This window comes from Paenibacillus sp. VCA1 (assembly GCF_031583795.1).
In the GTDB taxonomy this organism is placed as follows: Bacteria; Bacillota; Bacilli; order Paenibacillales; family Paenibacillaceae; genus Paenibacillus_AQ; species Paenibacillus_AQ albilobatus.
Map to the genome: position 1 here is coordinate 1 of NZ_JAVLSX010000009.1, position 56,709 is coordinate 56,709.

A 56,709-nucleotide genomic window follows, 5' to 3' on the forward strand; every position below is an offset into this window, starting at 1 on the left:
ATCCTCATGGATAGAGGAACATTCATAATGACGCGGGGTGGAGCAGTCCGGTAGCTCGTCGGGCTCATAACCCGAAGGCCGCAGGTTCAAATCCTGCCCCCGCAATTACAATTTCCCTAATGGGAAAATGCCTCTGTGGAACCGTGGTGTAGAGGCCTAACATGCCTGCCTGTCACGCAGGAGATCGCGGGTTCGAATCCCGTCGGTTCCGCCATTTATTTAGCTCCAGGGATGAGAATCCGGTTATCGGGTTCGTCGGAGCATAAGCTTCGGAAGGATTGCTTCGCAGTCTCGAACGAAGTGAGAGTATCCCGTCGGTTCCGCCATTTAATTTAGCTTCACTTTACGAAGTGTTGCACAGATTTGGCATCCGTGTTATAGTAAGGCTCGGTAGCTCAGTCGGTAGAGCAGAGGACTGAAAATCCTCGTGTCGGCGGTTCGATTCCGTCCCGAGCCACCTTGAAATTATAAACGAATAAAAGCCGGTGTAGCTCAATTGGTAGAGCAACTGACTTGTAATCAGTAGGTTGGGGGTTCAAGTCCTCTCGCCGGCACCATTGTGGAGGCTTAGCGAAGTGGCCAAACGCAGCAGACTGTAAATCTGTTCTCGTACGAGTTCGGTGGTTCGAATCCATCAGCCTCCACCAGTACCTAGGGGCATAGTTTAAAGGTAGAACAGCGGTCTCCAAAACCGTTAGTGTGGGTTCAATTCCTGCTGCCCCTGCCAGATAACTTTATATTGTGGCGGTCGTGGCGAAGGGGTTAACGCACCGGATTGTGGCTCCGGCATTCGTGGGTTCAAGTCCCATCGATCGCCCTTTATCATCAAAAATAATGGGGATTAGCCAAGCGGTAAGGCAACGGACTTTGACTCCGTCATGCATAGGTTCGAATCCTATATCCCCAGCCATTTACGCGGACGTGGCTCAGCGGTAGAGCATCGCCTTGCCAAGGCGAGGGTCGCGGGTTCGATTCCCGTCGTCCGCTCCAATCTTTTATGGCGCCATAGCCAAGTGGTAAGGCACAGCTCTGCAAAAGCTTTATCCCCAGTTCGAATCTGGGTGGCGCCTCCATTACAACCAAATATGCGCCCTTAGCTCAGCTGGATAGAGCGTTTGACTACGAATCAAAAGGTCAGGAGTTCGAATCTCTTAGGGCGCGTTTCATCTTCATATGCTGGTGTGGCGGAATGGCAGACGCGGCGGACTCAAAATCCGCTTCCGGCAACGGAGTGGGGGTTCAAGTCCCTTCACCAGCATACCTTTGAACGATCAGCTCTTAAGTTACAATCATTGTAGCTTAAGAGCTTTTTTGCGTCCGTTTTTGATCTAATCGCTTGCGGAGTTGAAATGCTGAAATCACTCGATCGGATCGATTCGGTAGATATTGAATAGGCGAAAGCCTGCTTTTCTTTTTTTCAGCAAGGCAGGTCACCAATTACGTTTCTCTGATAAAAATTAAACAATTCATGAATGAATGTCATGTATAATAAAACCAAACATGATACGAGAATGGGGGCTGATCCTCTGGTTCGCATGTGTGGCTGAGATCGAGTAATAAACTGCGGCTAACAAGTAGAGAACAAGGCAGCTCAAATTTTAAAGCTTTCTCCTAAAGTTCTGACTTTAAAGAAAGCGGAGGTCATGCCCTTCATGAAAAAAACATGGCTGCTCGGATTCGGTTTTTTCAGCATTAGCATCACCTGGTCGCTGTATAACGCGTTTGTTCCTTATTTCTTGGATCCGTATCTTAAAAGTACCGCTTTAATCGGCTTCATGATGACCCTCGACAATTACTTTGCCCTGTTTTTGCAGCCATGGATCGGACATTTGAGCGACAAGACGAATACCCGTTTCGGCAGACGTATGCCGTTTTTGATGCTCGGGATGCCTGCGGCGGCGCTATTTGTGATTTTGATACCCTTACATACGAACTTTATCACGCTTCTTATATTTATGATGCTGATGAACCTCTCGATGAGTATTTACCGGTCCCCAACAGTCGCGTTGATGCCTGATATTACGCCGGATCATCAGCGAACCAAAGCGAACGGCATCATTAATTTTATGGGCGGTTTTGGCGGCATTTTGGCCTTCGGAGCAGGATCGGTATTGTACGGTGCCAACCCGGCTTTTCCCTTTGTCGCGGCGGCGGCGATTACGCTCATTTCCTTATGGATTTTGACGGTTACGATCAAAGAGAAAAGGGACGTCATAACATTCATGCCCGCCGAGAAACGCCCCAAAATCAAGCTGAAAGGCGAGCTGGATCGTACGACCGTATTGCTGCTTGCGGCGATCTTTTTCTGGTTCGTGTCTTATCAAGGCGTTGAAGCGCTATTCACTTTATACGGTAAACATTACATGGGATTAACGGAAAAAGATTCGGCGTTTTCGCTTACGTTCTTTTCGTTATTTTTCGTGCTGTTCGCGATTCCGAGCGGCTGGCTCGGCAACCGGTACGGCAAAAGAAAAACGATTATTTCGGGCGTGGTCGGACTTTTTATCGTCTTTGCGGCGGTACCGTTCGCCGACACCGTCCTGCCGCTGCGGATATTGCTTGCGCTTGGCGGAGTATGCTGGGCGCTTATCAACATCAATTCGTATCCTTTCGTCGTTTCGATCGGCAGGGAAGCCAGCATCGGCACGCGGACGGGATTGTATTACCTTGTGTCGTCTCTCGCCGCCATCGCTTCGCCGCCGCTGCTTGGTTTGATCATCGACCAGTTCGGATACCGGTCATTATTCATCTACGCTTCGATAGGCATGCTGCTTGCGCTGCTGTTCATCTCTTTGGTAAGACATGACGGCAAGAGCGCCGCGGCAAATGACCAGGTTTCGGCGAGAGCGGACATGTAAGTGTCCTGCGGTGCTTTCTAATAGAGTGTCGGATTTATACGATGCTCTTTTTGCTTTTCCAGGTATTCGCAAGCCTTCACGGTCAATATCTCTAAACAACCCCACATAGGGATCAAACGCCGGACAGCCTTAGGTCCGAAAGGTTCCCCGACCAAGGTCTAGGATGAAAAACCGTCTGCGGTCTGTTTTGGAAAAGGGCCGCACCACCTAAAATAAAGACATAAGGTTGATGCACTGAAAGGAAGTGAGAAACGCATGAAAAACCGCAATAACGGAACAGCAATCGTATTGATCGTCGTCGGGGCACTGATGCTCTTCGGATTGTTCACCCCGCTGCTTGGCACACTGGCTGGCCTGATTTTTCCGATTCTGATGATCGTCCTTGGCTTTTACGGAATCCGTAGAGGCAGAGTACTGATCGGTACGGTCGTCCTCGCGATCGGTGTTTTGTCCCTGCTGGCGAAATTGTCCTGGATCATCGGACCGCTGCTCGGCATCGCGCTGGTGATTTTCGGAATCTCCCTTCTGAAAGGGAAAAAGAGCTACTACTAACATGAGATTTTGGAAATATCGAATAAATATCCGCGAAGAAGGGGACCTCATCCGAGGTCCGGAAAAAAAACGAATAAGGAGGGGCTACACAAGATGAGTGTTTTTCGTCGGGTGCGGGATATTACCGCAGCGAATATCAATGAACGTTTGGAGCAAAGTCAGGATCCGGTGCGGTTGATCGACCAGTTTCTGGCCACCACGCGGGATGACATCGTCGAAGCCGAAAAGCTTGTACAGCAGTCCACCGCACATATGAGACAGCTGAAGCAGCAAGTCGATCAAGCCGAAACGATGAAAAACAAACGCGAAGAGCAAGCGCTCCTGGCCTTGAAGGCCGGGGAGGATCATCTCGCCAAGCTGGCGCTTCAGGAAAAGATCATTTATGAGGAAAAGCTGGAGCAATACAGCGAACTGCTGAACACGACCAAAAGTTCCTTGATGGATCTGGAGAGCCAACTGAACGAATTGAAAATGGAATACCAAACCGTATATAACAAACGCCAGTATTATGTGGCGCGCATGGAGACGCTTCGGCTCCAGCAACGCATGAATCAGCGGATGGAGGGCTACGGCGGCGGCCAGGACGTCCCTAAAATGTTCAACCGCCTCGAAGACCGCATATCCGATTGGGAGTTCGAAGCCCAAAGCCTCCGGGATCTGCGCCGTATGGGCCAACAATACTTAGAGCAAGCCGGAGAAACGGTATCCAGTATTTTGGAGAAGGAAATGGCCCGTTTGAAACAAAAGCTGAACAACAGCGGAAAGGAGTAACATCATGAGCAAACTCTACCGTTCGACGCGGGATAAGATGGTCACCGGACTTTGCGGCGGACTGTCGGACCTGATCGGGATGGACTCGACGCTGCTGCGGATTTTGTTCATCGTCACGATTTTCTTCACCGGCGGAACCACATTGTTCATCTATTTCATCGCTTCCCTCGTCGTTCCGAAGGAGCCGGTACCGCCTTATAATCCTTACGGACCCGGTGGTGGGCCAAACGGGTACTACGGCGGCCAGCCCGGAAACGGAAGTTATTATGGAGGAAACGGCCACTACAACAATGGTCCTTCCTTTGATCCAAGAAGCAGATACAACGATCCGTCTTATGGCAGCAGACCAAGCGGAGGATTCTCCTCCCAAACATCCAACCTGGATGCCATGATGGAAGACATCGAAAAAAAAGCCATGAAAAAAGAGCTTGAAGAACTGAAGTCAAAACTGTCCAAATACGAGAAGGGAGAAGTGTAAAACATGGGAGTATTTAAAAGATTGAAAGATATGACGAAAGCGTCTGTAAACGAATTGCTGGATAAAGTAGAGGATCCGATTGTAATGCTGAATCAGTACCTCCGCGACATGGAGGCGGAAATTCATGAAGCCGAACTGACGGTTGCCAAGCAAATGGCGAACGAGCGCCGCATGAAGCAGCGCGTCGAAGAAGCCGAAAAAATGTCCGTGCAGCGCGAGGCTCAAGCCGAACTGGCTCTGAAAAACGGCCAGGAAGAAGTCGCCCGCAAACTGCTGGAAGAAAAAATCTACTTCGATCAAAAGATCACGGAATACCGCGACCTGCATGCGCAGTCTGAAACCCAAGCCAAAGAACTGGTGCAGCAGCTGCATAACATGAAGGACGAATTCTACAAAATGCGCAACAAGCGCAACGAGCTGGTGACCCGCGCCCAAATGGCGAAAGCCAAAAAGCAAATGTCGCAAATCAACAGCCTGCATACGATCGAAAGCGGCAGCGCGTCCCTTGGATTCCACCGCATGGAAGAAAAAATCATGCAAATGGAAGCTGAAGCCGATGTCCTTCGCGCACCTTACCATCCTTCCGCCAGCACATTCACGAGCCCTGTGGATGCCGAAAAGCAGCTGAAGGTGGAAGAACAGCTCAAAGCGCTGAAAAGCAAAATGAACGCTTCGGGCAGCGCCGGTGCAGCAAAAACGACAAAAGAATAAGTATTCACAATCTGGGACAATATGATATGCTATAAAGAATGAGAAGGAAAGCCATACTGGTGCGGAATCCCCGCTCCATATGGCTTTTCCGACCTTTACCATGAACGGTTTCAAGACATCGTAAGGAGGTGCGGCATGGAAAAAAGAAATCGCTTGATTGCCCTTATACTCATCGGGGTCGGCCTTCTCATGCTGGTCGGCAGGTGGGTCGGCTTTTTTACCATTGTCGCACTTTTGTTTTTATTGATGGGAGTTTACGCCATTCGCGGCGGCAAGGTAAAACGGGGATACAGGCTGCTGGCTGTCGGAGCCATTTTGCTCGTGCTCGACCATCTGATGATCGTACTCGGCATTGCGCTGTTGTCGCTCGGCTTCTTTTTTATCAAAGCCAAGAAGGTGCAGCCGAAGGAAGGTTTTATTCAAAAGCAAAACTTCTCCTCGAATTTCGACTGGGATCAGCAGCCTTGGGTGATGCGCAGCATGAGCGTGTGGCATGTGCTCGGGGAAGCGGATCTGGACCTGTCTCTGGCCATACCGGAGGACCGGGAAACCGTGATGATGTTCCAAGGGATTATGGGGGATATGGACCTGCAGATTCCGGAATATTACGGGGTGGAAATCGAAGCCTTCGTCCTGTTCGGCTCCATCGATTTCCGGGGGCACCGGGATAACGGCATGATGAACCGCTTGAACTGGAAGTCGCCGAATTATGAGACCAGCGAGCAGAAAGTGAAATTTATCTTCTCTTATCTCGTTGGCGATTTGGATATCGATATATCATAAGGTTTTTGCAAAATCCTGATCATAAGAAAAGGGGGTTCCCTGCGTGAAAGAAAAAAAGCCTGCCAATATGGTCTCCCGAAGCATGGGCGAGGGAGCCCTTCTTTCTTTTATTTTGCTGCTTATCATATTTTACGTGTTGTATACATACGGTTATTTGGCGCCGTTCGATCATTGGACCAAACCGGTGCAGGCGATCGCAACCCTGGTACTGGTGCCTCTCGGGGTCGGCGCGATTTACGGCTTTTATCAAAGCTACCGGACGAAAAGAAGGCTCGAGCTGCTTCGCGACACGCTGCTTTCCTGGGAAAAAGGGAATTTGTCGCGGGACGTGCCGGAGCTTGGCGTGGACGAAGTAGGGCGTCTCGGCGAGCAGCTCGGACGGATCAGCAAAAAATGGGAGGAACAGGTCACGTCGCTTCAGCGCTTGTCCACCAACAACGCCCAGCTTGCCGAGCAGGCCAGGGTCTCCGCGATCGTCGAGGAGCGGCAGCGCCTCGCCCGGGAGCTGCATGATGCGGTCTCGCAGCAGCTGTTTGCGATCTCCATGACGGCTACGGCGGTGGGAAGAACGCTCGCGAAGGATTTTGACAAAGCGCAGCGGCAGGTGGCCCTGATCGAAGAGATGGCTGCCGTGGCCCAGTCGGAAATGCGGGCGCTGCTGCTTCATCTCCGCCCGGTATACCTGGAAGGAAAGCCGCTTCAACAGGGCTTGAAGGAACTGGTCAAAGAGCTTAAGGTTAAAGTTCCGATGGATATCGTCTTTGAAATGGATGAAGGCATTCAGCTGATGAAAGGGATCGAAAACCATCTGTTCCGGATCATTCAGGAAGCGATGTCGAATACGCTGCGGCATGCCAAGGCGGAAAAAATGGAAATCCGCATCCAGCAAAAGCAAGACTCGGTATGGGTCATGTTGCGTGACGATGGGCAAGGCTTTGAAATGGATGAGAAAAAGCAGGCCTCATACGGCCTTTCCAATATGCAGGAGCGGGTGAATGAAATCGGCGGCTCGATCCAGTTTATTACGGCCCCGGGAAAAGGTACGCGCATCGAGATTACGATACCGATCGTAAACGAGGAAAAAGGAGGGGAAGAGGATCATGGAGGACATGGAAAAACCGGCGATCAAAGTGCTGCTCGTGGATGATCACGAGATGGTGCGCATCGGCCTGGCGGCCGTGCTCGGCACGGAGGACGGCATTGAGGTTGTCGGCGAGGCCGGCAGCGGCGAGGAAGGCATCCGCCTGGCGCGCGAATATAAGCCGGATGTGGTGCTTATGGACTTGGTGATGGAAGGAATGGACGGCATCGAAGCGACAAGGCAGCTTTTGAAGCTGTATCCCGACTGCAAAGTCATCGTGCTGACGAGTTACCTGGATGACGAGAAAATGTATCCGGTCATCGAGGCGGGCGCCTTCAGCTATCTGCTGAAAACATCCCGGGCCAGCGAAATCGCCGAAGCGATCCGGGCTGCGGCCCGCGGCCAGTCGGTGCTGGAATCGCAGGTGGCATCGAAGATGATGAACCGTTTCCGGCATACGGAAACCGAAGCCCCCGCGCATAAGGAATTGACGGAGCGGGAAATGGACGTGCTGCGGCTGCTTGCTCAAGGCAAATCCAATCAGGAGATCGCTGATGAACTGATCATTGGCATCAAGACGGTCAAGTTTCACGTCACGAACATTTTGGCGAAGCTGGGGGTTGATGACCGTACCCAGGCTGCCATTTACGCCTATAAAAACGGACTGGCGGAATAATAAATGCACCCTTGCTTACAACGTGCGGGAACTGTAAATGACCCGGCGTCGCAGCGAAGGGTGCATTTTTGTTTTTTAAATCAGGGCAAGAAACGCAAGCGTACCCAAGCCAAGGGCAACGGCAGCAGCAGCTCCGAAGCCGAAGCCGTAGCCGTAAGGATAAAACGCACGAACTTGGGCTTTGGGGGCGGCTTTGTGCTTTTTGGAGGTTACCGGGCGTTTCGCGGCCGGTTTTAGGTTCGCAGCGTGCAGCGCCGTATGATCATCGCCATTCAATATGATTTCGCCGTTGCGGCAGTGGGTCAATTTTCCGATGTAGGTACGGCCGTCATACGTGCAAGCAAGCACCATTCTGCCTCGATGCCTAAGAATGTTTTCTTCTGAAAGGGGGTATATGGGGAACATTTAAATGGTCAATCCTCCCTCTTCTATTTTTGTTACCAATGTATTCGGGTTTAGGCTGCCGCGCCATGGTTATTCACCCATTTATCACCCAACTTTCAACGAAGGGTATAAACACCTATCAACCGGGATATCCTGACTACTAGATTGATAGTTTAGGTCGGGGAGATGGATGGGGATGAAAAAGGCGGTTAAATGGGCGGCGTTTGGCTTGATCGGCGTGGCTGCATTGGGGTTCACGGGATTTTATGCAGGAAGCGGTTTGGCAAAAATGCAGGCCGGCTACGAACAGAACGAACTGCGTACGCTGCTTGATCTCGGACATCGGATGGTCGGAGAGCCTGAACGTGTCGTGATCAAATGGCAGGGAACGTGGGAAGGAAGCGCAGAGCAGACGGAAGCTGCCGCACAGAAGCTGAGCCGTTCGCTGCAGCTGCCGTCGGTAACCGAAGTGAAAGAAAACGGGCATACAACCTACCGGGTCATCGGTCAAAAAGATACGGTGCCTGTACGTTTTAACTGGCAGGAAATGCCGGGCGGCCAAAGTTACGTCATCATTCAGCTTGAAGCATCCACCCCCGGGCAGTGGAGCCTCCTTTCGGATTTGCAGGCCGAGTTCGGGAACAAAATGCGGGAGGCGGGCATCGACGCAAAATGGAATGCGGCTCTGCAAGGCAATGTCGACGATCGTCTGAAAGCGGCAGAAACGATGGAACGCATTGAAGGGAAGCTTACGGACTGTCTGGATGCCGTCCCCAAAGAAACCTACAACGATGCTACGACGGTCAGCAATGCTTACCAGGTGCCGTCGCTGATGTCGCGCGTAAGAAGCGGGGATACGTGGCTGAACATGCAGGTTGCCGTGCACGAAGACGATGAGAGCGGAAAAAACCGCGTGACGATCGGTCTGCCGGTCATCACGATCGAATATTAGAGCCGAATGTTTTTTTCAAAAGCGGCCATAATACACAGAGATATTTTGCATTAAAAACGGATAGCAACATTTGGATGAATATGCTAAAATGACGTCACATCATATTTTTCTGCCTGATAGTACGTCGGTAAACGTTCCTTTTTTTGTATAAAAATACACTACATAAGGAAGAATGAGGGCCATGACTGAAAATCATGATTTGGAATTGCTACAGACACCGGGCGCCGTATTTTTTATTTTTGGGGCAACCGGAGATTTGGCTAAACGAAAACTGTTTCCGGCCATTTATAGCTTGTACCGCGAAGGTAAACTGGCCGAAGATTTTGCCGTCATCGGCGTGGCGCGCCGGCCGCGCACCCAAGAGGAATTCCGCGAGGACGTATTTCACTCCATCCAGGAATTTTGCCGGTACAAAGCGGAGAATGACGACAAGTTCCGTGTCTTTTCGGAACATTTTGAGTACAAGTCCCTGGACATCAACAATGTGGACGGCTTCCGCGAGCTGAATGACCAGACGGTCGCTTTGGAGCAACGCTATCATATTCCGGGGAACCGCCTGTTTTATCTGGCGCTGGCACCGGAGCTGTTCGGGAGCGTTTCATCCAACCTGCAAAAAGGCGGCATGCTGAACAGTGCGGGATGGAAACGCCTCGTGATCGAAAAACCTTTCGGATACGATTTGAAATCGGCCGAAGAGCTGAATGAGCAGATCCGTCAGGTATTTAAGGAAGAGGAAATATATCGCATCGACCATTACCTCGGGAAGGAAATGGTTCAAAATATCGAGGTTATCCGTTTTGCGAATGCGTTTTTTGAACCGCTCTGGAACAACAAGCATATCGCAAACGTGCAAATTACGCTCAGTGAAACCGTCGGGGTGGAAGAGCGCGGCGGGTATTACGATCATGCGGGAGCGCTGCGGGACATGGGACAAAACCATATGCTGCAAATGCTCACGATGATCGCCATGGAGCCGCCGAGCCGGCTGCTTCCGGAAGATATCCGCGACGAGAAGGTGAAGGTGCTTCGCTCGCTTCGTCCTTACGCCAATGCGGAGGAAGTGAAGAAAAACGTTGTCCGAGGACAATATGTGCAGGGCAGCTCGCGCGGCAAAGATTTGCCGGCATACCGCGACGAAGAGAAAGTCGATCCAGAGTCCAATACCGAAACGTATTATATGGCCCGCGTATTCGTGGACAATTTCCGTTGGGCGGGAGTTCCGTTCTACATTCGGACAGGCAAGCGGCTTCCCGTCAAAACGACCGAAGTGGTGGTCGAATTCAAAGGCATGCCGAACAACGTTTATCTCGGGAAAAAGTATAAACTCGAGCCAAACCTGCTTGTCATTCGCGTCAATCCGATGGAAGGCATTTACGTGAAAATCAACGCGAAAAGGCCGGGGTCCGAATCCGAAATCGAACCGCTTGCGATGGACTTTTGCCAAAGCTGCATGGTGGGCATCAACTCGCCTGAAGCTTATGAACGCCTGCTGCATGATGCGGCTCGGGGGGATTCGACTTATTTTACCCGTTGGGACGAGGTGGCTACGGCATGGTCTTTCGTAGACCGCATCGCCGAAGCATGGAAACAGGATCCGGAAGGGCCTCTCCAATATCCTGCCGGTTCCTGGGGGCCGAAAGAAGCCGATCAGCTGCTGGCGGAGGATGGCTTCCACTGGTGGCCGGTCAACGGACAGGAAGAAGACGACGTCGTTTGGGAAGTTAATAAATAATTTCAGAATATGAAAAATAATCATCCTCATGCAGCTATTGCATGGGGGTGATTTGCGTATGGAATGTGGTACAATAATAAAATGACAAAAGTAGTATAGAGTGAACCGGGAAACGTGAAATCAGCTTTCGGTTCGATCTATTGAGATGAAGGGAATAGTGAAATGAGCAAAGCGATAGACCAAGCCTTGCAGCAGGAAGTCGATAAGCGAAGAACCTTCGCGATCATTTCCCACCCGGACGCGGGTAAAACGACATTGACGGAAAAGCTGCTGCTGTTCGGGGGCGCCATCCGGTTAGCCGGTACGGTCAAAGCCCGCAAGGCCAGCAAGCATGCCACCAGTGACTGGATGGAAATCGAAAAACAACGGGGGATTTCGGTAACCTCCTCCGTGATGCAGTTTGATTATATGGGACACCGGATCAACATTTTGGATACGCCGGGTCACCAGGATTTCAGTGAGGACACCTACCGGACGTTAACGGCGGCGGACAGCGCGGTCATGCTGATTGACGTAGCCAAAGGCGTCGAAGCGCAGACGATTAAGCTGTTCCAGGTGTGCGCGAAGCGCGGCATTCCCATTTTTACGTTTATCAACAAATTGGACCGCGAAGGCCGCAACCCGTTCGAGCTGATGGAGGAGCTGGAGCAAGTGCTCGGCATCCGTTCCGTCCCTATGAACTGGCCGATCGGTTCCGGACGCGATTTGTGCGGTGTATACGACCGTATGAAAAATCAGGTCGAGCTTTTCCAAGGCAACGATCACTCCACCATTGAAGTGCAAAAGGTGGAAGACTATCATGATCCGGTGATCCGGGAAATGGCCGGGGAATATTTTCATGATCAGCTCTGCCAGGACCTGGAGCTTCTTGACGTCGCCGGCGATCCCTTTGATATGGAGAAAGTGTTGAAAGGCGAACTGACGCCGGTGTTCTTCGGCAGCGCAATCAACAACTTCGGCGTGCAGACGTTCCTCGAAAACTTCCTGCAGCTGGCGCCGAAACCGCAGCCGCGGAGCAGCACGGCCGGACTCATCGAGCCGTCGAACGAAAAGTTTTCGGGTTACGTGTTCAAAATCCAGGCGAATATGAACCCTGCCCACCGTGACCGGATCGCTTTCATGCGGATCGTATCAGGCAAATTCCAGCGCGGGATGAGCGTCAAGCATGTCAGAGCAGGCAAAGAGATCAAGCTGTCGCAGCCGCAGCAGTTTTTGGCCCAAGACCGCGATATCGTCGAGGAAGCGTATCCGGGCGATATTATCGGTTTGTTTGACCCGGGCATTTTCCGGATCGGCGATTCGCTCAGCCAAGGCGGCGAGGTCGTGTTTGACGAGCTGCCGACGTTTTCGCCGGAGATTTTCGCCAAAGTGACGGTGAAAAACGCGCTGAAGCATAAGCAGTACCAGAAAGGGATCGACCAGCTGACGGAAGAGGGAACCATTCAGGTGTTCCAAACGGTCAGCTTCGAGGATACGATTCTCGGCGTGGTCGGCCAGCTTCAGTTCGAAGTATTCGAATACCGGATGAAAGGCGAATACGGCGTAGACGTGCAGCTGCAGCGGATGCCGTACCAATTTGCCCGCTGGATCATCGATGACGAAATCGACCCGAGCAAGTTCCGGATCAACTCCACGCTCGTGAAAGACAAAAAAGGGAATTACGTCGTTTTGTTCGAAAACGAATACGCGATGCGCACGGCGATGGAAAAAAATCCGACCGCGAAGTTTTTGGACACCGCTCCGTAAGTTCGCTATGCAAAGGAAAACCTCCGCAAAACATTGCGGAGGTTTTTTGGTCGCTTTTTTCGTCATCAGGACAACGGGCCGGGAGTAATGTGCTTTAAATGCTCATTGGCGACATGGACCAGATCGTTTTGCTTCGTCGTATCTATGTTCTTCCAAATCATTTCGAAAATAACGCCAAGCCCGGGCAGCGCCTGTTCGGGGCCGTCTACCGAACCTTCGATCATGGAGCGGAGATCCGCTTCGCTGCTGTCATGAACTTTGTGAATGACCGCCTGACGCAGGTCAAGTGTGATTGACATGGTATTCCCTCCATTGCAAAAAATCGATTACCTTCATAATGTTCCCCGCGCAGCCAGGCAAAATTCAAGTTTTTTGCGCACTGTGATATAATAATCGGGATAGACTTCTACAACCCGGGGGGTTAACAAATGGCGAAAAAGCAGTACGCCGTCATAGGTATGGGGCGATTCGGTTTTAGCGTAGCCAATGCACTCAGCGAGATGGGTTTTGACGTTCTGGCCATTGACTCTAACGAGCAGCGCACCCAGGCGGTTTCCAATATTGTAACGCATGCCGTTTCGGCGGATTGTACGGACGAGGAGGCGCTGCGGGCGCTCGGGATCCGGAATTTCGACGTGGTGGTCGTGGCGATCGGCGAGGACATCCAGTCCAGTATTTTGACCACGCTCATTCTGAAAGACATCGGCGTGGGGACGATCATCGTCAAAGCGCAAAACGAGCTTCATGGGAAAGTATTGAACAAAATCGGGGCGGACAAGGTCATTTATCCGGAGCGGGATATGGGCGTGCGGGTTGCGCATCATCTAATCTCCCCGAATATTCTCGATTATATTGAAATTTCCGAAGATTACAGCATTCTTGAAATGAGAGTTTCGCAGGAAATGATCGGCAAAAACTTGAAGGAGCTTGATGTCCGCGCACGCTTCGGCTGCAACGTCATGGCGATCAAACGTGGCGCCAAGATGAATATTTCCCCTAATGCGGAGGATCGGCTCGCGGAAGGCGACGTGCTGGTCATTGTGGGCGAAACGGGCAATTTGACGAAGATGGAGCTTGCGTATCCTAAGTGATCCTGCAGGGAACCCTTAAGGAAAAGCTATGCATATGAAGGACGGTTTTCATGGATATATTGTCACCGCAAAACCCCCGGGCCAAGGAGTGGGCGCAGCTGCTCGAGAAAAAGCACCGGGACAAGCAGCAAAAATACATTATCGAAGGCATTCATCTGGTGCAGGAGGCGCTGCGCTCCGGGGCGGACATCGAATGCGTCGCTTTTGACGTGGAGCAGGGGATTCCCGGCGAGCTTTCGAACATGACGGATATCGGCGGGGAAGCGCAGTGGATCGGGGTCTCGGCCGCCGTCATCGCCAAATGCACGGATACGAAAACGCCGCAGCCGGTATTTGCCGTCGTTCGAAAGCAAAAGGCAGCGATCGGTGAGCTCCTTGCGCAGAAAAACAGCCTGGTCATCGTTCTTGACGGCGTCCAGGATCCGGGCAATGTCGGCACGATCATCCGGACGGCGGATGCCGCGGGGGCTGACGGCGTTCTCGTAGGACGAGGTTCGGCCGATATTTATAATCCGAAAACGATCCGCTCCACCATGGGTTCCATTTTTCATCTGCCTGTCGTGGAGGGGGATCTGCTCGAGCTGCTGCCGCAGGCGAAAGAAAGCGGGGTGCGCATTGTCAGCACGAGCCTGCAGGCGACGTCGACCTGCTACGGATATGATTTTACCGGGCCGTCATGGCTGCTGGTGGGCAATGAGGCGAAAGGCGTATCGCCGGAAGCGCAACAGTTGGTGGACGATTCGCTCATCATACCGATGAAAGGCCGGGCGGAATCGCTGAACGTGGCGATGGCTTCGACGGTGATGTTGTTTGAGGCGATGCGGCAGCGGGAGTTCGGTTAGAAAGAGATACCGGGAAATACTCTTGTTCGGCTATAAAAGCATATTGCTGTTATATATTCCGCAGGATAATTTAATATTTTAAACCTAAGCAGTCCCGATGAAGAGCCTTCTCGTTCGGGGCTTTTTTGCGTTTCATGGATGGCAGATGGATGATGAACACTTACGAATTCGAAAAGAATCATCGCTTTAAAGCCATTTTTTTACTCTTCTTATATTGTAAATATCGTATGAGATGGTTCTTCCTGTAAAAAAATCGCCCCTTCTGGACGATACATACATAAGATGGGCTATTGTTAAATATATCCTTTTGCTTCGTGTGACGAATTCATATTTCTAAGAAGAAGGGACCACCTCTATGAACTATATGGACGAGCATATCCTTGATCTGAAAAATAAGCTTAATGCTGCATCTAATAACGGAAATACGATCCTATCGCAAACGGCCGTAACCGATCACGGCAGCTCTTTATCTGAAAAAAATTCTATTGTACGGTTGGGCGACGAGTTCATTACATTGGAATGGAGAGCGATTCTGGACGGACAAATGGAAGTTGGCGTCCCGAAGACTTTTAGTTTCATGCCACCGGAGCAAGCCAAATTCAAATACCCTTCGGAGCATCGCCCGGAGGTCATTTATACCTCGGAGGATGGAACGGTGAATATCACCTTTAATCGAACGGAGACCACTTTGACAGCCGAGGAGCTTCCTGAGTTTGTGGAGCAAATGGGGGACGTTTTGCGGTCTGTACAACCGATCCGGAACTGGATGGGAACTCAAGTGACTGTGAATCGTTTCGGTTTGTCCATCGGACGGATCCGATTTATAGCTGCAGGCATGGATACGAATTTATACAACGAAATTTTGCTTTTCCTCCATGAAGGACAGGTGATGATGGGTACGTTTAACTGTATGGAATCCCACATGAAGGTATGGCTGCCCATAGCGGAAAATACGGCGCAATCGCTTCACCCCGCTTCACCACCCTTACAGTCTACGTTTAAGAAAGGAGCGGATTCGCAATGAGTCTGGGATACGATAATATCCAAATCCACCCCTACGAGCTGGTCGAGCTCGAGCAGCTTACCCTCATGAAGAAAATCAACGAGCATACTCGGCTCTACTTTACAGGGATCATCCCGGAAGAGATGCGGGACAGCTATGTGGAAAAGACGGAGAAGAACACGGTCATTGAGGTGAGTCAGCGCGATGAATCGGGTGAGAGCAAGCCGTTATTTAGCGGGATCGCTTTAACAGTCGAAGTAAAAGTCGTACGGAATGTGTACTATCTTGTGGTCGAGGCCATTTCGCATACTTACCGCATGGATATCCGGCAGCGCACCCGTTCTTTTCAAAATACCAAAATGACAATTCCTCAGTTGCTGGAGAGAATTGGCGAGGATTATGAAGGGCTGGATGTGATTGATGGTGCGACAGGCGGAGAGCCTATCGGGCGGATTGCCATCCAGTATCAGGAGACGGACTGGGCTTTTTTAAGACGCATGGCTTCCCGATATCATACGAGCCTGATGCCTGTGGCCCGTTTTGACAGTCCCAAATTTTATTTCGGCATCGAGGACAGTCCGGCACATGTGGTGCTGGATCATTCCCGTTATTCAGTACGCAAGCAAATGCTGCCTTTCCGTTATTTTCAGGAGAATGAGCAGGTACAGGTGGACGAAAACGATTTTATTGTCTATGAGGTAGAGACGGACGAAGTGCTGGATTTGGGGGCGCAGTTAGCCTTTCAGGGTCACAATTTGTTTGTCATTGAGGCGTATACGGAAATGAAGAGCGGGCTACTGCGACATCAATATGTGCTTACCTCGTACAAAGGTTTACGGCAAAAACGCTATTTTCAGGAAAAACTGGCGGGGGCTTCGTTAGGCGGGGTGGTCCTGGACGTGCGTCAAGATCAGGTGCGTATCCATCTGGATTGCGACGAGAAGCAGGCGGTCGATCAGGCGCATTGGTTTAACTATTCGACGGTGTATAGCGGCGGGGAACATGCAGGCTGGTACGTCATGCCGGAAAAAGGAGATCCGGTTTCGTTGTATTTTCCGGGCAGCCGTGAAGAGGATGGCGTTGCCGGAAGCGCAGTTCGACGTGCGGGCAGAGGAAGCGGGCATAACAAGTTTTCCGATCCGCAGATGAAAATCTGGCGAACGCCTCATGGAAAAGAAATCCGTTTGGGACCGGATGAACTGGTCGTGACGGGGAAAGACGGCGCTATTTTTATCAAGCTGGACGACAAGGAAGGCATTCATATTGTAAGCAGCAAGCAGGTAAATATCTCGGCGGGTGGCAACCTGAGCTTGTCGGCAGGGAAAAAGATGAGTTTGTCTGCAGGCAGCGAGCTGCGTATGGAATGTAAAGGCAGTCATATTCAATTGAGCGGATCGGCGGATATGAAGGGTGCCGAGGTGAAGTCGAATTAGGCTGTAGTACGGCGGCAAAATGACGGCAGCATGATAATTATACATATGAAGAGCTTCAGGTAGTGGAGGAATGCAAATGGAGAAGCCTAAAGATACTCTAAACCCGCAGCAGCCGCAGCAGCAAGCTGTCTTGCATCAGGCGTGGTATCTGCTCCGCAAAGACTGGGCGCTGAAATTCAAGGCGGTGCAGGAGCAACGGATTCAAGCCTGTGTCGAGGAATTTCGTGGGTATTGCCGGGACATTCGGCAAGCGCAGATTCAAGGAAGAAAAGGAAAAATCGGTTATATCACATACTCCATGCTGCGTACCACATGGCTGGAGGAGCGGCCTGCTTATCTTGTGGAGGCTTCGGATGCTTTGTGGATGCTTGATTCCAAGCCGATTCGATTTGAATGCGATGCAAGCTGGTCCTACTCCTTTTGGACAGATTTACGGCAGCAATTGCAAGGGGAGGCAGAGAAGCAGCATGCTTCTCTATCGGAGCTAGAATGGGAGCAGACCATGCTGGAGGCAGCGGAACATATTCATGCACTCGTTGTAAATATGATGCGTTTGGCAATGAAACAGGCCGTATGCTTACCGGAATTTCAAGAGCTTGAGCGGGAAGAGACGTTTGAGATTCGTGTGGGGGAGTATATGGACCACAGTGTATCGGTGTATCGAGAAGATCGCAGGGCCATAGAAGCAGATGAGATTCGGTCGTGGCTGGAGGAAAAAGAAGAGCATGCGTACAGCTATCAGGCGTTGACCAAAGTTCAGCTGTCTTGTGGGGATTACAGCCTGTTGGATTTTCGCTATACGGCTTTCCGCCAGGTCGAAATGGAGCATAGCCGCTTGCACGGCTGTGTCTTGGTAGGAACGGTGTGGCAGGAAAGCCGGTTGAATGGAATCGACTTGACGTACAGCTTGCTTTATGGAGCGGATTTTAGCGGATGCTCGATGAAAGAGGCAGTATTGGATGCCGTCATGGGTAACGCCGGATATGGATCAGAGGTTTCATTAGACTGGGAGCCATTGGGTTTTGCCGGTGTGGATTTCACAGGGGCGAGCTTACAAGGGGCCCGTTTTCAAGATGCACAGTTGCGCGGAGCCGTGTTCCAGAACGCGTTATTGCAAAGAGCGACTTTGAACGGGGCGGATCTAACGAGTGCCTGCTTTGTCGGAGCAGATGTATCGGGCGCATCTTTTGAAGGTGCTTGTTTGCTCGGAGCCGATTTTACGGGGGCCAATGTAACAGGAGTCATTTTTACGGATACACAGTGTAGAGAAGCTATTGGATTGGACCGATCAACGGTTGAGGTTTTTCATTCCTACAGTGATCTATCTGTGTCAGCACAGTCGAGGGACACGGTTTACAAAAGGGAGTGGCTGCATTGAGATATTTTCGGCTGATCGTAGACGAGCGGGTAAAGAATCGGGTAGAGCCTGCCGCGATGTCTCCTTTGCAAGTAAAAGATATCCTGACGGAAAACCAGGGACAGAAACAGCAGGAGGATCCTCTTTTTCTAGCTGTACATACCAATCCGCAAACGGTGTACCCGGATTTTTTGGAGTTTCCTCTGCCACTGGCGTCGGATCGGATGAAATCATTACTGGAGAAATATATGCCGGGATTGGAATGGAGAGCAGCCATCCTTACTGATTTTAAGCAGGCCAGACAGGACTTATACTGGTTGCTTCGTCCGTCGATGGTGGACTGTTTGTCAGAGCAAACGGAATGGTATCCCAATCATACTTTGAAGCGTCTGGTATTAAGACAGGGGGAGGTGGAGTCGCCTGTTTTTCGGATTAGGGGACTCATCGAACCTCATATTTACATCCATCTGGCTGTGGCGGAAAGCTTGCTGCGGCGGTCTTTTAGAGGCATTCGCCTGCAAAAAGTTGAGATGGAGGCATGAAAGGGGAGAGGGTAAGTGAAAGAAATTCAGGTGCAGCCGGGAAGCGGTGCGAAAAAAAGCTATGTCGTGGCAGGAGCGATCTTAAGCTGCAGTTATGGTACGCAGCCTACCTGTTTAAAAAGGCCTTTTAGCCATGGAGTCTATGTTAAAAACAAAGCTCAAATGAATATTGGAGATTACGTGCCCGGAGTAAACATTGAGTCTTTCGGGAATTGCTCCAGTCCGCTAAATCCGGCCGTTCAAACCAGTGAGATGGTGGATATCTATGGCGTAAAGAAGGCTCCGTGTGTTCCGGCGCTGACCATGCCTTGGCTGAACGGAAAAAGCGACGTGAAGATCGAGGGGCTGCCTGCCTTGACGCAGGACTGTACCCTCCAATGTCTATATTGCGGTCATATCCAGATTGAAAATGACGGGCAGGAGTTGGATTAAGGCTCGTCTCTAAACCGTTAGGCTTCGGAAGCCGAAAGGAGATATGAGTTCACTTGAGTGTATTACAAGATGGAATCGGGTATGAAAGTCTGCGTTTCTACGGTTCCTTTCAGCCTCAACGAATAGAGAAACTCCAAATTAGAAGGACCATCAACGATCACGCATATCTAACGGTAAGCGGCATATTGTCGGAAGAGCAAGGAGCCTCATGCATTGGACAAAACATGGAAGAGGAACCGATCGTCATCCGCCAACTGGATGAGCAAGGGCAATCGCTAAGACGATTGTTCCATGGCATTGTTATACGCCTATCGGTGCATTGCATTCGGGGCGTGTATACTTTTGAACTGGAAGCCGCTTCGCATTCGTACCAGATGGATATCCAGTTAAAGAAGAGATCCTATCAGGATATTCATCGTACCTACGATGATCTGGTCACAACGATGGTTCGAAAATACAAGTATGGGGACGCCATTGATACTGTATCTAACAATGCCAAACTGGGCGCTTTTGTTTTACAATATGAGGAGACCGATTGGGCGTTTTTAAAACGCCTTGCCTCTCGCTTTGGATCGGTGTTAGTGCCGGAGGTAACCGCAGCTTCGCCCAAAGTCTTCTTCGGGATGCCGGTAGGCAGACTGTACAAAGTGGATCGGGATGTAAGTTACCAGGTTCGAAGAACGTTCTATGAGCTGGAGGCGGGAAAGCCGGAAAAACATGCAGGCTCGTATATGACTTACGTGATCGAAAGCTTGCAATACTATGCGCTGGGAGATACCGTTGCGTTGCCGATTGGGTCAGGAAAAGAGCTGGTTGTCGTTCGGGCAGTAACACGGCTCGAGGACGGTCTGCTGGTTACTCGTTATGATCTTCAGTCTGAACAGGATATTCGGTATGCCCGCTATGAAAACGATCGAGCGGCGGGGATTACGCTGGCAGGCACCGTGTTAAAAGTACATCAAGACTTGGTGCAGCTCCAACTGGATATTGACCCTAAGCAAGACCCGGCTAAAGCATGCTGGTTCCCGGTGGCTACGCGCTATGTAGCGGAAGAACATGGCGGCTGGTATGTTATGCCGGAGGCCCAGGAGCGGGTGGAGCTTTACTTGCCGACGAGCCGGGAACATGAAGCTTATGTCATGGATTCGCAGCGACAACATCGCTACATGGCGGGTCAACCAAACGTCAAAGCATGGAGACATGCGCAAGGAAGCGGCGTGGACATGTCCGGGCAAGAGCTGACCCTTTCAACCTCAGGAGGATTTTCAATCACCCTTCATGAAGAAAGCGGCATTACCGTTAGCAGTCCGGGAGATGTGCACATTCAAGGCGGTCACGTGAAGCTGGATGCAGGCGAGGAACTGTCGCTTAAAGCGGGAAGCGCATTGTACCTCAAAGGCGGAGCCAGCAGCATGGTGCTGGATGGCGAGACGGACATCAAGGCCCCGATGATCGATCAGGAGGGTACGGTGAAGGCACCGGTGTTCGTCATGGATCTTCCTCCCGTACCTGAGCCGCCGCTGATGAATATCAAAGACTATGAAGCAGCACAGACAGCAGCAGCGGCCCAAACTCAGCCAAGCAGCACTCCTGCCGCGAAAGTCACAAGTCCGGCCGCACTTCAACAGGCAAACTCTATGTTGGGTACGGTGTCCAAGCTGTTAGGTTCCATTCCGGTGATGGGAAAAGTGGCTAGTGCGATGCTGAGCACGGTTGGTGGGCCCGCCGGTAAAGTAGCGGCAATGGTTTTACAAGCAACTGGAGCCATTCCCGCACGGAGCAGGGGGACGCCTACAATTGGAAGCAGTAGTCGCGAGACAGGAGGCTTACATACTTTAAAGCATCTGGCTGGTTTAGCCTTGCAAGGATTAATTAGTCAGTACGAGCACGAGCAAGCCAAGGATGCCTATTATAGAGAGCTGCTTTTGGGAAAGGTATTCACTAGTGCACGTCATATAGCTCATTCAGGTGGAGTATTGGAACTGGTTCAAAACCTTCTGAAAGAATCGACTGCGATAGCCTTGGTCTATCAGAAAGTTCCTAAAAACATTCAGGAAAAATGGCGCCGGGATTCTGAGAAAAACCAACGTATTGAGGCAGAAAGACAGACAAATGAGTACACTTCATTTTGGAATCAAGCAGATTATTTTACAGCCAACTGGTGGCAGGATGAAGATAAGCTGAAACAAGCTGAACAAGCTCTGTTCGCTGAAATTTCTTTAGAGGGTAAGTTATCGCTGTATGATATTCAAGACCCTAATAAAATGGCTGCCATCCAGCGCATCGTCAACGCAAAGCGGACGCAAGTATGGGATGAAAAAACACTCAATGCGATTGAAGATGGTTTAGTAAGGATGGGTGTTGACTCAAGCAATGCGATCGAGTTGGATAAAGAAAAGCTGGATGCACTCATTACTCGATACAATCGGGGTTTTATCGGGCAAAAGTCCGGAGATTATATGGAGAGGACGGGTCTGGGCGATTTAGTCGAGGAGACGACCTACGGAATTGTAGGAGCGCGTTTCGGCATGGAGTCGGTCGGAAAACCATCTCCTAAACCTAAACAACCACCTGTTTCAGAGAAGCCACCGGTAAAGCCAAACCCTAAGGATGGTCCAGGTGTAAACAAACCGATTGATGAGTTCGATGATACAGCGATTTATAATGGGGCAAATTCGAGTAGATCAACGAATTCTAGTAAACCTGTTGGGGGGCCGGGTAAACCTAGACCCGTGCAACAAATCAATAATAGGTTTCCCGATGACGTTCAAACTGGAAAAGAGTTTTCTTTCACTATCGAAAATGGATACTTGAAAAATACTAATGGTCTTACCGAGGTGGATTTTGTTGTAGACATGAATGGAGAACTTCATATTGGGAGAGGACATTCCTTTTTGGCGAATGGGGAATCAGTTCAAGCTGCAGGGAAGATAAAACTTAATGGTCAAGGACAGGTTCGAAGCATATCTAACTTATCTGGTCACTATACTCCTACAGTAGAGCAAGCAAAATTATTCCCGCAAGTTCTTGAGCAAGCAGGGGTAAAAACTAAAAATGCTTGGCTCGATATTTACACCATAGAAACAACTCCTTCAGGTTATGTGAACACCAATGAACTAGTTAAGGTCTCAAGCACTCAGATAAAGTAGGTGATTATCTTGGAAGAAATAAAACAGATGAATAAAGACGTTTTTAGAGAAAATTTATTAAAAACAATTGAGGAAATTTCACTTAAGAAAGGCTTGACTTTTACGGATTGTAAATTTGTTATAGAGCCAGTGAAAGAAAAAGACAAACCGCTAAACGGTGCGGATGAAATGATGCGGCTAAACATTTTAAGTGAAGATAACATAGGGAATAAGCGGTTAACATTGGATAACACTATAAATATACTTTGTGGATTACAACCATTAGTGCCAATTTGGATAGAAGTTCATTTCGTCGATATGAATGAATATATCGCTATTTTTAAATTGCGGTGTAGTCTTAGGTTTAGAAAGCCGTCCTTATTGAGAAATACTGAAACTGGTCATGCTCCTTTTAAGGCAATAGTCTAAGTAACGGTCAGGCATCTTCTCATGGTGGAGGCTACCCAGTGCCGAATGAACCCATTTCAACCAATAACACATATAACCCATGTAATACCCGTATAAAGATTTCTCCATTTCGGTTGTACGCCCGTCAAATGCTTTAAATTCATAACCTAGATAACGCTATTCCTTTACATCAAACAGGTTGATTATGGTCAGATACCACCTTAATTGACCTGTTTTTTATTATGTTCGTTTTCTCACCGCTTTTTGAAATCAATCCCAACTATAGAATACACCACGCCGATAGGGAACATGAGAAGGGCATCTTCTAGGATAGATTGCGAGATAATTAATAGTAGGAATAAAACAGGCTCAACGAGCATTGCGCACTGAATTACGATGCAGGGTAAAATACATCGCTGTATGATATTCAAGACCCTAATAAAATGGCTGCCATCCAGCGCATCGTCAACGCAAAGCGGACGCAAGTATGGGATGAAAAAACACTCAATGCGATTGAAGATGGTTTAGTAAGGATGGGTGTTGACTCAAGCAATGCGATCGAGTTGGATAAAGAAAAGTTGGGTGCACTCATTACTCGATACAATCGGGGTTTTATCGGGCAAAAGTCCGAAGGTTATATGGAGAGGACGGTCTGGGCGATTTAGTTGAGGAGACGACCTACGGAATTGTAGGAGCGCGTTTCGGCATGGAGTCGGTCTGAAAACCATCTCCTAAACCTAAACAACAACCTGTTTCAGAGAAGCCACCGGTAAAGCCAAACCCTAAGGATGGTCCAGGTGTAAATAAACCGATTGATGAGTTCGATGATACAGCGATTTATAATGGGGCAAATTCGAGTAGATCAACGAATTCTAGTAAACCTGTTGGGGGGCCGGGACAAACTTATAGGACTGTAATCAGCGACGAGATGAAAGAAAAAATACTTTTAGGTCAACGTAAAGACCCTGCTAAAAATGAGTTAATTGGGGGGCATTCACCGGAAATTACAAATTCTCATCCTAATTATGCCGTTGAAGATGTGTCAATAAATGCTGATGGAACAAAGAAAGTTAAATTTACAACTCAATTTCCGGATGGTAATCTTTCAAAAATCAAGACGAGTACGCTTTTCCCTGAATCATGGTCAGATGAAAAAATAATTGATAGTATCGCCAGAATAGGAGATACACCAAAGATTGGTGAACGTATAAGAGATGGAGCAACATTGCACAGAGGAATCGTTGATGGTGTACAAGTTGAGGTTATTAAAATTGGCGATGATGTAGTAAGTGGTTATCCGACAGGTGGAGGGGCAACATCATTACTATCGGGTTTTCAGTAAACACATTAAAACTGATTTAATGTTGAAGGAATCACTGGATTAGAAATGATTTAAACGTGAGTAGGAGGACTCGAAAATGTATGAAGAGCTAGATGAATATTTATCAGGGGAATTTACAACGGATTATTGGTACGATGAAGGATTCTCCATTGCTAGAGAGATGCTAGAGGAGTTCAATAATAACGATTGGGAAGAATTATTAAATGCTATTCTTTCAAAATCTACAGAGTGGCAAGTAAGATACGCTTACTGTGTCGACAGTGATATTAATGATGATGCCGTAGTAAAAAGTTTGCTCTTACTTTCTACTGTAGATGATGAGGAATTATTTACAACGTGTGTTGATTCATTAAGAGTGATTCTTAATTCAACTAATATTGGATTAGTGTTAAGTGATGAGGCAATCATGCAAAGAATCAAAGAAATACTTCCAAAGTGTGGCATAGCTACACGAAAAATCTTTGAGGATTTTATTAGTAAGTTTTCAAAATAACAAGTTCAAACTATATCGGGTTTACAACTTCAACAAGCAAGATCGTACAATACAAACCAACAAACCAAACACTAGCTGATTCAAACACTTGATTAACTTTCAAAGCTCTTTCCAACTAACTTGTTTTTATGAGTAGGAATGAGCTTTTTTTGCATGTTCAAAGATCAAAGGAGGAAGAAACGAATGGCAAAACGTGAACAGGTAGTGGCAGAAGGATTAAAGGAACAGCAGCCAGCACAAGAAGCAGAAAAGGAGACCCCTACAAAAAGATCGTACAATACAACCAACAAACCAAACGCTAAACAATTCAAATACTTGATAAACTTTCAAAAGCTCTGTCCCACTAGAACCGTGAGTAGGAAAGAGCTTTTTTGCATATTCACAATCAAAGGAGGATGAAACCAATGGCAAAAGAAGTACAGGCAGTAGCAGAGAAAACAGTATTAATTGCACAGGCTCAAGCAGATATGGTGATTAGAGCACAAATTGCGGAGCATTACCAGCAAGCCAGAGAGTTAAGAAACCAGGCAGACAAGCTGAAACAGTCAGGAAGAACGGCTGCACAGGTAACGACAAAATTTCATCTATTGTTTGACCAAGCAGAACGGCTGACCTCGTTAACAGACCAGCTAGACGATCATGCCAGGCTGGAAGCGATTCGACAGATGAACGATTTAGAGATTGAGGCTTCTGTTTTGAAGGAGAAGATTGCCTATAACGGAAATATGTTGGCTCGACAACCAACAGAGTTGGCTTTCACTATAATCCGGTTTGCTAGAGCTCGATGATTTCCAACGTTGGAATGGGAGTGGGATCATAGTGTGTGTTGACAAGAATAAGGAAGCGGTGTATAGTTGCTTTAATGAAACTTAGAAATCTAACAGTTAGCACTTTTAGAAAGGGGGATGGCCATGAGGGGCAGAGAGGGGACGACTTTTTCGAACTTGTTTCAGATGATCGGCCTCAAGCTCAAGCGAAAAGCCGATGAGAGCATTCAAGAGCTGGGACTGAACGCCCAGCAGGGGCGGATGATCAGCTACATTGCCCAGCATCAGGACAGAGGTTTGATCCAGAAGGATCTCGCCAAAGCATTCCAGCGCCGGGAGGCCAGCATTACGAGCATGCTGCAAGGTCTGGAGAAAAAAGGCTACGTCGAGCGCAAAATTCCCGCCGATAACGAGCGTCAAAAAAATATCTATGTGCTGCCCAAGGGGGAAGAGCTGATCGACGCTTTCGAGGGGGCTTTTGCGAATGTCGAGAATGAAATCATCCAGGCTCTGTCGGCAGAAGAACAAGAGACGTTATTGAAGTTGCTGAGCAAGATCAATCAGCGATTAGGATAGGAATCAGTTTTTGCAGCGGCAAGGGCTGCTGCCGGACCAAAACTTAGAATTCTAAATGTAAAATATCTACCTTATATATAAGCTTAGAATTCTATCAGTGCAACAGCTAAATTTGTATCTATAAACTTAGAATTCAAATAGTTAGAAGTCAATAATCGAATGGAGGAATGAAACATGAAAGAAGCACCATCCAACACGTACTATTTGGAGGAAGCGCCGATCCGCAAAGCCATTGCGCATTTGTCGATCCCGATGATGCTTGGCATGTCGGCGGGAACGATCTACAACATTATCAACGCCTTTTTTATCGGACTGGTTCACGATACGGCGATGCTCAGCGCCATTACGCTGGGACTGCCGATTTTTACGGTCTTGATGGCGATCGGCAATATTTTCGGCGTTGGAGGAGGGACGTTCATTACCCGTCTCGTGGCTAAGGGTGAAGGAGAGAAGGCGAAACGTGTCGCAGGGTATTCTTTTTATGGAAGCTTGGTTGCCGGAATTATCATCGCGCTGGCCGCTTATTTTACGGTGAACCCGATCGTTCATCTGCTCGGCGCCGATGCGGCGACGTTGGCTTACACGAAGCAGTACACACTCACCTTGTTCATCGGCGGTTTCGCTATCATCTGGAATTTCTGCCTGGAGCAGATCGTGCGCTCGGAAGGCGCATCCCGGGAATCCATGTACGGCATGCTTGTCAGCATCGTTCTTAGCATCGTGTTCGACATTTTGTTTATTTTGGTGCTCGACTGGCATGTCTTCGGCGCCGCGCTTTCGATGGTATTGGCGAACATCGGATCCGCCGCTTATTATGTCTGGTATTTGGAAAAACGAAGCGAGAATTTGAAAGGGTTTATGCATCATGCCGCGATTGGGGCGAAGGATCAGCTGGAAGTGTACAAAATCGGCGTTTCGGAATTGATTCAAACCTCTTTTTTGATCGTGACCACGCTGCTGCTGAACAACTATTCGATGGAATACGGGGAGCATGTGGTCGCGAGCTTCGGCATCGCGTTACGCATCGTTCAACTGCCGGAATTCTTGACGATGGGATTATTCCTCGGCATTATTCCTTTGATCGCGTACAATTTTTCGAACCGCAATATCGCGCGCCTGAAAGGAGCCATCAAGCAAACGGCCGTGTACATCGGCGTCATCTCCGGCGTATTCATCGGCGTCGTATTGCTGCTGAGACATTCCGTCGTCCAACTGTTCAGCAATGACGCGTCCGTGCTGTCCATCGGGGTGTATATTATGGGCGCCATGCTGATATCCGCGCTGTTTAACGGCTTTACCGGCTTGTTCACAGGGGTTTTTCAGGCATCGGGTGAAGGCGTGCCGACCACGATCATGGCGGCGGTGCAGGGAGCGCTTTTCATTCCGGTTATTATCTTGCTTCATCATTTCTTCGGCCTTCACGGCGTGATTTGGTCGATGACGATTACAGAAACCATTACGGCTGCGACAGGTTTGATCCTTTACATGGGGTATGCGAAAAAAATAAACCGGCTTGAAACGGGGATCGCCGCATAACGCCGCAGGGAGCAACGTTGATTGGAAGGGACATTTTGGATCATTAAATGCAAAAACGGTAACCGTAAGCGGATCGGCATGATTGTGTCGGAAGCAAAATAATAACCTAAAAAGGGAAGTCCAAGGTCGCTGATGCGCCTCGGCTTCCCTTTTTGCGTCACGATTCACTGGATCAAATGGCTTTTTGGCGGACGTCCCTGCCTCTTCGCGGGTTTCCCGGTCCTATTTTACTTCTCGCAGGGCATTTGATCGCAATGCCGATTTAAACGCCCGAGTAGGCCATAAATCCTCCGTCCACGGGAATGACGGTTCCCGTAACGAAGCCGGATACCGAATCATCGACCAGCCAGAGCATGGTGCCCAGCAGATCCTCCGGCACGCCAAAACGGCGCATCGGGGTGTGGGTGATGATTTTATGCGACCGTTCGGTAAGGGACCCGTCGGGGTTGGTGAGCAACGCACGGTTTTGTTCCGTCAGGAAAAATCCCGGAGCCATCGCGTTGACGCGGATGCCCGTTTCAGCAAAATGCACGGCGAGCCACTGCGTAAAATTGTTGATCGCCGCTTTGGCCGCGCTGTAGGCGGGAACCTTTGTCATCGGGCTGACGGAGCTCATGGAAGAAATGTTCAGCACGGTAGCTCCCGGGCGTCCCGCCATATATTTGGTGAAAATTTGCGTAGGAAGGAAGGTACCGATAAAGTTCAAGTCCATTACGTTCCGGAAGCCCTGAACGCTGACATCGAAAAAAGACGTGATATCCGGCAGGGATTCGTCGCCGGTATGGTAAATCTCATTCGTCGTATTGGCGCTTGGATGGTTCCCGCCTGCCCCGTTGATGAGAATATCGCAGCCGCCAAAGCGCTCGCGGACCTCTTTTTCGGCAGCTTCCACGCTGTCCTTGTCGGTCACGTCGCAGCCGATCGCGGCGGCCGTGCCCCCTGCGGCGCGGATTTCTTCGGCAACAGCCTCTCCTTTGGAAGCGGTCCGGTTCAGAATCGCGACCTGGGCTCCTTGTTGCCGGCCAAGCTCCAAGGCCATCGCCCGGCATAATACGCCCGACCCGCCGGTGATGACGACCGTTTTGCCTTTTAGCGCAGGGTGGATGGGCAGAACATTCGCATTTGCACTCATACGGCTCCCTCTTTTCTGTGAATAGGTTCGACCCGCTCCAGGGCATCCCACAATCCCCACAAATACATAATGCCAAGCGCGCGGTCATACAGGCCGTAACCCGGTCTGCATTCTTCATCCCAAAGGTGGCGGCCGTGATCGGGTCTTGCATACCCGGTAAATCCATGGTCATGATACGCTTTGACGATCCCGGCAATATCGACGGTTCCGTCCTGGGTCCGGTGCGAGGTCTCGATGAAATCGCCGTTTTCGTAGACGCGGACGTTGCGGATATGGGCGAACGGAATCCGTTCATGGAACTCGTGAATCATCGCGATGATGTCGTTTTCGGGGTTAGCCCCGAACGAGCCGCTGCAGAGCGTAATGCCGTTGGAAGGGCTGTCGACGATGCCGAGCAACCGCCGCAGGCTTTCCTGTCCGGTAATGATGCGCGGCAGACCAAAAATCGGCCATGGCGGATCATCCGGGTGGATGGCCATTTGAATGCCGCAGCGTTCGGCTACGGGAACGACGGCTTTCAGGAAGTAGGCGAGATGCTCCCATAAATCCTCGGCGGACACGCCTTTATAGGCCTCGAACAGGCTCGTCAAATGCGCCAGCCGCTCCGGCTCCCAGCCCGGCATCGTCAAGGTGCTGTTCCGGTTGATTTCCTCGACAAGCTTAAACGGATCGATGCCGTCGATGCGGGATTTTTCGAAAAAGAGCGCGGTAGAGCCGTCATCCATCTTTTTATGCAGCTCGGTTCGGGCCCAGTCGAAAACCGGCATAAAATTGTAGCAGATCACTTTGACGCCGACCTTGGCCAGCTTTTCGATCGTGGCGATATAGTTTTGAATGTACCGGTCGCGGGTCGGACGGCCCAGCTTGATATCTTCGTGAACGTTGACGCTTTCAACCACGTCGAGATGGAGGCCGTATTTGGCCGCCTGGTCGCGGATCTCCAGTATTTTTTCCATGGGCCATTCTTCTCCGGCCGGGACGTCATGCAGCGCCCACACGATCCCTTCCACGCCGGGGATTTGTTTGATGTGGCTCAGCGAAACGGTGTCGTTTCCCTCGCCGAACCACCGGAATACCATGCGCATATCTGCACCGCCTTTTCACGTAATGAATCGGGACGTTTCCGCAGCTCGAAAGCCGCGATGGTCCGGTCACCGGGCATGCGTTGTTGTCATTGCAATGGAGTTAAACGCTTTCATTTGAAAAAATCGGGATAACGCTCTTTGAGCACGGGGAGGTTCGCGATACTGAGACGCATATGCTCCAACATGATCCGTTCGGCTTGATCCGCACGCTGCTCCTTGATTGCAAGAAACATTTCCCGGTGCTGCTCATAAAGAATCTCCCAATGCGGGTCGGTCCACAGCCAAAGGATGCGGCTTCGGTTAAAATGGGCATTCATTTGCTGAATGACGTCCCACGTTCCGTTTTTGCGGCAGCCGGCAAACAGGATCCGGTGGAAGGTTTCGTCCAGCTCGAACATTTTTTTGCTGTCCTGCTGGCGAATCGCCTCCTGCTGCTGCGTCAGATTGTTTTCCAGCTCGATGAGCCGATCCTCCGGGAAATCTTCGCATGCGAGCCGAACGACGGCTTTTTCCAGCTGCTCGCGCATGAAACGGGCTTCCTCGACAAGATCGGAGTCAATAAGCGACACCCGAGTGCCGCGTTGCGGCAGGACGAGAACCAAGCCTTCCTGCGCCAGCCGTACGAAGCTTTCGCGCACGGGGGTGCGGCTTACCTCGAAGGCCAGCGAGGTTTCCTTTTCGGATAAGGCGGTTCCGGGCGGCAGCTCCAGGCTGACGATTTGCTGTTTCAACTGCTGGTATACGATGCTGCCGGCCGATCCCGACGGCTGAAGCATGCGATCATCCATAGGGTCACCTCCTATGTTCCATACTACCATACAAGTATGGCAGTCGTGAACCAAAAAGTTGGCGGAAAAGGGATATGATAAACCATAAGGAGTTCACGGATTGTTGAAATTTGGTATGAACGTAATCACATCAGGTAGGGGGCGCTTTTTCTATACTGGGTTTGAAACCAACCGAAGCAAGATCATCCACATAAGGTAGAAAACCCAATGAATGGAGGTTCTTTCAAATGAGTTCATTTACGCTTCAAACGAAAGTGTCCGATATTGTGACGGCCATCCCGCAAGCGGCCGACGTGTTCCGCGCGCTGCGAATCGATTTTTGCTGCGGCGGCAAAATTCCTTTGGAGGAGGCGGCGAACAAACGGAAGCTGGATCCGGAAACGGTTCTCGAGAGCATCCGGGAACTGGAAACAAAGATGGCCGAAAACCATGCCAGCCGGCCAGGCGAGCTCACAGAACCTGAATTGATCGGGTACATCCAATCCAAACATCACGCCTTCCTGCGCGAGGAGCTTCCGGCATTGACGCCGTACGTGACAAAACTTGCCCGGGTTCATGGCGACCGCCATCCCGAGCTGCTGCGCGTCCAGCAATTGTTCGCTGAACTGAAAGCGGAGCTGCTCGCGCATACCGAAGACGAGGATCGGAACGTATTTCCGCTTGTGCTGAAATTTGTAGAGCAGCCAGGCCCCGAGGTATCCGAGCAACTAAAGCCGCATGTGTCCGAGCTGGAACGGGAGCATGAGCAAGCCGGCAGCCTGCTGAAGGAGCTAAGGGAAATTACGGGCGATTTCCTGCCTCCGGTGGACGCCTGCGGAACATACAGACTGGTTTATCAGCGGCTTGCGGCGCTTGAGAAGGACACCTTCGAACATATTCACCTTGAAAACAACGTGCTGTTCGATCGGATACGTGCTGCGGTATAACGATCATTGGACCCTTCTTCACAACGTGAAGAGGGGATTTTTTTGGTAAGCGCATGAAAAAAGTCATATAAAGGCGAACGGCTGGGCGACCCGAGGGAATTTTGGCGGGGAAATAGGAGTTTCCCTAATATGAACCGCAAAAGGCGGCCCGCATAATAAAAGTATCCGAATGGACGACATATTGATTCCCCGATCATTGTCATTCATGCATAAGGAGTGAGCTTCCTATGAAGCGTAAACAGGGATTGAAGTTTTTCAAACGATTGGAAAGCTACTCGGACAACTGGTCCGTTCTGGAGGAAAAAAGCCGGGATTGGGAAGATATGTACCGCGGCCGCTGGTCGCACGACAAGGTCGTGCGGACGACGCATGGCGTGAACTGCACCGGTTCGTGCAGCTGGAAGGTGTTCGTCAAAAACGGCATCATCACATGGGAGAACCAGCAGATCGATTATCCTTCCTGCGGTCCGGACATGCCGGAATTCGAGCCGCGCGGATGCCCGCGGGGGGCGTCGTTTTCATGGTACGAATACAGCCCTCTGCGGGTGAAATATCCATATATTCGCGGCAAGCTGTGGCGCTTGTGGAATCAGGCTTTGCAGGAGCATGGCGATGACCCGGTCGCCGCTTGGGCCAGCATCGTGGAAGATCCGCAGAAGTCCAAGAGTTATAAGCAAGCGCGCGGAAAAGGCGGCCATGTGCGCGTATCCTGGCAGGATGCCACGAAGCTGATCTCCGCGCAATTAATATATACGATCCGCAAATACGGCCCCGACCGGATTGCCGGTTTCACGCCGATCCCGGCGATGTCGATGATCTCCTATGCGTCGGGGGCGAGATTCGTCTCCCTGCTTGGAGGAGAGATGCTTAGTTTCTATGACTGGTATGCGGACCTGCCGCCCGCTTCTCCGCAAATTTGGGGCGAGCAAACGGACGTGCCGGAATCGAGCGACTGGTACAACGCCGGTTACTTGATCATGTGGGGCTCCAACGTGCCGTTAACGCGGACGCCGGATGCCCATTTTATGACCGAAGTACGCTACAAAGGCACCAAGGTCGTGTCGGTGGCGCCGGACTATGCGGAAAACGTGAAGTTCGCCGACCATTGGCTGGCCCCGAATCCGGGCACGGATGCGGCCGTCGCGCAGGCCATGACCCATGTCATTTTAAAAGAGTTTTATGAAGAGCGGCAGGAGCCGATGTTCCTGAACTACGCGAAACAATATACGGATATGCCGTTCCTTCTCCTGCTCGATGAATACGAGGGAGGCTATAAGGCGGGCCGGTTCCTGCGGGCAAGCGATTTGGGCGATGAGTCCCAACACGCCGAATGGAAGCCGGTGATCATTGACGAAACGACGGGGGAGATCATCGTTCCGAACGGTACGATGGGCCAGCGCTGGGAACAGGACAAAAAGTGGAACCTGAAGCTTGAACGCGAGGACGGTTCCGTCATTTCTCCGGCCTTGTCCATTGCAGAACAGGGAACACAGCCGCAAACGATCTATTTTCCGTATTTCGACAACAACGCCAATGGCACGTTCGAGCGCCGAATTCCAGCGAAAACGATCCGGCTCGCCGATGGCAGCGAACGCTTGGCCGTGACGGTGTACGATCTCATGCTAAGCCAATACGGGATCGACCGGGCGGGAAGCGGCATGGAAGGAGCAGGCTCAGGCTACGACGATGCAAACTCGTTCTACACCCCTGCCTGGCAGGAAAAGATCACCGGCGTCAAAGCCTCGGTCCTGATCCAGATTGCCCGCGAGTTTGCGCAAAATGCCCTTGATACGGGCGGACGCTCCATGATCATCATGGGGGCGGGAATCAATCACTGGTTCAACAGCGACACGATCTACCGCGCGATCTTGAACCTCGTCATTTTGACGGCCTCGCAGGGCGTAAACGGCGGAGGCTGGGCCCATTATGTGGGCCAGGAGAAATGCCGGCCGATTGAGGGATGGTCCACGGTCGCCTTCGCCAAGGATTGGCAGGGGCCGCCGCGCCAGCAAAACGCGACCTCGTTTTTCTACTTCGCCACCGATCAATGGAAATACGAGGAGATGGGTGCAGACTCCTTGAAATCGCCTACGGGCGGGGAGATCCGTTACCGGCATCCGGCGGATTATAACGTCTTGGCGGCCAGACTCGGCTGGCTGCCGTCCTACCCGCAGTTCAACAAAAGCAGCTTGGCTTTTGCGGAAGAAGCGGCGAAACAGGGGAAAACCGCAAACGAGGAGATCGTAAAACATGCGCTTCAGGAGATCGTTTCAGGCAAAACCAGATTTGCGGCGGAAGACCCCGACGCGCCCGAAAATTTCCCGCGTTCCTTGTTCGTGTGGCGTTCGAACCTGATTTCAAGCTCCGCCAAAGGGCAGGAGTATTTCATGAAACATCTGCTGGGGACGTCCGACGGCCTGCTTTCGGAGCCGAATGAGGATGAGAAGCCGGAAGAAATGGTGTGGCGCGAAAATACGGAGGGCAAGCTGGATCTGCTTGTAGCCCTCGATTTCCGGATGACCGCGACGCCGATGTATGCGGATGTGGTTCTGCCCGCGGCGACCTGGTACGAAAAAACCGATTTGTCGTCGACCGACATGCATCCTTTCGTCCATCCGTTTAATCCGGCGGTGGATCCGCTGTGGGAATCGCGCTCGGACTGGGACATTTACAGAACGATCGCGCAGACGTTTTCGAACATGGCCAAGACGTATCTGCCAGGCGTATACAAGGACTTGGTGAGCACTCCGCTCGCGCATGATTCCGTGAACGAAATCGCCCAGCCTTACGGCGAGGTGAAGGATTGGCGCAAAGGGGAAATCGAAGCCGTGCCGGGCAAAACGATGCCGAACCTGACCGTCGTCGAACGCGATTACACGCAAATTTACGATAAATTCATTACGCTCGGACCGAATCTCGCCTCGGGCAAAGTCGGGGCTCACGGCGTCAGCTTTTCGGTGGCGGAGGAATACGAAGAGCTGAAACGGATCAACGGGACATATGAGGACGATTCGATCAAAAGCGGGCTTCCAAAGCTCTATACCGCCAGAAACGCGGCGGATGTCATATTAAACATTTCCTCTGCCACAAACGGCCGGGTGTCGCAGCGCGCTTGGGAATCCGCCGAAAAGGACACGGGCGTGCCGTTGAAGGACATTTCCGCGGATCGGGCGGCCGAGCGCATCACCTTCCAGAGCATTACATCCCAGCCGCGGGAGGTCATTCCGACGCCGGTGTTCAGCGGCTCCAATAAAATGGGAAGAAGATACTCGCCGTTTACGACGAACATCGAGCGGCTTGTACCGTTCCGGACGCTGACGGGAAGGCAGCATTTCTACCTTGATCACGAGTTTTTCCTGCAGTTCGGCGAAGCGCTGCCTGTCTATAAACCAACGCTGCCGCCGATGGTGTTTGGACCGCGCGACAAACAGATTGCCGGAGGCAAAGACACGCTTGTGCTCCGCTATCTGACGCCGCATGGCAAATGGAACATCCACAGCACGTACCAGGATAACCTGCATATGCTGACGCTTTTCCGGGGTGGACCGACAGTATGGCTGAACGACGAAGATGCGGAGGCAAACGGCATTAACGATAACGACTGGCTGGAGGTATACAACCGCAATGGCGTCGTGACGGCTCGGGCCGTGGTCAGCCATCGGATGCCCAAGGGAACGATGTACATGTACCATGCCCAGGATAAACATATCAACGTGCCCGGCTCCGAGATCACGAAGGAACGCGGCGGCAGCCATAATGCCCCGACCCGGATTCACGTGAAGCCGACGCAGATGGTCGGCGGATATGCTCAGCTCAGCTATGGATTCAACTACTACGGACCGATCGGCAACCAGCGGGATGTGTACGTGGCTGTCCGCAAAATGAAAGAGGTGGATTGGCTTGAAGATTAAAGCGCAAGTCGCCATGGTAATGAATCTGGATAAATGCATCGGCTGCCATACATGCAGCGTCACCTGCAAAAGTACCTGGACGAACCGGCCCGGAGCCGAATATATGTGGTTCAACAACGTGGAAACGAAACCCGGCGTCGGTTATCCGGTCCAGTGGGAAGATCAGGAGAAATACAAGGGGGGCTGGACGCTCCATAAAGGGAAGTTGCAGCTGAAATCCGGCAGCAAGTTGTCCAAAATCGCGCTCGGAAAAATATTTTACAATCCCGACATGCCGGAAATGAAAGACTACTACGAACCATGGACTTACAACTATGAGCATCTGACCAATGCGGGGGAGAAAAAGCATCAGCCTGTGGCCCGTCCGAAATCGGCAGTCACCGGAGAAACGATGGACCTGAAATGGGGCCCGAACTGGGAGGATGATCTCGCAGGAGCGCATGTGACGGGGCCGAAAGACCCGAACATCGAAAAAATCGAGGAAGAGATCAAGTTCAACTTCGAGCAAGCGTTTATGATGTATCTTCCCCGTTTGTGCGAGCATTGCCTGAATCCGAGCTGCGTGGCATCCTGCCCTTCGGGAGCGATGTATAAGCGGGATGAGGACGGGATCGTGCTGGTGGATCAGGAGGCCTGCCGCGGTTGGTGGTATTGCATGACCGGCTGCCCTTACAAAAAAGTCTATTTTAACTGGAAAACGAACAAAGCCGAAAAATGCACCTTCTGTTTCCCGCGGATCGAAGCGGGGCTGCCGACCGTCTGCTCGGAAACCTGCACCGGCCGTATCCGGTATTTGGGCGTCCTGCTGTACGACGCGGACCGGGTACAGGAAGCAGCTTCTACGCCCGATGAAAAGGACCTGTACCAGGCGCAGTTCGATCTGTTCCTGGATCCGCATGATCCTGCCGTCATCGAGCAGGCGCGGAAGGACGGCATCACGGAAGAATGGATCGAAGCCGCCCAGAACTCGCCTGTCTATAAGCTGGCCATGGAATACAAGCTGGCTTTCCCGCTTCATCCGGAATACCGGACGCTACCGATGGTATGGTATGTGCCGCCGCTGAGCCCGATCATGAACTACTTTGAAGGCAGGGATTCGATCGCGAACCCGGACATGATTTTCCCGGCGATCGAAGAGATGCGCACGCCGATCCAGTACCTCGCGAATCTGCTGACGGCGGGCGACACCGCGACGGTGAAGGAAGCCCTGCAAAAGATGGCGATGATGCGTTCCTACATGCGCGCACATTCGTCCGGCGCTGAATTTGACGAAGCGCGGCTTGCGCGAGTGGGTCTGACAGCTTCCCAGATCAAACAGATGTACCGTCTGCTGGCAATCGCCAAATACGAAGACCGGTTTGTCATCCCGACCTCGCATAAAGAAAGCCATATGGACGTATACCGCTCCCAAGGCCTTGAGGGCTTCGGTGCGGCATGCGGCGGATGCGGCCCGGCAAGCCCGCAGGGCAAAACCGGCAAAGAATTGTACGAAGAGAATTTCTATGGGGGGATCTGGCGTGATTAATATCGAAAAGCTGCATGAATGTAAACATGCGTTCGGATTTTTCGCCCGGATGCTTACGTATCCGGAAAAGCTTGATTTCCATCCCTTAGTATTGGAGGAGTCGATCGACTATTCCCATCCGGCATATGCCTCGGTTCTTACCTTCTGGAATATGATGCACGAGTACAGCATGGAGAGCATCGAGGAGATGTATGTTCAAACATTCGATTTTCAAAAGCAAACGACGCTCTATATGACCTACGCGAAATTCGGCGACGGGAAGGAACGCGGGAAGATGCTGGTCGGGTTGAAAGAGACTTATCAGCGGTTTGGCCTTGACATTAATAGTTCCGAGTTGTCGGATTACCTGCCGCTGATGTGCGAATTTCTGTCTGCGGCCGATTGGAGGGGGCATGAAAAAGAAGCTGCGGAGAGCCTTGATCTGGTCATCGCCGTAATGGAAGACGGAACGTATCATCTTCTCAAAGCATTGAAGAAGCTCGAGAGTCCTTATTCCCATCTGATCCAAGCTCTGCGCGATACGTTTAAAGCATGCATCGTTCAGGAGGCTGCCGAATCATGAATATGATGGATCAGTTTCTGTGGGTTATTTTCCCTTATATGTGCGTGATGATCTTTATTGTCGGCCACATCTACCGCTACCGTACGGACCAATTCAACTGGACGGCTAAATCGAGCGAATTCATTGAAAAAAAACGTCTTAAACTTGGAAGCCTGATGTTCCATCTCGGGATCATACCCGTCATTGGCGGCCATATCGCCGGCCTTGGCATTCCCCAGTCGTGGATGGAGGCTGCGGGGATCGATGATCATCTGTATCATATCGGCGCGGTGTATGTCGGCGGGGCTTTCGGCGTGTTGACGTTGGCAGGGATGCTGCTCCTGACGGCGCGGAGGTTTACGATCAAAAACGTGCGCCGGCTCAGCTCGGCCTCGGACTTGATTGTCAATGCGCTGCTGTTATTCATCGTGTTTATGGGCATGTACAGCACGCTGGTTACCAATTGGGCGCAGCCGGATTTCAACTATCGGGAGAGCATCTCGGTTTGGTTCAGGGATTTGTTCATCCTGCGTCCCGACGCCTCGCTGATGCGTGACGTTCCGCTTAGTTTTCAAATACACATTTTAGCGGGCTTTTGCATCTTCGCTTTGTGGCCGTTTACCCGGCTTGTCCATGTGTGGAGCGTTCCTTTGAATTATTTGGGCAGAAGGTATATCCTGTATAGAAGGCACCGCAAATTAGATTCGTAGACGAGAGAAGGCCATGCAGCCTTCTTTTCTACGTCAGGGGAGCAATGATTATGAAGAATCAGCCGATCTTTCATTATCAGAAGGAAATCGACAGGCTTCGAGACCGGTTCCAATTCGATTTCGTGTCGTTGGCTTTGGTGCAGTCGGCTGAGGACCGGTTCGTATTAACCTGGCAGTATGCATCGGGAAATTTAAACGAGCGCTATAAGCGGATCGTGCTTCATTCCGGGAAGGGGATAGCGGGGATCGTATTCAAAACCGGAAAACCGATGCTCATCCCCAATGTAACGACGGACCTGAACGCACGGGATCTGTTTAATTATCCCATCATCGTCGCCGAGCGATTGAAAAGCCTTGGAGCGGTTCCGTTGTGGGAAGGAAAACGCGTCATCGGCGTGCTGCTTGCAGGGTACCGCGCGGAAAATCGGCTGGACGCAGCTTCGTTCGAGCATTTTCAACAAGAGCTCGGATCGGAGTTCGGAGCTTTTTGCGTGAAGGAGGGGGTGCATCCGTGATTCATATGACGGAGGAGCATTTGCACGATCTGCTGAAAAAGATGTATCTGAACAGCATGGAGGCCATCTTTTTTATCGATGAGGCGGGAAACGTCATCGCCATGAACCCTGCGGCGGAGAACATCCTGGACGTCGACGTGATCCAGCGGATGCGGTCGGGCGTGGACGAATCTTTTTGCCAGACCTGCAAAGGGTATACGGATGAAAAGGACCTCATCTCCTGCTCCAAATGTTATCTGGATTACCCTCAAGGGGAATTTTCCTCGTTCCAGGTGTATCTGAGAACGCGGGGCGAAGGGATCGTTCCTTATGCCGCCAGCTATCATACGATCGACGAGTCCCGCGGGATTCGGGTGCTGATGCTGCTCGACCTGACGAAACAGCAGCGCACGCAGGAAATGCTGCAGCGCATGAATATGCTGAAATATGTCATCAAAGCCCAGGAAGACGAGCGAAAACGAATTTCGCGCGAGCTGCATGACAGCGTTGCCCAAGAGCTGCTTAGTTCGCTAGTCGACCTGCGCGTATTAAAATATATGGACGTCGGGAAAGATGCGCTCAATAAACTACGGCAGACCGAGGCGTCGCTTACCCGTTTGCTCGACGACATCCGGCATTTATCGGTCGAGCTTCGCCCCTCTTCTTTGGACGATTTAGGGCTGGAGGCCGCTTTTCGTTCGCATTTCAAATGGATCGAAAAAAATTACGGCATGCTCGTCCAATTTTCCGCCGAGTTGGCCGCCGCAAGGTACGGCAGCGAAATCGAAACCGTCGTGTATCGCATTTGCCAGGAGGCGGTGCTGAACGCCTTGAAATATTCGGGCATGGATGAGGTCCATGTGCGGTTATGCGAGGAACAGGGCCATCTATTGCTGACGGTACGCGATGAAGGGGTCGGGTTCAACTTAAACGCCGGCGAAGCCAAGGGAACCGGTCTCGGACTTTACGGCATGCGTGAACGCGCCGACCTGGTAGGGGGGCAGTTCACGCTGCATTCGGCGCCCGGCGAGGGAACGACCGTTCAGCTTCGCATTCCAATAAGTTCTTTTGAGGCAGGGGGCGAATGAATGATGAAAATTGTGATCGCGGATGATCACGCCGTCGTACGGAGCGGGTTTTCCATGATCCTGAATTACCAGCCGGATATGGAGGTTGTCGCGACGGCTGCCGACGGGCTGGAGGCTTACGCCATGGTGGCGAAACACCGTCCGGATGTGCTCCTGATGGACTTAAGCATGCCTCCCGGCGAGAGCGGCCTCATCGCAACCGGCAAGATCAGCGCCGACTTTCCGGAAACGAAAATTTTAATATTAACGATGTACGATGATGACGACTACCTGTTTCATGTGCTTAAAAACGGCGCCTCAGGATATGTCCTTAAAAATGCGCCCGACGAAGAGCTGGTCTCCGCCATTCGCATGGTGCATAAAGGAGGGACCTACATCCATCCCCAGATGGCGACGGCTTTGGTGCGGGAGTTCATTAAAAAAGACAGCGAAAGCCCGGACAGCGATCCGTTTAACAGCCTTTCGAAACGCGAGATCGAGATTTTGCCGCTGATCGCCAAAGGTTACGGCAACAAGGAAATCGCGGAAAAGCTGTACGTTTCGGTCAAGACGGTGGAAGCGCATAAGGCGAAAATCATGGAGAAGCTGAATTTGAAGAGCCGTCCGGAGCTGGTCGAATATGCGCTGAAGAAAAAGCTCCTCGATTTTTGAAGGTTATAGAATGTATTCGTAATCATCCAGTTTAGATCACCGATATAGGGAAGTTCCCCGGCAAGGTTCAGGGAACTTCCCTATTACTTTTGTGAATTCTTGCACTTACAATAAGGCGTGGGGATCAATAAAGTCAGCCGTTCAATACGTTTGGAAAAGGTGATTGGCATGATCAAAAAAATGCAGCTCCCGCTGCAAACATTAAATCTGGTGCTGGGATTTATGGTATGGGTCATCATCTCCGCGCTTCTGCCGTTTATCCGCGAAGATATATCCATTCCGGCGGACAAGATCGCAATTCTGACGGCGATACCGGTCGTTTTGGGTTCGGTTCTGCGGATTCCGCTAGGGTATTACGCCAATGTGGTTGGCGCCAGAATCGTATTTATTACAAGCTTTATTCTACTTTTAGTTCCCGTATATTTAATCAGCGCCGCCTCCTCTTTTACCTCTCTGGTGATCGGAGGACTTTTCCTTGGGATCGGAGGGGCAGTATTTTCGGTTGGCGTCACCTCGCTGCCCAAATATTACTCCAAGGAGAAGCTGGGTCTGGTCAACGGCATCTACGGGATGGGGAATATCGGAACGGCGATCACCACGTTTGCCGCGCCCGTCATTGCCACGCAGATCGGATGGAGCAGCACGGTCCGGCTGTATTTAATTTTGCTGCTGCTGTTCGCCGTCCTGAACGTTTTTTTGGGCGACCGTAAAGAAGTAAAAGTGAAAACGCCCATCGTCGAGCAAATCAAAGGGGTCTACAAAAATGAAAAGCTGTGGTTTTTCTCCCTGTTCTATTTCATTACATTCGGTGCATTTGTAGCCTTTACAGTATATCTGCCCAACTTTTTGGTGTCGAATTTCGAACTCGCCAAGGTGGATGCAGGGATGCGGACGGCCGGATTTATCGTCGTCGCCACCTGTTTGCGTCCTGTCGGCGGATGGCTCGCGGATAAATTCAAGCCGCTGTTTTTGCTCATGGCCGTTTTTGTCGGGCTGACGATTGCTGCGATCATCCTTGCGTTCTCGCCATCCATCGGCTTATATACGGTCGGCTGCCTGACCATTGCCGTCTGCGCCGGTTTGGGAAACGGCATTATTTTCAAGCTGGTGCCGCTTTATTTTAATAAGCAGGCCGGCATCGTCAACGGGATCGTTTCCATGATGGGCGGCCTCGGCGGATTTTTCCCGCCGCTCATGCTCTCCTTCATTCATTCGGTGACAGGCCAATATTCCATCGGCTTTATGGCGCTTTCTCAGGTCGCTTTAGCCAGTCTTGTCATTGTGGTCTGGATGTATTATCAGGATAAATTGTCGGTATCCTCCGAGGTTTTTAACTCGACGGGCCAAGGCATCCTTGTGACGGACACGAAAGGGAAGATCCATGCGGTGAATCCCGCCTTTACGGAGCTTACCGGTTATACGGAAGAAGAAGTCATCGGCAAAAATCCAAATGTGCTCAAATCCGGCCGTCAATCCCGCGAGTTTTACGACCGCATGTGGTCCGAAATCAAGGCGCGGGGAAGCTGGCAGGGACAAATTTGGAACCGCCGGAAAAACGGCGAGGAATATTTAGAGCTATTAACCATTAACGCCGTAAAAGATGACGCGGGGGATGTCGTTCATTATGTAGGCACGTTCAGCGACATTACCGATCAGCCGCCTCACGGCCGCTTCCGGCCGGGTGACGATGCGTTGCGGACGAGTTAGCCGCTGCCGGGGTAAATACGGACATTGATTTGGAGGGAGGCGGCTGCCATGGCGGCAAATAACATTCAAGATCGGCTCCTCAGGCCGATGCGGGATTTGCGCATTTCCGTGACGGACCGCTGCAATTTTCGCTGCACGTATTGCATGCCGAAGGAAATCTTCGGAGACGATTATGCATTTATGCCCAAGGACATGCTGCTTTCCTGGGAGGAAATCACGCGCCTGGCCGGCCTTTTTGCCAAGCTTGGCGTGCATAAAATACGGTTGACCGGCGGCGAGCCGCTCATGCGGCGCGGCCTTCCCGAACTGATCCGGATGCTGCAAGGCATTCATGGCATCGAAGACATCGGATGCACGACAAACGGACTTCTGCTTGGACAGCAGGCGCAAAGCTTGTACGATGCGGGGCTACGCCGCCTGAACGTCAGCCTGGACGCCCTGGACCCCGAGCTGTTCGGCGCCATGAACGGCCGCGGCATCAAGCCGGCTATCATTCTCCAAAATATCGAAGAGGCAAGGGAGATCGGATTTCAGGTCAAAGTCAATATGGTCGTGCAAAAGGGAGTGAACGATCGGGAGATTATGCTGATGGCCGAATATTTCAAATCGCAGGGGATTACGCTCCGTTTTATAGAGTTTATGGACGTTGGCAACGAAAACGGGTGGAACCTTAAGCAAGTGGTGACGAAGCGGGAAATATTCGATCGGCTGGGCGGATCGGCGGCGCTTGAACCCGTCGCTCCCGATCATCCCGGCGAAGTGGCCCGAAGGTACCGTTATAAAGACGGGCAGGCCGAAGTCGGCTTCATTTCTTCCGTATCCGAAGCATTTTGCTCTAATTGTTCGAGAGTGCGGCTCTCTTCCGACGGGAAAATGTACACATGTCTTTTTGCTTCCAGCGGCTTTGACATCTGCCGTTTGCTTCGCGGAGGCGCTTCGGATGAGGAACTGCTCGCAGCCATCATAAACGTCTGGGAGAAACGGGAGGACAGGTACTCCGAAGAACGAACAGAGCACGCGGCCTCCCCTCGGAAGAAAATCGGAATGTCCTATATCGGGGGCTAACAGTTTATGATGAAAAAAGTTCATATCGTTATTCCGAAAGAACATGGCGGCTGGGCGATGCTAAGTGTTCCTTTTATTACAGGCATGTTTGCGGCCAAGCCTACACTTCTTCATATACCGCTGTTTCTTGCTTGGCTGCTGCTGTACATGGCGTCGTACCCGCTGCTGCAATCGTTGAAAAAGGCAAAAAACCGTGGCATGTGGCTTTCTTGGGGGATCGGATATGCGGTTGCGGCCGCCCTCATTCTTATTCCGCTCTTGATATGGAATCCATGGCTGGCAGGGTTCGCTCCCGCGTTGATCGTCCTTGTCTTGGTGCCGGTTTGGCATGTTCGTCATAAAGCCGAGCGTGCGTTTCTAAACGATATATGCGCCATATTGTTGTTCTGTACCGGCGGGGCGGCGGCTTACATGCTGGGAGGCGGCATCTGGGGCAGGGAGCTGCTGGACGTCATGCTGTATAATGTTGTGTATTTTACGGGTACTGTATTTTTCGTAAAATCGGTATTCAGAGAACGAAAAAATAAACGCTGGACGATGTATTCGCATATGTACCATATCATCGCGCTTCTGCTGCCATTGCTCACCTTAAACCCATGGATGTTCCTGCCTTTTCTTTATCCTTTGGCAAAGACGTTGATCTTTTCTGGCAAAATGGTAAAGCCGATGAAGGTCGGCATGATGGAGATCGCCGGATCCGTTCAATTTGTGGTGTTAACATTGCTGTTATTGTCTTAAACATAATAAAACTGCCCGATGTTATTCAATATCGGGCAGTTTTTGCTTTTTGGATGCTGCGTTTTTTAGGTCAGCGGCTGTGTGATGATTTTGTCTACGATCCCGTATTCGAGCGCTTCCTCGGCGGTAAGGAAGAAGTCACGGTCAGCATCTTTGTATACTTTCTCCAGCGGCTGGCCGGTTTTTTCGGCGATAAAACGGTTGACTCTTTCCCTTGTTTTGATGATGCGGCGGGCGGAAATATCGATGTCGCTGGCTTGCCCTTGCGCGCCTCCCAGCGGCTGGTGCAGCATAAATTCGCTGTTCGGCAGGGCGTATCTTTTGCCCTTGGCACCGCCCAGGAAGAGGTTGGCGCCCATCGAGGCGGCCATGCCCATACAGATTGTGCTGACCTGCGGCTTGATGTAATCCATCGTATCGAGGATCGCGAAGCCGGCTGTAACAGACCCTCCCGGACTGTTAATGTAAAGCGAAATATCTTTCTCCGGATCGTCGGCGGCAAGGAAAAGCAGCTGGGCGATAATGCTGTTCGCCACCTGGTCGTTCACCTCGGAACCGAGGAAGATGATCCGGTCTTTCAGCAATCTGGAATAAATATCATACGAGCGTTCCCCAAGTCGGGATTGCTCAACGACATAAGGTATTGTGTTCATGCATGCAGCCTCCTTCGAATATGAAACTTCGTTTTGCCGAAAGGGCTACGCCGCGAGCAATTGCAGGGACATGGACGAATTGCCGGAAGAATGGGTGCGGCGCTGCGCGGGAGCCTGCGCGGTTTTCCGCAGCTGAACGGCCAGCCGCTGCAGCAGCTCGGGTTGTTCCATGCGGATCGAGACGAGCAGCTGCCGCTGGAACCAGTCCGCGTCGATGTTCTCCCATTCCTGGGCGGATACGTGAGCTTCCGCAAGCTCCTCCCCGTTCAAATTGTGGCGCGCCCTATGCAGCAGCGATTTGACGGCCGTTTCGCTTGTTTCAAGGGAATCGGCGATATCGGACAACTTGTATTCGAAGACATCCTTCAGCACGAATGCGAGCAGCTGCTTTGGCGTCAAACGCTCCATCAGCGTCTCCAGCCCGCTCAGCAGCAGCTCCAGCGGTTTTTCGGAGGACGGTTCCTCCTCGGACGGCCCGGCGGTTTCCCGCCCTTTTTTGCGCAGCTGGTCGATCCAATGATTGCGGGCAATCGTCGCCAGAAGCGGGAAGTTCGGCACGCGTTTGGCTGAAGGGTCCTTTTGGCAGAATCTTAGCGCCTTGAGCATGGAGTCATGGGCCAAATCCTCGGCGTCCCAAGAATTGCCGGTCATGCTCAGGCAGAAATATTTGAGTTTCGGATATACTTCTTCCATTTCCTTGTGGATTAACATGTTAATCACTCTCCTTGAGAGGCCTCTATATATAAAACGTTTATGCGGGTGCAAAAGGATACGGGCACGCAAAAAAAATTTGCCGCCGCTTTTCTCCATTATACCCTGCCGTGCTTAAAAATCCCTCCCGGAATCGGGAGAATCCATCTTTTCCGAAGCGTCCGGGATATCACAACGGCTTGTGGACCGTACAGGCGGTGCCCGGCCTACTTTGTGGGTTATTTTGGTGGACAGGGACATATGCTGATAAAGTAGGCAACCTCTTCATCAAGGAGGGATGGGCGAACATGAGAAGAAGGGCGAGATGGCGAAGCAGGGGCGTCAACAAACCGCGCAGCAGGCGCAAAGTATGGCTGATCGGCTCATTGGTGTTTCTTATTCTTATTCTGCAGTTTTTTGCGTACGTGGAAAACCATATGAAACCCCCGATTATGCATTTGGCCAAAATCCGCATGAAGCAGATCGGGACCGACGCCATTAATGAAGCCGTAGCCTCCCAAGTTGCCAAAGGGGAGAACGCGGAGCAGCTGATCGACTGGAAAATGGACTCCTCCGGCAAAGTATCCGGATTTATGCTGAATTATGCCGAACATATGAAAATTACGTCGGAAACCTTTAAAGTCGTGCAGGATACGCTGCAAAACAAACATATGCTTTCCGAAAGCATCCCGCTCGGACAGGCGCTTGGCAGCCCGATTCTTGCTTCGTTCGGCCCGAACGTTCCGATCCGCGTGGAACCGCAAGGAGCCGTCAAAGTCGATTTGAATACAAGGGAAAAGGATGCTGGCATCAACATGGTGCTGGTCGAGGTCTACATACACGTGACCGTTGAGGTGGCGGTCGTCATTCCGTTCGACATGGAGCCCGAGGTCATCGATACGGAAATTCCCGTTTCCTACTTGATGGTCGTGGGAGACGTGCCGATGTATTACTACAACAGCCAGGGGCAGCCGGTCGGCGGCAGCGGCCCCAATGCCCCGAACATTGCGCTGCCCGGCATCACCGGTCAGGGAGCTTCGTCCGGCAAAAGCGGTTCCCCCGACCGGGGCGAAGGCGCGATTGCCGTTCCGGGAGCCGCAACCGGGAAAGGGAACGAAGAGGAGGAGCCGTCCGAAACCCATCAGGCCAAATAATGCGGAAACATGCATAGCAGAATCCAAGATCAAGCCGCTGGCTTGGCGCGCCTTCCACAGGCGCTTTTTTTTATTTTAGCCGGATTCAATCCCGCTTTCAGGTTCGGTTAAGCATCGGCATCTATAATTCTAAAAAAAGCCGAATTTTTATTGGCGAACGCCGATTCCAACAGAAGGCGGAGAGGATCATGCAGCATTACGCAGGTCGATTTATGAACACCGATTTTTCAGTAACCGTTACGGACGGCGCGGCCTCCGGCTGGAAGGAACAAATGCAGCGGTGGTTTGCGTACGTCGACCAAGAGTGGTCGAGGTTCCGGGAGGATAACGAGCTCAACCGCCTGAACCAAGCGCCGGAAGGTGTTGAAATCGGGCTGCCGCCGCCCCTCTACGACGTTTTAAAAATGGCGGAGGGTTACCGGAAGTTAACGGAGGGGAGATTTTCTCCCTTTTTAAAAAGAGCTATGGAGCATCAAGGGTACAACCGCCCGTTTCCGTTTTCCCATGTGGCCGATGCGCCGCCCTTTACGTTTCAGCTTGAAGAACATCCGATTCGTTTTTACGAGGGTAACCTGGTTGAGAAACATACGTCAGAGCAGCTGGATTTGGGCGGCATCGCCAAAGGTTACGCCGTGCAAAGCGCCGCCGAATGGCTGAAGCGCCATGGCGCCGCATGCGGGATGGTGGACGGAGGAGGCGATATGACGTTGTGGTCGGACGGTTCGAAGGAATGGAACATCGGAATTGCCGATCCTTGGAACGAGGCGGGTACCGTCGAGGTGTTGAGTATGAAAAACAAAGCGGTCGCGACTTCAAGCCGTCTTTACCGCAGCTGGATGCAAGGCGGTCAAAAGAAGCATCATCTGCTGGACGGCCGCACAGGCCAAGTCATTGAATCGGGCATCGTTCAATCCACCGTCATGGCCCGGGACTGCGTCGAAGCAGAGGTTTGCGCCAAAATGTGCTTTCTCCTCGGCAGCGGGGAACGGGAGGTATGGTTTGCCGAACGTTTCCCGGACGTATATTACGTGCTGGTTATGGAGGATGGGACGGTCGTACGAAATAGAAGCAAGGAGAGTGCATCATGAAAGCGAACAAAAAGGCAAAATGGATTATTGGCGTCAGCGGTGTTGCATTTTCGGCTTTCGTATTAAGCCAATTCGGCACGGGCGACCACAACGCCGCGGATGTGCCGAACAACTCACAGGTCGAGCAGCAGGAGCCCAATCCTTCGTTCAACGGGTTCAATGAAGACCGGTTTACGGCGAGAGGCGAGCGGCCGTTTACCAATAGGCGCCAAACCGACGGAACGACAAGAAGGTCCTGATATGGATACGATACAACAACTATTCAGCACTTGGCATGTCATCCGTTGGATGGGGCTGCTCGCCTTTTTCTTTTTTACGATGTCGTTGGCTTTCGGCATGTTGGGCAGATTCAACCGATTCCGAAAAAACAAAGGGTTATTTCAGCTGATTCACATTTCTTCGAGCTGGGCGGGAATCAACGCATGCCTGATCCATATGCTGATCCTGATTATCGATCATTACCGGCCTTACAAGGTTGCGGCAATTTTCGTCCCGTTCGTCTCGGAATATATGCGTGCCGCCTCCACGCTTGGGATCATCGCCTTTTATCTGTTTCTCGTCGTTTTGTTTACGTCCGACGTGCTCATCGGCAAAATGAATCGTTCGATGTGGAAAACGGCGCATTTGCTGGTGTTTCCTTCATGGCTGCTGATGCTGGTTCATGCGGTATGGATGGGCGCGGATACGTCCGCTTGGTGGGGCAAAACGCTGTATGGAACCGCGGTCGCCGTCATTTTAACGTTGTTCGTCTTTTACCTGATGGAGCAGCGCCTGAACCGAAGACGGCAGCCGGTTGTCATCAAGGCTGGGGGGCGAACGATGCGTTAAACGCGCCAAGCCGATTCCATGAATGAAAAAGGGACCTTCGTTTCAGGAGGTCCCTTTCCTTTTCTTCTGTATCGCCTTCCGCTCTTCGGTTTCCCAGTGCCGCAGCAAAGGATAAGGGTCGAATGACCATTCGGCCAATCCGCTGTCGCGGTAAATGCCGTAATGCAGATGCGGCGGGAATTTCCCCTGGGTCCCCGGTTTGCCGTAGCCGGAGCTGCCGACCCAGCCGATCGTTTGGCCGGGAACGACGATATCGCCCTGGTTGAGTTTTTTCTCGAAACCTTGCAAATGCGCATAGTAATGGTAGCGGTTGTCCAGGTCGCGGATTCCGATCCGCCAGCCGCCAAACGGGTTCCAACCCTTCAGCTCCACGATGCCGTAGCAGGTGCTTCGTACCGGCGTGCCGTATGGGGCGAAAATGTCGGTTCCTTCATGGATGCGGTAACCGCCCCAGCTTCGCCGGGTGCCCCACGTATCCCGGTACGAATAGGAATCGGAAATCGGGAGCGGGAAGGCGTGGCCCGACAGATCGAGGGTTTGAAATTTTTCGTACAGTTTGGAAAACTGAAGAATGCGCTGAACCGACCGGCTGTTATGGTAATATTCCCACAAAGCGATGCTGAAGTCGTCCTCGGATTGGCCGTGCCGAAGAAGATAGGAGGCCATGCTGTACAGCACGTCCATGTCGTTGTTCATGTCGGCAAGTCCATCCCCCGAACCGTCTTTGCCGTACCCGTTGAAAATGCCGATGGAACGCGGATTGCTGTCGTTCGGGTCGGGATTGAACAAGCCGGACCATACCGGCTCGTTCATGAAAATGCCGGTCAGCCGTTTCGGGTGGCTGCGGTCTTTCGGATGGGCTTTTGTCAGCGTATGCTCGTATTGGTCGATCGCGGCGATTCTGTACCATGGAATCCGGGTGGCGGAAGCGACCTTGTCGTAGAGTGCTTTTCGGAAAAAAAGAATTTCCTCCCTGCTCATCTTCTCCAAAGATTCGGCGGCCTTTGCAGGTTCCCGATCCGCGTCCCCCCATGCCGGTGAAACCGCGGCTCCGAAAACGATAGCTGCGCAAGCGGCGCAAATGAAGGAACGGCGGGCTTTTTTCAGCTTGTATTCAGAATTTCTCATCGTCAACCTCCTGCTGGCAGCGTTATCGACTTTTTCCGGCCGTTACGTACATAACCTTAGATTGGTACAAGAATAGTCATTTTATCCCGTATTAGAAATGGAAGTATTTTGGGGTATTTCATGATATAATATGGGGCGAGCAGCAGTAAATCCATGAAGCGAAAGAAGGTCAGATCATTGCCTAAACAAACCGTCAAGGAACCAAAGCCGGACTGGATTCGCATCAAACTGACAACCGGTGACAATTATCAGGAAATCAAGAGCATGATGCGCTCGAAGACACTACATACCGTGTGTGAAGAAGCGCGTTGCCCTAATATATACGAATGCTGGGCGAACCGCACGGCGACTTTTATGATTTTGGGCGATATTTGCACGCGTGCCTGCCGTTTTTGCGCGGTCAACACGGGAAAACCGACCGAGCTCGATTTGCAGGAGCCTGAACGCGTTGCCGAAGCCGCCGAGAACATGGGGCTGAAGCATTGCGTTGTCACAAGCGTTGCGCGGGACGATCTTTCCGACGGAGGTGCGATGATTTTTGCCGAAACGATTAAGGCGATCCGCAAACGCCTGCCGCTGTGCAGCGTCGAAGTCCTCATTCCCGATTTCATGGGGAACTGGGACGCGCTGAAGGTTGTGATGGACGCCAAACCGGATATTTTGAACCACAACATCGAAACCGTGGAACGCATGTCGAATCGCGTCCGCGCGAAAGCGAAATACGACCGCTCTTTGGAGCTTTTGAAAAAATCGAAGGAATTCCAGCCGGATATTCCGACCAAATCGAGCATTATGCTCGGCGTAGGGGAAGAATGGGACGAGATCCTGCAGGCGATGGACGATCTGCGCGCCGTGGACTGCAACATTATGACCATCGGCCAATATTTGCAGCCGTCTCCGCAGCATTTGAACGTCGTTAAATATTATCATCCCGACGAATTTGCCAAACTGAAGGAAGAAGGCATGAAGAGAGGATTCAGCCACGTGGAATCCGGACCGCTGGTCCGCAGTTCCTATCATGCCCACGAGCAGGTGAAATCGGCGGCAAGCCATCAATCCTAATTCATTTCTGAGCAGTGGAAGGCAGGGGGAGCACATTTGATTCTGATAAGCGGAAAAAGCTACGAGCTGCTGAAAGACCATAAAAACGGCTGGAACCCTGAAGCCTTTCGCGACCGATACAGCGAAGTGCTGGACCGCTACGATTACATCGTCGGAGACTGGGGTTACAACCAGCTGCGGTTGAAGGGATTTTACCGGGATAAGCATCCTAAAGCCACCAAAGATACCGCGTTTTCCGGCATGCTGGATTACATTAACGAATACTGCAATTTTGGATGCGCTTATTTTGTTCTGCAAAAGAACCGGGATGTTCAGGCGAAAGAAAAGGATAAAGACAAGGAAAAAGATAAAGATAAAGATAAAGAAAAAGAAAAAACCGAAAAAGCAAAAGGCGGTTCCCAATAGGGAGCCGCCATTTCTTTTGCGAATACATATCGAATAACTTAAACGGCCGAACGAACGGCGAGCACGCTAACCGAGGAAGGCTTCTCTGACGCGATTCCAGAACGGGAACGGACGGTAACGCGCAAAGCTTACTTTTTCCTTCGCCACCTGGCAGCGTACGGAAATCAAATCGTCCACTTGAATGTTGACATGGTCGATCGTCAGCAGCAGCCGCTGTTCTTTTCGCGAAAAAATATCGGTGTGGTGGTGCTTCGGCAGCAGCAGCGGCGATCCCATCGTACGGAACACGCGGTTGTTGATCGAAGCGATCTCTGCAATCTGCAGCGCCTCGATCGTCGGATGCACCATGGCGCCGCCAAGGCTTTTATTGTACGCGGTGCTGCCGGTTGGCGTCGAGATGCAGATGCCGTCGCCGCGGAACATCTCGAAGGTCTGGTCATTGATATCGACCTGGGCGACCACCGTTCCGTCCATGCCTTTAAGCGTAAATTCGTTTAAAGCGATATAAGAAAAATTGCCCGATTTCCGGTGGATCTCCAGCTCAAGCAATGGATATTTGACGATCCTCGGCCGAACGGAACCGGATTTGCTGGCCGAACTCATCAGCTCCACGAGCTGGGGCAGCTCGTCTGCCTGCCAGTCGGCGTAAAAGCCGAGATGGCCTGTATGAACGCCAACAAAAGCGATATCGGGAATATGGTCGATAAACGTATGAAAAGCATGCAGCATCGTGCCGTCGCCGCCAATCGAGACGACGATCTCGGGAGATTCGGCGTCAAGCCGGAACCCGTGCTTTGCGGCCAGCTTATGGAACTGCTCACTTAAATCAACGGATAACTGATCACCGCGATCCAGGACATAATATCTCAAGAGAGTTAAGCTCCTTTATTGGGGGATATAAAGATCATAAACAATATCGGAGCATAAAACAACGTTGTTTTCACCTTCCGGCATACAGCTTCCGCCACAACGAACGAACGAGCGACCAGATAAACGAAGCGGCGGTAACAAAGCCGATCAGCAGGCAAAAGTAGGCGATCCGGTCGGCAAAACCGCCGGGGGCCCATGCAAAGCCCGGGTCGGGCAAAGCCTGTTGGAACGCGGGAGCAGGCAAAATCCTCCCCATCACCGGATTCCACAAAAACAGGACAAGCCCGGCGGCCAAAACGGCATGGATCAGGCGCGCAAACATAAACGGCAGGTAACGCAAATTGGTGGCATGCAAAATGCTGGCGATTTGCGCATGCACCGATAGACCTCCCCAAGATAATATAAAAGCCGCCGCAGCCGCTTTAAACGGCAGGGGAATCGAAGCCGCCGCTTCTCCGGCGGAACGCGCCCCGAGCGTCACCTCAAACAGCCCGCCGACAAGCGCTTCGGACAATGACGCGGGAAAACCCGCGGCCTTCAGCAAGTACTCAAGCGCAAAGTACAAATTTTTCATGACGCCGGCCTGGGTCAGCAGTTCCAAAAAGACCGAAAAGAATACGACGAGCCCTCCGACGACAATAATAAGCTTTAATGAAGATTCCACCGCTTGCCGTAGCATTTCGCCTATCGCGCGGCCGTCCTCCATTCGCGCCCGATGCATCGCGGCGAAAGCCCGCCGGATGCGGCCACGCCGCTCTTTTCTGCCTTGGGGGGATTGAGCCGAACCGCTGGACGGCGCTGACGAATGAGACTGGCGGCTGCCGTGGAAACGCATGAGCAGACCGATTAAAAAACCGCCGCCGTAATGGGAAATCGCCAAAATGACGGCCATTTTCGGGTCGTGGAAAAAACCGACGGAGACTGCGCCGATCAGGAAAATCGGATCCGACGATGTCGTGAAGGCGACAAGCCGTTCTCCTTCATCCCTTGTCACCATGTTTTGTTCCCACAGCTTGGCCGTCAGCTTGGCCCCGATCGGGTACCCGGACACGTAACCCATGGCGGCGACAAACCCGCCGCTGCCCGGAATCCTGAACAGAGGTTTCATCAACGGGTCGAGCAGCGTACCGAATAAATGAACGATGCCGAAGCCGAGCATGACCTCCGAAATGATAAAAAACGGGAACAAGGAAGGGAAGAGGACATCCCACCAAATCGCAAGGCCGCGCAAGGCGGATTCGAGATAAGCGCCCGGAAACCGCATCATGAGCAAAAGCAGCGAGGCGAGCGAGACGATCATAAGCGGAAGACCCAGCTTTTTTAAGGACATAGTTACACCTTCCTGTCAGAATGGGTCGATGGAAATGAACCTGTATACCCAATTTTATGATTTGCATCGGACAAACAGTACAAAAAATGTTAGAAAGCGTTTACAAAAAATAATGTTTTTTTGACGAATGTATGTTAAAATATACAAAACAAATGACAAATTTAATTTCCGAATTTCAATAGATGATGGAGTGATGAGATCATGAGTATTGTCGCCGGTGTTCTGGTCTGCGCTTTCGTGTACGTCATTCGAGCCTCACTGGTCCATCCCGGGGAAGAGGATTGGAGCAGCTACTAATGTTCAAGGTGCTAAACAAACGTTTAGCGCCTTTTTTTGTTTTTTGATATACTTGGAAATGGAACCATGGCGCCTCATCGGCTTTCGGGTCCTGCTTGTCGAGAACACCATGGCGGAGATCTAGAACGAAAGACATGAAAGGAACGTGGGGATGTGGCTTTAGAACCTCTTTATACCATTCAAGTGACCTGTAACTACTGCGAGCATTCGTTTCAGACATCTCGCGTGCGTCCCAGCTTCAAAAAGTCGATCCGGACCGACACCGATTTTTGCGCGTATTACAAGGATGAAAACCCGGATTTTTACGTGGTCAGGGTCTGTCCGAAATGCGGCTTCTCCTCGACGGAAAATTCGACGGAGCGCCTGAACGAATCGCAAAAAAAACGGTTCGAGCAACACATCGGCAGCCGGTGGATCACGAGGGACTTCGGAGGACACCGGAATTGGGAAGCGGCTTTGGAAACGTACAAGCTGGGGCTGCTCGTCGCCCAGACCATCGGGGAGAAGGAGCGGATCATCGCCAGCCTTCTGCACCACATCGCGTGGCTGTACCGATATAAAGGGGACGAACATCAAGAGCAGCGTTTCCTGAAATACTGTCTGGAATCATACATAAAGGTCTATGAGCTCGAGGGCGTGGGGGCGAACAATGCCCGGCTCCTGTACTTAATCGGAGAGCTGAACCGCAGAACGGGCGCATTCAACGAGGCGGTCAAATGGTTCTCGCGGGTCATCAACGACAAAAACATCATCGATGCGGCCATGATCCGGGCTTCCCGCGAACAGTGGGGCGTGCTCCGCGAACAAATGCTGGCGCGCAAGCTGGAACTGCCGCAGGAAATGAATCCGGCCTGACAAACACAAAACACGCATGAATCATGCGTGTTTTGTGTACAAACGGTTATCGGACAGGCTGGTCGAAGCGTAGGTAGTCGTTATCCGTCTCGATGACGTTCAGCCGGCTGCTGCAGCATGGAAAGACGACCAGCTTTTTGCGGCCTTCGTTGACGGTTTTCAGCTCGCCGGGCTTCAGGTTCAGCCTCACGTTCCCGGCACCGCAAAAGGGACATTCATGCACGTAAATGTCGCCCATCTGTTTATCGTAAGGCCAAGTGTGCGAGAAAGGAATCATGACTCGTCCTTCTTTTCCGCCTCTTGCTTGTCCGGCGATTCTTTGCCGAGCTCGGCGATTTTTTGCAGCAAAATATGCTGCGGCATGTGCATGAGATGTTCGAGCGGAACCCCCAATTTTTCGGACAGCTTCACGGCCGTCTCCGGCGATATTTGCAGCGGTCTCATGACAAGCATCCCTCCATTCGGATCTATTTCAGTCCGCTTAAGGACCTGTTTGCAGGATTGTTCCCTTTTGTAATACACCTTATCACGAAAACCGTTGAAATGAAATCCTATGCAAAGAAAGGTGATTTTTTTATGAATAACAATTTGAAAATGACCTGGGATTTGGAGTCCATTTTTCCCGGAGGTTCCTCTTCCGCCGAATACCAAACGTTTCTGGACACGCTCGAGAAGGATCTCCGCCAGTTGAAACAGGATGTCGATGCTGCCTCGGCTCCGGCTAGCGCAGACGACACGAAGGCATTCGACGCGATCATCGACGCGATGGGCAGCTGTATTTCCCGCCTGTCCGAAGGAAGCGCATTCGTCAGCTGTTTGCAAGCGCAGGATCAAAGCGACAAAAAGGCGGTTCAGTTGTCCGGCCGGATTACGGGCCTGCACGCGCTGCTCAGCACCATCACGACAAAATTCGACGATCTTCTCGCCCGTACTGACGATGGCACTTGGAAAGCATGGATGGAACGCGAGGAACTGCGTCCGATTGCTTACGTCATGAACGAAAGCCGGAACCAAGCCCGCGAAAAGCTGAGCCCTGAGCTCGAGAGCCTTGCGCTCGATTTGGCCGTCGACGGATATCACGGCTGGGGCGATCATTACGACACGGTGGTCAGCCACGTGAAAATTCCGTTCGAGAAGGACGGGGAAACCGTGCTGTTGTCCGCAGGCCAAGCGCATAACAAGCTCTATGACGCAGACAAAGAAGTCCGCGACTCGATGTTTGTTAAATGGAAAGAAGCCTGGGCGGACAAGGCCGACTTCTGCGGCGATACGCTGAATCACCTGGGCGGTTTCCGGCTGAAGCTGTACGAACGCCGCGGCTGGGACGAAGTGTTGAAGGAGCCGCTGGCCATCAACCGCATGTCCAAGCAGACGCTGGATGCCATGTGGGGCGTCATTCAGGACAACAAAGCGATGCTGGTCAAATATATGGAACGTAAAGCCAAACTCATCGGCGTCGACAAGCTGAGTTGGGTGGACGTGGAAGCGCCGATCGGCAAGGTTTCCTCCAAGGTGTCTTATCAAGAAGCGGCCGAAACGATCGTGGAGCAATTCCGTAAATTCAGCCCGAAAATGGCCGACTTTGCCGAAATGGCTTTCGACAAATCGTGGATCGAAGCGGAGGACCGCCCCGGAAAACGTCCTGGCGGATTCTGCACGTCCTTGCCGGTCAGCAAGGCGACGCGTATATTCATGACGTACAGCGGTACGGCATCCAACGTGTCCACGCTCGCGCACGAGCTCGGTCACGGATATCACCAGCACGTGATGGACGATCTCCCGGTATTTAACCAAAATTATGCGATGAACGTGGCCGAAACGGCCTCGACGCTTGCGGAAATGATCGTTTCCGACGCCATGGTGAAAAAGGCTGGAGACGAGCAGGAGAAGCTGGCGCTGCTGGAAGATAAAATCCAGCGGAGCGTTGCGTTCTACATGAATATTCATGCCCGTTTCCTGTTCGAAACCCGCTTTTACGAAAAACGCAAAAACGGCCTGCTCAGCGTTCAGGAATTAAACGAGCTGATGGAAGAAGCACAAAAAGAAGCGTACTGCGACGCGTTGTCTGCGTATGAGCCGACGTTCTGGTGTTCCAAGCTGCATTTCTACATCACCGGCGTTCCGTTCTACAACTTCCCGTACACCTTCGGCTACATGTTCAGCACGGGCATCTATGCCCAGGCGCTTCAGGAAGGCAGCGGCTTTGCGGACAAATACGATGCGCTCCTTCAGGATACAGGGGCCATGACCGTCGAAGATCTGGCGAAAAAGCATTTAAACGCGGATTTGACGGGACGCGATTTCTGGCAGAGCG

Annotated in this window: 58 protein-coding genes and 12 tRNA genes (1 of these 70 only partly in view); 58 read left to right on the forward strand and 12 right to left on the reverse strand. The window is 51.5% G+C overall.

The window, feature by feature from the left end; translation table 11 throughout:
• Positions 1-31: 31 nt before the first annotated feature.
• From RJP21_RS19975 to RJP21_RS20070, 20 genes are all read left to right on the forward strand, one after another.
• Positions 32-105: transfer RNA gene (locus RJP21_RS19975), tRNA-Met, on the forward strand.
• 32 nt (positions 106-137) lie between these two features.
• Positions 138-214: transfer RNA gene (locus RJP21_RS19980), tRNA-Asp, on the forward strand.
• 170 nt (positions 215-384) lie between these two features.
• Positions 385-457: transfer RNA gene (locus tag RJP21_RS19985), tRNA-Phe, on the forward strand.
• A gap of 24 nt (positions 458-481) precedes the next feature.
• Positions 482-557, forward strand: a tRNA-Thr gene (locus tag RJP21_RS19990).
• Between the two features lie 4 nt (positions 558-561).
• Positions 562-647: transfer RNA gene (locus RJP21_RS19995), tRNA-Tyr, on the forward strand.
• A gap of 6 nt (positions 648-653) precedes the next feature.
• Positions 654-727 (forward strand) — tRNA-Trp (locus RJP21_RS20000).
• Positions 728-744: 17 nt separating this feature from the next.
• Positions 745-817 (forward strand) — tRNA-His (locus tag RJP21_RS20005).
• Between the two features lie 18 nt (positions 818-835).
• Positions 836-910 (forward strand) — tRNA-Gln (locus RJP21_RS20010).
• 5 nt (positions 911-915) lie between these two features.
• Positions 916-990 (forward strand) — tRNA-Gly (locus tag RJP21_RS20015).
• 9 nt (positions 991-999) lie between these two features.
• Positions 1,000-1,073: transfer RNA gene (locus tag RJP21_RS20020), tRNA-Cys, on the forward strand.
• Between the two features lie 14 nt (positions 1,074-1,087).
• A tRNA-Arg gene (locus tag RJP21_RS20025) sits at positions 1,088-1,161 on the forward strand.
• Between the two features lie 14 nt (positions 1,162-1,175).
• Positions 1,176-1,258, forward strand: a tRNA-Leu gene (locus tag RJP21_RS20030).
• A gap of 394 nt (positions 1,259-1,652) precedes the next feature.
• On the forward strand, positions 1,653-2,858 hold the full coding sequence (locus RJP21_RS20035) for an SLC45 family MFS transporter (RefSeq protein WP_310860885.1): 1,206 nt from the start codon (positions 1,653-1,655) through the stop codon (positions 2,856-2,858).
• Positions 2,859-3,113: 255 nt separating this feature from the next.
• Complete coding sequence (locus tag RJP21_RS20040; RefSeq protein ID WP_310860886.1) at positions 3,114-3,410, forward strand: hypothetical protein; 297 nt, start codon at positions 3,114-3,116, stop codon at positions 3,408-3,410.
• A gap of 93 nt (positions 3,411-3,503) precedes the next feature.
• Positions 3,504-4,181, forward strand: coding sequence for a PspA/IM30 family protein (locus RJP21_RS20045; RefSeq protein ID WP_160044178.1), 678 nt, complete (start codon positions 3,504-3,506; stop codon positions 4,179-4,181).
• A gap of 4 nt (positions 4,182-4,185) precedes the next feature.
• Positions 4,186-4,659, forward strand: coding sequence for a PspC domain-containing protein (locus RJP21_RS20050; protein WP_310860887.1), 474 nt, complete (start codon positions 4,186-4,188; stop codon positions 4,657-4,659).
• Between the two features lie 3 nt (positions 4,660-4,662).
• Complete coding sequence (locus RJP21_RS20055; RefSeq protein ID WP_310860888.1) at positions 4,663-5,370, forward strand: PspA/IM30 family protein; 708 nt, start codon at positions 4,663-4,665, stop codon at positions 5,368-5,370.
• Positions 5,371-5,505: 135 nt separating this feature from the next.
• Complete coding sequence (gene liaF / locus RJP21_RS20060) at positions 5,506-6,153, forward strand: cell wall-active antibiotics response protein LiaF (RefSeq protein WP_310860889.1); 648 nt, start codon at positions 5,506-5,508, stop codon at positions 6,151-6,153.
• Between the two features lie 43 nt (positions 6,154-6,196).
• A complete protein-coding gene (locus RJP21_RS20065) occupies positions 6,197-7,300 on the forward strand; it encodes a sensor histidine kinase (RefSeq protein ID WP_310860890.1) in 1,104 nt (367 codons plus the stop codon).
• Positions 7,263-7,910, forward strand: a complete 648-nt coding sequence (locus RJP21_RS20070) for a response regulator transcription factor (protein WP_160044319.1) — start codon at positions 7,263-7,265, stop codon at positions 7,908-7,910. The genes RJP21_RS20065 and RJP21_RS20070 overlap by 38 nt, the downstream gene beginning before the upstream one ends.
• Before the next feature lie 75 nt (positions 7,911-7,985).
• On the opposite strand, the gene RJP21_RS20075 is transcribed toward RJP21_RS20070, so the two are convergent.
• Entirely contained in the window at positions 7,986-8,261 is a 276-nt protein-coding gene (locus RJP21_RS20075) for a hypothetical protein (RefSeq protein WP_310860891.1), read from the reverse strand.
• A gap of 229 nt (positions 8,262-8,490) precedes the next feature.
• On the opposite strand from RJP21_RS20075, the gene RJP21_RS20080 reads away from it, so the two are divergent.
• The 3 genes from RJP21_RS20080 (at position 8,491) to RJP21_RS20090 (ending at position 12,724) form a co-directional block, all read left to right on the forward strand.
• The gene (locus RJP21_RS20080) at positions 8,491-9,246 is read left to right on the forward strand and encodes a YwmB family TATA-box binding protein (RefSeq protein WP_310860892.1); all 756 of its coding nucleotides are present in this window, start codon (positions 8,491-8,493) and stop codon (positions 9,244-9,246) included.
• A gap of 181 nt (positions 9,247-9,427) precedes the next feature.
• Entirely contained in the window at positions 9,428-10,978 is a 1,551-nt protein-coding gene (gene zwf / locus RJP21_RS20085; RefSeq protein ID WP_310860893.1) for a glucose-6-phosphate dehydrogenase, read from the forward strand.
• A gap of 162 nt (positions 10,979-11,140) precedes the next feature.
• Complete coding sequence (locus tag RJP21_RS20090) at positions 11,141-12,724, forward strand: peptide chain release factor 3 (protein ID WP_212957933.1); 1,584 nt, start codon at positions 11,141-11,143, stop codon at positions 12,722-12,724.
• Between the two features lie 65 nt (positions 12,725-12,789).
• Here the strand turns inward: RJP21_RS20090 and RJP21_RS20095 are convergent, their stop codons facing one another.
• Positions 12,790-13,023 carry a small acid-soluble spore protein SspI gene (locus tag RJP21_RS20095; protein ID WP_160044187.1) on the reverse strand — a complete coding sequence of 78 codons (234 nt, stop codon included), beginning with the start codon at positions 13,021-13,023 and terminating at the stop codon, positions 12,790-12,792.
• A gap of 129 nt (positions 13,024-13,152) precedes the next feature.
• Here RJP21_RS20095 and RJP21_RS20100 point away from each other — a divergent pair, with 129 nt between their 5' ends.
• From RJP21_RS20100 to RJP21_RS20175, 16 genes are all read left to right on the forward strand, one after another.
• On the forward strand, positions 13,153-13,815 hold the full coding sequence (locus tag RJP21_RS20100; protein ID WP_160044188.1) for a potassium channel family protein: 663 nt from the start codon (positions 13,153-13,155) through the stop codon (positions 13,813-13,815).
• 50 nt (positions 13,816-13,865) lie between these two features.
• A complete protein-coding gene (locus RJP21_RS20105) occupies positions 13,866-14,657 on the forward strand; it encodes a TrmH family RNA methyltransferase (protein ID WP_310860894.1) in 792 nt (263 codons plus the stop codon).
• 355 nt (positions 14,658-15,012) lie between these two features.
• Positions 15,013-15,681, forward strand: a complete 669-nt coding sequence (locus tag RJP21_RS20110; RefSeq protein WP_310860895.1) for a hypothetical protein — start codon at positions 15,013-15,015, stop codon at positions 15,679-15,681.
• On the forward strand, positions 15,678-17,093 hold the full coding sequence (locus RJP21_RS20115) for a contractile injection system protein, VgrG/Pvc8 family (RefSeq protein WP_310860896.1): 1,416 nt from the start codon (positions 15,678-15,680) through the stop codon (positions 17,091-17,093). The genes RJP21_RS20110 and RJP21_RS20115 overlap by 4 nt, the downstream gene beginning before the upstream one ends.
• 76 nt (positions 17,094-17,169) lie before the next feature.
• Positions 17,170-18,471, forward strand: a complete 1,302-nt coding sequence (locus RJP21_RS20120; RefSeq protein WP_310860897.1) for a pentapeptide repeat-containing protein — start codon at positions 17,170-17,172, stop codon at positions 18,469-18,471.
• Complete coding sequence (locus RJP21_RS20125; protein WP_310860898.1) at positions 18,468-18,992, forward strand: hypothetical protein; 525 nt, start codon at positions 18,468-18,470, stop codon at positions 18,990-18,992. Before RJP21_RS20120 ends, RJP21_RS20125 begins: the two co-directional genes overlap by 4 nt.
• 15 nt (positions 18,993-19,007) lie before the next feature.
• A complete protein-coding gene (locus tag RJP21_RS20130; RefSeq protein ID WP_310860899.1) occupies positions 19,008-19,424 on the forward strand; it encodes a DUF4280 domain-containing protein in 417 nt (138 codons plus the stop codon).
• Positions 19,425-19,477: 53 nt separating this feature from the next.
• A complete protein-coding gene (locus tag RJP21_RS20135; RefSeq protein WP_310860900.1) occupies positions 19,478-22,573 on the forward strand; it encodes a contractile injection system protein, VgrG/Pvc8 family in 3,096 nt (1,031 codons plus the stop codon).
• On the forward strand, positions 22,574-22,981 hold the full coding sequence (locus tag RJP21_RS20140; protein WP_310860901.1) for a hypothetical protein: 408 nt from the start codon (positions 22,574-22,576) through the stop codon (positions 22,979-22,981).
• Between the two features lie 422 nt (positions 22,982-23,403).
• Positions 23,404-23,625 carry a hypothetical protein gene (locus RJP21_RS20145; protein ID WP_310860902.1) on the forward strand — a complete coding sequence of 74 codons (222 nt, stop codon included), beginning with the start codon at positions 23,404-23,406 and terminating at the stop codon, positions 23,623-23,625.
• Between the two features lie 263 nt (positions 23,626-23,888).
• On the forward strand, positions 23,889-24,302 hold the full coding sequence (locus tag RJP21_RS20150) for an EndoU domain-containing protein (RefSeq protein ID WP_310860903.1): 414 nt from the start codon (positions 23,889-23,891) through the stop codon (positions 24,300-24,302).
• 76 nt (positions 24,303-24,378) lie between these two features.
• Positions 24,379-24,795: a hypothetical protein gene (locus RJP21_RS20155; protein ID WP_310860904.1), complete on the forward strand. Its 417-nt coding sequence runs from the start codon at positions 24,379-24,381 to the stop codon at positions 24,793-24,795.
• A gap of 183 nt (positions 24,796-24,978) precedes the next feature.
• Positions 24,979-25,194: a hypothetical protein gene (locus RJP21_RS20160; protein ID WP_310860905.1), complete on the forward strand. Its 216-nt coding sequence runs from the start codon at positions 24,979-24,981 to the stop codon at positions 25,192-25,194.
• Between the two features lie 5 nt (positions 25,195-25,199).
• The gene (locus RJP21_RS20165; protein ID WP_310860906.1) at positions 25,200-25,583 is read left to right on the forward strand and encodes a hypothetical protein; all 384 of its coding nucleotides are present in this window, start codon (positions 25,200-25,202) and stop codon (positions 25,581-25,583) included.
• Positions 25,584-25,706: 123 nt separating this feature from the next.
• Positions 25,707-26,138 carry a MarR family winged helix-turn-helix transcriptional regulator gene (locus RJP21_RS20170; RefSeq protein ID WP_310860907.1) on the forward strand — a complete coding sequence of 144 codons (432 nt, stop codon included), beginning with the start codon at positions 25,707-25,709 and terminating at the stop codon, positions 26,136-26,138.
• Between the two features lie 174 nt (positions 26,139-26,312).
• The gene (locus RJP21_RS20175) at positions 26,313-27,674 is read left to right on the forward strand and encodes an MATE family efflux transporter (RefSeq protein ID WP_310860908.1); all 1,362 of its coding nucleotides are present in this window, start codon (positions 26,313-26,315) and stop codon (positions 27,672-27,674) included.
• Positions 27,675-27,936: 262 nt separating this feature from the next.
• On the opposite strand, the gene RJP21_RS20180 is transcribed toward RJP21_RS20175, so the two are convergent.
• From RJP21_RS20180 to RJP21_RS20190, 3 genes are all read right to left on the reverse strand, one after another.
• Positions 27,937-28,806, reverse strand: coding sequence for an SDR family oxidoreductase (locus tag RJP21_RS20180; RefSeq protein ID WP_310860909.1), 870 nt, complete (start codon positions 28,804-28,806; stop codon positions 27,937-27,939).
• Positions 28,803-29,891 carry a mannonate dehydratase gene (uxuA, locus tag RJP21_RS20185; RefSeq protein ID WP_310860910.1) on the reverse strand — a complete coding sequence of 363 codons (1,089 nt, stop codon included), beginning with the start codon at positions 29,889-29,891 and terminating at the stop codon, positions 28,803-28,805. Before uxuA ends, RJP21_RS20180 begins: the two co-directional genes overlap by 4 nt.
• A 110-nt stretch (positions 29,892-30,001) precedes the next feature.
• On the reverse strand, positions 30,002-30,679 hold the full coding sequence (locus tag RJP21_RS20190) for a GntR family transcriptional regulator (protein ID WP_310860911.1): 678 nt from the start codon (positions 30,677-30,679) through the stop codon (positions 30,002-30,004).
• 227 nt (positions 30,680-30,906) lie between these two features.
• On the opposite strand from RJP21_RS20190, the gene ric reads away from it, so the two are divergent.
• The 11 genes from ric to RJP21_RS20245 all read left to right on the forward strand — a co-directional run bounded on the left by ric (position 30,907) and on the right by RJP21_RS20245 (position 44,035).
• Complete coding sequence (ric, locus tag RJP21_RS20195; RefSeq protein ID WP_310860912.1) at positions 30,907-31,605, forward strand: iron-sulfur cluster repair di-iron protein; 699 nt, start codon at positions 30,907-30,909, stop codon at positions 31,603-31,605.
• 227 nt (positions 31,606-31,832) lie between these two features.
• Positions 31,833-35,516: a nitrate reductase subunit alpha gene (locus RJP21_RS20200; protein ID WP_310860913.1), complete on the forward strand. Its 3,684-nt coding sequence runs from the start codon at positions 31,833-31,835 to the stop codon at positions 35,514-35,516.
• Entirely contained in the window at positions 35,506-37,041 is a 1,536-nt protein-coding gene (gene narH / locus RJP21_RS20205) for a nitrate reductase subunit beta (protein WP_310860914.1), read from the forward strand. Before RJP21_RS20200 ends, narH begins: the two co-directional genes overlap by 11 nt.
• The gene (gene narJ / locus RJP21_RS20210; RefSeq protein ID WP_310860915.1) at positions 37,034-37,603 is read left to right on the forward strand and encodes a nitrate reductase molybdenum cofactor assembly chaperone; all 570 of its coding nucleotides are present in this window, start codon (positions 37,034-37,036) and stop codon (positions 37,601-37,603) included. Before narH ends, narJ begins: the two co-directional genes overlap by 8 nt.
• Positions 37,600-38,292, forward strand: a complete 693-nt coding sequence (gene narI, locus RJP21_RS20215; protein ID WP_310860916.1) for a respiratory nitrate reductase subunit gamma — start codon at positions 37,600-37,602, stop codon at positions 38,290-38,292. Before narJ ends, narI begins: the two co-directional genes overlap by 4 nt.
• 50 nt (positions 38,293-38,342) lie before the next feature.
• A complete protein-coding gene (locus RJP21_RS20220) occupies positions 38,343-38,807 on the forward strand; it encodes a GAF domain-containing protein (RefSeq protein ID WP_310860917.1) in 465 nt (154 codons plus the stop codon).
• A gap of 5 nt (positions 38,808-38,812) precedes the next feature.
• On the forward strand, positions 38,813-39,874 hold the full coding sequence (locus RJP21_RS20225; protein ID WP_397386255.1) for a sensor histidine kinase: 1,062 nt from the start codon (positions 38,813-38,815) through the stop codon (positions 39,872-39,874).
• Positions 39,875-39,877: 3 nt separating this feature from the next.
• Positions 39,878-40,525, forward strand: coding sequence for a response regulator transcription factor (locus RJP21_RS20230; protein ID WP_310861143.1), 648 nt, complete (start codon positions 39,878-39,880; stop codon positions 40,523-40,525).
• Between the two features lie 168 nt (positions 40,526-40,693).
• Positions 40,694-42,232 carry a nitrate/nitrite transporter gene (locus RJP21_RS20235; RefSeq protein ID WP_310860919.1) on the forward strand — a complete coding sequence of 513 codons (1,539 nt, stop codon included), beginning with the start codon at positions 40,694-40,696 and terminating at the stop codon, positions 42,230-42,232.
• 48 nt (positions 42,233-42,280) lie between these two features.
• A complete protein-coding gene (moaA, locus tag RJP21_RS20240) occupies positions 42,281-43,297 on the forward strand; it encodes a GTP 3',8-cyclase MoaA (RefSeq protein ID WP_310860920.1) in 1,017 nt (338 codons plus the stop codon).
• A gap of 6 nt (positions 43,298-43,303) precedes the next feature.
• Complete coding sequence (locus tag RJP21_RS20245) at positions 43,304-44,035, forward strand: YwiC-like family protein (RefSeq protein WP_310860921.1); 732 nt, start codon at positions 43,304-43,306, stop codon at positions 44,033-44,035.
• Between the two features lie 65 nt (positions 44,036-44,100).
• On the opposite strand, the gene clpP is transcribed toward RJP21_RS20245, so the two are convergent.
• A complete protein-coding gene (gene clpP, locus RJP21_RS20250; RefSeq protein ID WP_310860922.1) occupies positions 44,101-44,688 on the reverse strand; it encodes an ATP-dependent Clp endopeptidase proteolytic subunit ClpP in 588 nt (195 codons plus the stop codon).
• 45 nt (positions 44,689-44,733) lie between these two features.
• Entirely contained in the window at positions 44,734-45,399 is a 666-nt protein-coding gene (locus RJP21_RS20255; protein WP_310860923.1) for an RNA polymerase sigma factor, read from the reverse strand.
• A 287-nt stretch (positions 45,400-45,686) separates the two neighbouring features.
• On the opposite strand from RJP21_RS20255, the gene yunB reads away from it, so the two are divergent.
• From yunB to RJP21_RS20275, 4 genes are all read left to right on the forward strand, one after another.
• Entirely contained in the window at positions 45,687-46,532 is an 846-nt protein-coding gene (yunB, locus tag RJP21_RS20260) for a sporulation protein YunB (protein WP_310860924.1), read from the forward strand.
• Between the two features lie 188 nt (positions 46,533-46,720).
• Entirely contained in the window at positions 46,721-47,620 is a 900-nt protein-coding gene (locus RJP21_RS20265) for an FAD:protein FMN transferase (RefSeq protein ID WP_310860925.1), read from the forward strand.
• Complete coding sequence (locus RJP21_RS20270; RefSeq protein ID WP_310860926.1) at positions 47,617-47,859, forward strand: hypothetical protein; 243 nt, start codon at positions 47,617-47,619, stop codon at positions 47,857-47,859. The genes RJP21_RS20265 and RJP21_RS20270 overlap by 4 nt, the downstream gene beginning before the upstream one ends.
• 1 nt (position 47,860) lies before the next feature.
• Positions 47,861-48,448, forward strand: coding sequence for a hypothetical protein (locus RJP21_RS20275; RefSeq protein ID WP_310860927.1), 588 nt, complete (start codon positions 47,861-47,863; stop codon positions 48,446-48,448).
• Between the two features lie 42 nt (positions 48,449-48,490).
• On the opposite strand, the gene RJP21_RS20280 is transcribed toward RJP21_RS20275, so the two are convergent.
• Positions 48,491-49,576 (reverse strand): M23 family metallopeptidase, encoded by a 1,086-nt coding sequence (locus RJP21_RS20280; RefSeq protein WP_310860928.1) that lies wholly within the window; start codon positions 49,574-49,576, stop codon positions 48,491-48,493.
• 153 nt (positions 49,577-49,729) lie between these two features.
• On the opposite strand from RJP21_RS20280, the gene lipA reads away from it, so the two are divergent.
• Together lipA and RJP21_RS20290 are read left to right on the forward strand one after the other, a co-directional pair.
• Complete coding sequence (gene lipA / locus RJP21_RS20285) at positions 49,730-50,638, forward strand: lipoyl synthase (protein ID WP_160044220.1); 909 nt, start codon at positions 49,730-49,732, stop codon at positions 50,636-50,638.
• A 36-nt stretch (positions 50,639-50,674) separates the two neighbouring features.
• Complete coding sequence (locus RJP21_RS20290) at positions 50,675-51,043, forward strand: YutD family protein (RefSeq protein ID WP_310860929.1); 369 nt, start codon at positions 50,675-50,677, stop codon at positions 51,041-51,043.
• Positions 51,044-51,109: 66 nt separating this feature from the next.
• Here the strand turns inward: RJP21_RS20290 and RJP21_RS20295 are convergent, their stop codons facing one another.
• Positions 51,110-51,913 (reverse strand): NAD kinase, encoded by an 804-nt coding sequence (locus RJP21_RS20295; protein WP_160044222.1) that lies wholly within the window; start codon positions 51,911-51,913, stop codon positions 51,110-51,112.
• Between the two features lie 70 nt (positions 51,914-51,983).
• Positions 51,984-53,243, reverse strand: coding sequence for a sporulation integral membrane protein YlbJ (ylbJ, locus tag RJP21_RS20300; protein WP_310860930.1), 1,260 nt, complete (start codon positions 53,241-53,243; stop codon positions 51,984-51,986).
• Positions 53,244-53,693: 450 nt separating this feature from the next.
• On the opposite strand from ylbJ, the gene RJP21_RS20305 reads away from it, so the two are divergent.
• Entirely contained in the window at positions 53,694-54,395 is a 702-nt protein-coding gene (locus tag RJP21_RS20305; protein ID WP_310860931.1) for a DUF2225 domain-containing protein, read from the forward strand.
• A 46-nt stretch (positions 54,396-54,441) separates the two neighbouring features.
• Here RJP21_RS20305 and RJP21_RS20310 read toward each other — a convergent pair whose 3' ends face one another.
• Both RJP21_RS20310 and RJP21_RS20315 read right to left on the reverse strand, forming a co-directional pair.
• A complete protein-coding gene (locus tag RJP21_RS20310) occupies positions 54,442-54,672 on the reverse strand; it encodes a hypothetical protein (protein WP_160044225.1) in 231 nt (76 codons plus the stop codon).
• Entirely contained in the window at positions 54,669-54,839 is a 171-nt protein-coding gene (locus RJP21_RS20315; RefSeq protein ID WP_160044226.1) for a YycC family protein, read from the reverse strand. The genes RJP21_RS20310 and RJP21_RS20315 overlap by 4 nt, the downstream gene beginning before the upstream one ends.
• 132 nt (positions 54,840-54,971) lie before the next feature.
• Between RJP21_RS20315 and RJP21_RS20320 the strand changes: the two genes are divergently transcribed.
• Positions 54,972-56,709, forward strand: the 5' portion of a protein-coding gene (locus RJP21_RS20320; protein ID WP_310860932.1) for a M3 family oligoendopeptidase. The gene runs 62 nt beyond the window's last position; the window shows 1,738 of its 1,800 coding nt (coding positions 1-1,738); the start codon lies at positions 54,972-54,974; its stop codon lies off the right edge, out of view.

What these genes read in the sequence shown, in the direction of transcription:
- RJP21_RS20225 (WP_397386255.1), top strand. Translation starts at nt 38,813, where the DNA reads ATGACGGAGGAGCATTTGCACGATCTGCTGAAAAAGATGTATCTGAAC.
- RJP21_RS20180 (WP_310860909.1), bottom strand. Translation starts at nt 28,806, where the DNA reads ATGAGTGCAAATGCGAATGTTCTGCCCATCCACCCTGCGCTAAAAGGC.
- RJP21_RS20075 (WP_310860891.1), bottom strand. Translation starts at nt 8,261, where the DNA reads ATGGTGCTTGCTTGCACGTATGACGGCCGTACCTACATCGGAAAATTG.
- RJP21_RS20230 (WP_310861143.1), top strand. Translation starts at nt 39,878, where the DNA reads ATGAAAATTGTGATCGCGGATGATCACGCCGTCGTACGGAGCGGGTTT.
- RJP21_RS20170 (WP_310860907.1), top strand. Translation starts at nt 25,707, where the DNA reads ATGAGGGGCAGAGAGGGGACGACTTTTTCGAACTTGTTTCAGATGATC.
- clpP (WP_310860922.1), bottom strand. Translation starts at nt 44,688, where the DNA reads ATGAACACAATACCTTATGTCGTTGAGCAATCCCGACTTGGGGAACGC.
- RJP21_RS20045 (WP_160044178.1), top strand. Translation starts at nt 3,504, where the DNA reads ATGAGTGTTTTTCGTCGGGTGCGGGATATTACCGCAGCGAATATCAAT.
- uxuA (WP_310860910.1), bottom strand. Translation starts at nt 29,891, where the DNA reads ATGCGCATGGTATTCCGGTGGTTCGGCGAGGGAAACGACACCGTTTCG.
- zwf (WP_310860893.1), top strand. Translation starts at nt 9,428, where the DNA reads ATGACTGAAAATCATGATTTGGAATTGCTACAGACACCGGGCGCCGTA.
- RJP21_RS20110 (WP_310860895.1), top strand. Translation starts at nt 15,013, where the DNA reads ATGAACTATATGGACGAGCATATCCTTGATCTGAAAAATAAGCTTAAT.
- RJP21_RS20255 (WP_310860923.1), bottom strand. Translation starts at nt 45,399, where the DNA reads ATGTTAATCCACAAGGAAATGGAAGAAGTATATCCGAAACTCAAATAT.
- RJP21_RS20315 (WP_160044226.1), bottom strand. Translation starts at nt 54,839, where the DNA reads ATGAGACCGCTGCAAATATCGCCGGAGACGGCCGTGAAGCTGTCCGAA.
- RJP21_RS20265 (WP_310860925.1), top strand. Translation starts at nt 46,721, where the DNA reads ATGCAGCATTACGCAGGTCGATTTATGAACACCGATTTTTCAGTAACC.
- RJP21_RS20095 (WP_160044187.1), bottom strand. Translation starts at nt 13,023, where the DNA reads ATGTCAATCACACTTGACCTGCGTCAGGCGGTCATTCACAAAGTTCAT.
- RJP21_RS20055 (WP_310860888.1), top strand. Translation starts at nt 4,663, where the DNA reads ATGGGAGTATTTAAAAGATTGAAAGATATGACGAAAGCGTCTGTAAAC.
- RJP21_RS20220 (WP_310860917.1), top strand. Translation starts at nt 38,343, where the DNA reads ATGAAGAATCAGCCGATCTTTCATTATCAGAAGGAAATCGACAGGCTT.
- RJP21_RS20145 (WP_310860902.1), top strand. Translation starts at nt 23,404, where the DNA reads ATGGCTGCCATCCAGCGCATCGTCAACGCAAAGCGGACGCAAGTATGG.
- RJP21_RS20035 (WP_310860885.1), top strand. Translation starts at nt 1,653, where the DNA reads ATGAAAAAAACATGGCTGCTCGGATTCGGTTTTTTCAGCATTAGCATC.
- RJP21_RS20155 (WP_310860904.1), top strand. Translation starts at nt 24,379, where the DNA reads ATGTATGAAGAGCTAGATGAATATTTATCAGGGGAATTTACAACGGAT.
- liaF (WP_310860889.1), top strand. Translation starts at nt 5,506, where the DNA reads ATGGAAAAAAGAAATCGCTTGATTGCCCTTATACTCATCGGGGTCGGC.
- RJP21_RS20105 (WP_310860894.1), top strand. Translation starts at nt 13,866, where the DNA reads ATGGATATATTGTCACCGCAAAACCCCCGGGCCAAGGAGTGGGCGCAG.
- lipA (WP_160044220.1), top strand. Translation starts at nt 49,730, where the DNA reads ATGAAGCGAAAGAAGGTCAGATCATTGCCTAAACAAACCGTCAAGGAA.
- RJP21_RS20040 (WP_310860886.1), top strand. Translation starts at nt 3,114, where the DNA reads ATGAAAAACCGCAATAACGGAACAGCAATCGTATTGATCGTCGTCGGG.
- RJP21_RS20050 (WP_310860887.1), top strand. Translation starts at nt 4,186, where the DNA reads ATGAGCAAACTCTACCGTTCGACGCGGGATAAGATGGTCACCGGACTT.
- RJP21_RS20200 (WP_310860913.1), top strand. Translation starts at nt 31,833, where the DNA reads ATGAAGCGTAAACAGGGATTGAAGTTTTTCAAACGATTGGAAAGCTAC.
- narI (WP_310860916.1), top strand. Translation starts at nt 37,600, where the DNA reads ATGAATATGATGGATCAGTTTCTGTGGGTTATTTTCCCTTATATGTGC.
- RJP21_RS20100 (WP_160044188.1), top strand. Translation starts at nt 13,153, where the DNA reads ATGGCGAAAAAGCAGTACGCCGTCATAGGTATGGGGCGATTCGGTTTT.
- RJP21_RS20235 (WP_310860919.1), top strand. Translation starts at nt 40,694, where the DNA reads ATGATCAAAAAAATGCAGCTCCCGCTGCAAACATTAAATCTGGTGCTG.
- moaA (WP_310860920.1), top strand. Translation starts at nt 42,281, where the DNA reads ATGGCGGCAAATAACATTCAAGATCGGCTCCTCAGGCCGATGCGGGAT.
- RJP21_RS20160 (WP_310860905.1), top strand. Translation starts at nt 24,979, where the DNA reads ATGGCAAAACGTGAACAGGTAGTGGCAGAAGGATTAAAGGAACAGCAG.
- RJP21_RS20150 (WP_310860903.1), top strand. Translation starts at nt 23,889, where the DNA reads ATGAAAGAAAAAATACTTTTAGGTCAACGTAAAGACCCTGCTAAAAAT.
- RJP21_RS20275 (WP_310860927.1), top strand. Translation starts at nt 47,861, where the DNA reads ATGGATACGATACAACAACTATTCAGCACTTGGCATGTCATCCGTTGG.
- ric (WP_310860912.1), top strand. Translation starts at nt 30,907, where the DNA reads ATGAGTTCATTTACGCTTCAAACGAAAGTGTCCGATATTGTGACGGCC.
- RJP21_RS20090 (WP_212957933.1), top strand. Translation starts at nt 11,141, where the DNA reads ATGAGCAAAGCGATAGACCAAGCCTTGCAGCAGGAAGTCGATAAGCGA.
- yunB (WP_310860924.1), top strand. Translation starts at nt 45,687, where the DNA reads ATGAGAAGAAGGGCGAGATGGCGAAGCAGGGGCGTCAACAAACCGCGC.
- RJP21_RS20080 (WP_310860892.1), top strand. Translation starts at nt 8,491, where the DNA reads ATGAAAAAGGCGGTTAAATGGGCGGCGTTTGGCTTGATCGGCGTGGCT.
- RJP21_RS20310 (WP_160044225.1), bottom strand. Translation starts at nt 54,672, where the DNA reads ATGATTCCTTTCTCGCACACTTGGCCTTACGATAAACAGATGGGCGAC.
- RJP21_RS20165 (WP_310860906.1), top strand. Translation starts at nt 25,200, where the DNA reads ATGGCAAAAGAAGTACAGGCAGTAGCAGAGAAAACAGTATTAATTGCA.
- RJP21_RS20115 (WP_310860896.1), top strand. Translation starts at nt 15,678, where the DNA reads ATGAGTCTGGGATACGATAATATCCAAATCCACCCCTACGAGCTGGTC.
- ylbJ (WP_310860930.1), bottom strand. Translation starts at nt 53,243, where the DNA reads ATGTCCTTAAAAAAGCTGGGTCTTCCGCTTATGATCGTCTCGCTCGCC.
- RJP21_RS20245 (WP_310860921.1), top strand. Translation starts at nt 43,304, where the DNA reads ATGATGAAAAAAGTTCATATCGTTATTCCGAAAGAACATGGCGGCTGG.
- RJP21_RS20070 (WP_160044319.1), top strand. Translation starts at nt 7,263, where the DNA reads ATGGAAAAACCGGCGATCAAAGTGCTGCTCGTGGATGATCACGAGATG.
- RJP21_RS20280 (WP_310860928.1), bottom strand. Translation starts at nt 49,576, where the DNA reads ATGAGAAATTCTGAATACAAGCTGAAAAAAGCCCGCCGTTCCTTCATT.
- RJP21_RS20190 (WP_310860911.1), bottom strand. Translation starts at nt 30,679, where the DNA reads ATGGATGATCGCATGCTTCAGCCGTCGGGATCGGCCGGCAGCATCGTA.
- RJP21_RS20175 (WP_310860908.1), top strand. Translation starts at nt 26,313, where the DNA reads ATGAAAGAAGCACCATCCAACACGTACTATTTGGAGGAAGCGCCGATC.
- RJP21_RS20270 (WP_310860926.1), top strand. Translation starts at nt 47,617, where the DNA reads ATGAAAGCGAACAAAAAGGCAAAATGGATTATTGGCGTCAGCGGTGTT.
- RJP21_RS20120 (WP_310860897.1), top strand. Translation starts at nt 17,170, where the DNA reads ATGGAGAAGCCTAAAGATACTCTAAACCCGCAGCAGCCGCAGCAGCAA.